The following is a 57,671-nucleotide window of genomic DNA, read 5'->3' as shown; positions in this document are numbered from 1 at the left end:
GTGTTCTCGTCCTGATGCGGTTGTCCGAGGCCGAACGGCGCGGCCACCGCGTGCTGGCCGTGGTGCGGGGCAGTGCCGTCAACCAGGACGGCGCGTCCAACGGCCTGACCGCTCCGAACGGCCCCTCGCAGCAGCGTGTCATCCGGCAGGCGCTCGCCGCCGCCGGACTGGCCCCCGCCGACGTGGACGCCGTCGAGGCGCACGGAACGGGCACCCGTCTCGGCGATCCCATCGAGGCGCAGGCCCTGCTCGCCGCCTACGGCCGGGAACGGGACGAGCCGCTGTGGCTGGGCTCGGTGAAGTCCAACATCGGGCACACGCAGGCCGCCGCCGGGGTCGCCGGTGTGATGAAGATGGTGCTGGCGCTCCAGGCGGAACGCCTGCCGCGCACCCTGCACGTCGACCGGCCGTCCTCCCACGTCGACTGGGACGCCGGCGCCGTGGAGCTCCTCACCGAGGACCGGCCCTGGCCACGCGGCGGACGTACGCGCCGCGCGGGTGTCTCCTCCTTCGGCATCAGCGGCACCAACGCCCACGTCATCGTCGAGGAGCCGCCCGCCGAGGAGCAGCCGCACGGCCACACCCCGTCCACCGGGTTGCCCGTGGTGCCGTGGGTGGTGTCCGCGAAGAGCGCCGACGCCCTGCGCGCCCAGGCCGCGCGCCTGACGACCGTCACCGGCGACCCGCTCGACGTGGGCCTGTCGCTGGCCACCACCCGTGCCGCGCTGGAACACCGCGCGGTGATCCTCGGCAGGGACGGAGCCGCCCTGAAGTCCGGACTCGCCGAACCGCCGATCACCGGCACGGCGACCGACGGCCGCACGGCGTGGATGTTCACCGGCCAGGGCAGCCAACGGCTTGGTGTGGGCAGGGAGTTGTACGAGTCGTTCCCTGTCTTCGCGCGTGCGCTGGATGAGGTGTGCGGTCTGCTCGATGCCGAGCTGGGCTTGGAACGGCCGGTGAGGGAAGTGCTGTTCGGGGACGACGCGGATGTGCTGGCCCTGACGGGTTACGCGCAGTCGGCGTTGTTCGCGGTGCAGGTGGCGTTGGTGGCGCTGCTGCGGTCGTGGGGGATGGGTCCGGATGTGGTGGTGGGGCATTCGGTGGGTGAGTTCGCCGCCGCGTATGCCGCCGGTGTGTTCGAGCTGGGCGATGTGGTGCGTCTGGTGGCGGCGCGGGCGCGGTTGATGCAGGCGTTGCCGGTGGGCGGGGCGATGGCCGCTGTGGCGGTGAGTGAGGCGGTGGCTTCCGGCTGGTTGCCGGACGGTGGGGTGATCGCGGCCGTCAACGGGCCGGCCTCAGTGGTGGTGTCCGGCGCGGAAGCCGCCGTGGAGGTAGTCCTCGAACGGGCCCGCGCGGAGGACCGTCGTGCCACTCGCCTGACGGTATCCCACGCCTTCCACTCCCCGCTGATGGAACCGGTGCTGGACGACTTCCGGGCCGCAGCACAGCAGGTGACGTACCGTCAGCCGACGGTGGCCGCCGTGAGCACGCTCACCGGTGCCGCGCTCAGCGAAGGCGACTGGACGAGCCCCGGCTACTGGGCCGACCAGATCGTCCGGCCGGTCCGATTCGCCGACGCCCTCACGGCAGCGGGCGCACAGGGCGCGAGCCGTTTCCTCGAAATCGGCCCCGACCCGGTCCTGACCGCCCTGGCCACCGACGCCACGGCCGCCGCGGCGACCCTCCGCAAGGACCGGCCCGAGCCCGAAGCCCTGCTCACAGCGGTCGGAACGCTGTACGTCCACGGCACGCACGTCGACTGGGCGGCCCTGTTCGACGGCACCGGCGCCCGCCGCGTCGACCTGCCCACCTACGCCTTCCAGCACCGCCGCTACTGGCTCGACGCGCCGGGCCCGGTGTCCGACGCCGACGGCCTGGGCCTCGGGCGGGCGGACCATCCGCTGCTGGGCGCGGCCGTGCCGGTGGCCGGTTCGGACGCCGTGCTGCTCACGGCCAGCCTGTCCGTGCGGACGCACCCGTGGCTCGCCGACCACGCGGTGCGGGGCCGGATCGTGGTGCCCGGCACGGCGTTCGTGGAACTCGCCGTCCAGGCCGGTGACCGTGCCGGATGCGGCCACCTCGCCGAACTCGCCCTGCGCACACCGCTCGTGCTGCCCGCCGACGGTGCCGTACAGCTCCAGGTCGCCGTCGCGGCCGAGGGAGAGGAAGAGACACCGGACGGCGGGCGCACGGTGAGCATCCACGCCCGTCCGCGCAGCGCCGACGGCGACGAGCCCTGGACGCTGCACGCCACCGGCACCCTCACCGACGCCGAGGACGCCGCACCCGACTGGGACCTGCGGGCCTGGCCCCCGGCCGGCGCGGAGCCGGTCGACACGGGCGCCCTGTACGAGCGGCTCACTGCGGCGGGCCTCGGCTACGGGCCCGCGTTCCGGGGCCTGAAGGGCGTCTGGCGTCACGACGGTGAGCTCTACGCCGAGGCCGAACTGCCCGACACCGTGGCCGCCGACGCCGACTCCTTCGCGCTGCACCCCGCGCTGCTGGACGCCGTTCTGCACAGTCTCGGGCTGCGTGAGGAGATCGCGGAGGGTCCGCTGCTGCCGTTCCTGTGGTCGGGTGTGTCCCTGACCGCGGTGGGCGCGGGTGCCGTGCGTGCGCGGATCACGCCGCGCGGCGCCGGTGACGTGGCCCTGCGCCTCGCGGACGCGGCGGGCGAACCGGTCGCCGAGATCGACTCGCTGGTGCTGCGCGCGCTCTCGGCCGACGGGCTCGCCGCCGGCGGGCCGGACAGCCTGTACCGCGTCGCGTGGACCGAGGCCCCCGAGGACCTCGCGGCCGGGCCCCGCCCGGCGTGGGCCGCCCTCGGCAGCGCGCCCGCCGGCCTCCCGGTCACCGTCCACGCCGACCTCGACGCGCTGGTGGCGGCAGCGGACGCGACGGGTGCCGCCGTGCCCGACGCCGTGCTGCTGCCGGTCGTCCCGTCGGACGCGGCGGACCTCCACGCGACCGTCGCCGGTGTGCTGGCGCGGGTGAAGGAGTGGCAGGCCGACGAACGGTTCTCGGGTCGCCGTCTCGTGGTGCTCACGTCCGGTGCCGTCCGCGTCGACGCGGCGGGCGACGGGGCACCCGATGTCGCCGCGGCGGGCGTGTGGGGCCTGGTCCGCGCGGCCATCAGCGAGCACCCCGGCCGTTTCGCCCTCGTGGACACCGACGACGACCCGGCTTCGCTGAGCACCCTCGCCCGGCTGCTGCCCGATGACGGCGACCCGCAGCTGGCGGTGCGCGGCGGCCGGGTGTGGCTGCCCCGCCTCGTGCGCATGGCCGGGGAAGAGGTGCTCGTCCCGCCGGCCGGAGCCGGTGACGCCTGGCGGCTGGACATCGTCGCGCAGGGGCGGCTGGACGGCATCGCGTTCGTGCCGGAGCAGCCGCGCCCGCTCGCCCCGGGCCAGGTCCGCGTCGCGATCCGCGCCGCCGGCGTCAACTTCCGTGACGTGCTGAACGTACTCGGCATGTACCCCGGCGACGCCGGCCGGATGGGCCTGGAGGGCGCGGGAGTCGTCGTCGAGGCCGGGCCGGGCGTGGACCGCTGGGTCGTCGGGGACCGCGTGATGGGCATGCTCGACGGGGCGTTCGGCCCCACCGCCGTCGCCGACGCCCGCGAACTCGCGCCGATCCCGAAGGGCTGGACGTACGAACAGGCCGCGTCCGTGCCGATCGTGTTCCTCACCGCGTACTACGCCCTGGTCGACCTGGCCGGTCTCCGGGCCGGCGAGTCGGTGCTGATCCACGCGGCGGCGGGCGGCGTCGGCATGGCCGCCGTCCAGCTCGCCCAGCATCTCGGCGCGGAGGTCCACGCCACCGCGAGCGAGGCCAAATGGGCGGCCGTGCGTGCACTCGGCGTGCCGGCCGAGCGCATCGCCTCCTCCCGCACCACCGGGTTCGAGCAGAGCTTCCGGCCGGGCGTGGACGTGGTCCTGGACTCCCTGGCAGGGGAGTTCGTGGACGCGTCGCTGCGGCTGCTGCGGCCCGGCGGACGGTTCGTCGAGATGGGCAAGACCGACATCCGGGACGCGGGCGAGGTCGCCGCCCAACACGGCGTGTCCTACCGGGCGTTCGACCTTGTCGAGGCCGGCCCGGACCGTATCGGCGAGATGCTGACCGCGCTGCTGGAACTGTTCGAGCAGGGCGCGCTGCGGCCCGTCCCGGTGACGGCGTTCGACATCGCCCGCGCCCCGGAGGCACTGCGGCTGCTCCAGCAGGCCAAGCACGTCGGCAAGGTCGTCCTGACCGTGCCCGCACCCTGGTCCGGGCCGGGCACCGTCCTCATCACCGGCGGCACCGGCGGCCTGGGCGCCCTGCTCGCCCGGCACCTGGTCGCCGAGCACGGCGTACGGGACCTGCTGCTGCTGTCCCGGCGCGGCCCCGAGGCGCCCGGCGCAGCCGAACTGCGCGCGGAACTCGCCGCGTCGGGAGCCCGCGCCGACATCGTCGCCTGCGACGTCAGCGACCGCGACCAGCTCGCGGCCGTCCTGGACGAGGTGCCGCTGACCGCCGTCGTGCACACCGCGGGCGTCCTCGACGACGGCATCCTCACCGACCTCACGGACGAGCGGCTGGCCCGCGTACTGGCCGCCAAGGCCCAAGCGGCCCTGCACCTGCACGAGCTGACCGCCGACCGGGACCTGGACGCGTTCGTGCTGTACTCGTCCGTCGCCGGTGTGATCGGCTCCCCGGGCCAGGCCGCCTACGCCGCCGCCAACGCCTCCCTCGACGCGCTGGCCGCCGCCCGCCGCGCCCACGGCCTGCCCGCCGTGTCACTGGCCTGGGGCATGTGGGACACCGCCGAAGGCATGGGCGGCACCCTGTCCGACGCCGAACTCGCCCGCATGCGCCGCCAGGGCTTCCCCGCCCTGCCCGGCGACGAGGCGCTCGCCCTGCTCGACGCCGCGCTGCGCGTCAACGAACCGGTCGCGGTGCCCGTCTCGCTGCGCACCGCCGCCCTCGCCGAACGCGCCGACACCCTGCCCAGCGTGCTGCGCGACCTCGTGCCCGTCACGCGCAGGCGCCGCGCCGCCGGGCGGACCGCGCCCCGCGCCGCCGAAGGGCTGACGGCACGGCTCGCCGCCCTGCCCGCTCCCGAACAGGACCAGCTCCTCCTCGACCTGGTCCGCACCCAGGTGGCCGCCGTACTCGGCCACACCTCGGCCGCCGCCGTCGAACCGACCCGTGCCTTCCGCGACCTCGGCTTCGACTCGCTGACCTCCGTCGACCTGCGCAACCGGATCGGCGCCGCCACCGCGCTCACCCTCCCCGCCACGCTGGTCTTCGACCACCCGACCCCCGAGGACCTGGTGGGGCTGCTGCGCGAGCGGCTCCTCGCCGGGTCCTCCGCCCCCGCACCGGCCGCCCCCGCGGACGACGCCATCGACCCCCAGGTGCGGGAACTGCTGACCGCCGTCCCGGTGGCCCGGCTGCGCGAGTCCGGCGTGCTCGACATGCTCCGCCGCCTCGCCGACCGCCCCGGCCCCGCACCCGACGGCACCCGCGCCGACCCCGCAGAACAGCCCCGCAAGCCCGAATCCCTGGACGCGATGGGCGCCGACAGCCTCGTCCAGCTGGCCCTGAAGCGCGTGCAGCGGCCGGTGTGACCGGCAGCCGCCGGCCCACGGGCACCAGGCCCGCCGGCCGGCGCCGCCGGCCCCGCCCCTCTCGCTCACCGCGACCGTGGAGAACGACATGACTGCATCCTCCGAAGAGCTCGTCGAAGCCCTGCGGGAGTCCCTCAAGGAGAACGACCGGCTCTGGCAGCGCTACCAGGACCTCGTCACCGCGTCCCGGGAACCCGTCGCCGTCATCGGCATGGGCTGCCGCTTCCCCGGCGGCGCCACCACACCCGGGGCGCTGTGGGAGCTCGTCGCCGGTGAGCGGGAGGGCATCTCGCCGGTCCCCGAGGACCGCGGCTGGGACCTGAGCGCCCTCGGCGACACCACCGCCGTGGGAGGCTTCCTCCACGAGGCGCCCCTGTTCGACCCCGACCTGTTCGGCATCAGCCCGCGCGAGGCCCTCGCCATGGACCCGCAGCAGCGGCTGCTCCTGGAGACGTCCTGGGAGGCCCTGGAGAGCGCCGGGATCGACCCGCACACGCTGCGCGGCTCCCGCACCGGCGTCTTCTCGGGAGTCTCCGGCAACGGCTACGGCGGTCACCTCCACGAGGCCACCCCCGAGACCGAGGGCCACCTGCTCACCGGCAGCATCCCCAGCGTCGCCTCCGGCCGCGTCGCCTACACCCTCGGCCTGGAGGGCCCCGCCGTCACCGTCGACACCGCCTGCTCCTCCGCGCTCGTCGCCCTGCACCTGGCCTGCCAGGCCCTGCGGTCCGGCGAGTGCGACACGGCCCTGGCGGGCGGCGCGACCGTCATGGCGAACCCGGGCATGTTCCTGGAGTTCTCCCGGCAGGGCGGGCTCGCCTCCGACGGCCGCTGCAAGTCCTTCGCCGACGCCGCCGACGGCACCGGCTGGTCCGAGGGCGCCGGCGTCCTCGTACTGGAGCGGCTGTCCGACGCCCGCCGCAACGGCCACCCGATCCTGGCCGTCGTACGCGGCAGCGCCGTCAACCAGGACGGCGCCTCCAACGGGCTCACCGCCCCCAACGGCCCGTCCCAGCAGCGCGTCATCCGCCAGGCCCTGGAGGCCGCCGCCCTGTCCGCCGCCGACATCGACGCCGTGGAGGCACACGGCACCGGCACCCGGCTCGGCGACCCCGTCGAGGCACAGGCCCTGATGGCGGCCTACGGCCAGGACCGGGACGAACCGCTGTGGCTGGGGTCGGTGAAGTCCAACATCGGGCACACCCAGTCCGCCGCGGGCGTCGCCGGCCTCATCAAGACCGTCCTGGCCCTGCGCGCCGAACTGCTGCCCCGCTCCCTGCACTCCGACGAGCCGTCCTCCCACGTCGACTGGACCGCGGGTGCGGTCCGCCTGCTGACCGAGGCCCGCCCCTGGCCGCGCGGCGACCGCCCCCGCCGCGCCGGAGTCTCCGCCTTCGGCATCAGCGGCACCAACGCCCACGTCATCGTCGAGGAGGCCCCGGCCGCCGAGGACGCGGAACCCGAGCCGCGCACCGTGACCCGCCCGCCGGTCGTGCCGTGGGTGCTGTCCGCCCGCAGCCACGAAGCCCTCGGCGCCCAGGCCGCCCGCCTCGCCGGCCACCCCGGCGACCCCGCCGACATCGGCCTGTCCCTCGCCGCCGGCCGCGCCCGCCTCGACCACCGCGCCGTCGTCCTCGGCACCGGCCCGGACGAACTGCGCGAGCGCACCGCCGCCCTCGCCGGGCAGCTCCCCGACGCCGTGACGGGAACGGTCACCGACGGCCGCACCGCCTGGATGTTCACCGGCCAGGGCAGCCAACGCCCCGGCATGGGCCGCGAGTTGTACGACACCTACCCGGTGTTCGCGGCCGTCCTGGACGTCGTGTGCGAAACCCTCGACACCGCCCTCGCCGACGACCCCGGCTTCGAACTGCCCGTCCGCCAGGTCATGTTCGCCGCCGCCGGCAGCCCCGAAGCCGCCCTCCTGGACCGCACCGGATACGCGCAGACGGCCCTGTTCGCCCTGCAGATCGCCACCGTCGAACTGCTGCGCTCCTGGGGCACCACCCCCGACGTCGTCCTCGGCCACTCCGTCGGCGAGTACGCCGCCGCCTACGTCGCCGGCGTCCTCGACCTCGCCGACGCCGCCACCCTCGTCGCCGCCCGTGCCCGCCTGATGCAGGCCCTGCCCGAGGGCGGTGCCATGGCCGCAGTCGAGGCGGACGAGTCCGGCATCACGCCGCTGCTCGACACTCCGGACGTCACGGTCGCCGCCGTCAACGGCCCGACGTCCGTCGTCGTGTCGGGCACCGAGGAAGGCGTCGAACGCGTCATGGCCGCCGCCCGCGCCCAGGGCCGCCGCGTCACCCGGCTGCGCGTCTCGCACGCCTTCCACTCACCCCTCATGGCACCGGTCCAGGCCGAGTTCACCCGCATCGCCTCCGGCGTCACCCTCCGCCCGCCCACGCTCGCCGCCGTCAGCACGGTCACCGGCCGGGCCCTCGCCGACGGCGACTGGACCACCCCCGCCTACTGGGCCGACCAGATCGTCCGCCCCGTCCGCTTCCACGACGCCCTCACCACCGCCACCGGCCGCCAGTCCGCGAGCCGCCTGCTGGAGATCGGCCCCGACCCCGTCCTCACCGGCCTCGCCCGGACGGCCCTCGACACCGCCGCCGCGCCCGTCCTCCGCAAGGGCCACCCGGAACCCGAGTCGCTGCTCACCGCCCTCGCCGAGATGTACGTACGCGGGGCCACCGTCGGCTGGGCCGAGATGTTCCACGGCACCGGCGCCCGCCGCGTCGACCTGCCCACCTACGCCTTCCACCACCGCCGCTTCTGGCTGCGTCCCACCCGCACCGTCACCGACGCCGGCGGCCTCGGACTCGGCACCGTCGCACACCCGCTGCTCGGCGCCACCCTGCGCCCGGCCGGCACCGACACGGTCCTGCTCACCGCCGCCCTGTCGGCCGACACCCACCCCTGGCTCGCCGACCACACCGTCGCGGGACGGACCGTCGTCCCCGGCACCGCGCTGGTCGAACTCGCCGTCCAGGCAGGTGACCAGGCCGACTGCGGCACCCTCGCCGAACTCGCCCTGCACGCCCCGCTCGTCCTGCCCGAACACGGCACCGCCCACGTCCAGATCTCCGTCGAGCCCGGCACCCCGGACGGCACCCGCGGCCTGCGCATCCACGCCCGCCCCGACGACGCGCCCGCCGACACCCCCTGGACCCTGCACGCCACCGGCACCCTCGCCCCCGCCGGCCCGTCCCCGGACGGGAACCTGCGGGCCTGGCCCCCGGCCGGGGCCGAACCCCTCCCGCTCGACGGCCTCTACGAGCGGCTCGCCGAGGCGGGCCTCGACTACGGCCCGGCGTTCCGCGGACTGCGCGCCGCCTGGCGGCACGACACCGACCTGTACGCCGAGGCCGAACTGCCCGACACCACCGGCGACCCCACCGCCTTCGGCCTGCACCCCGCCCTCCTCGACACCGCCCTGCACACCCTCGCACTGGCACAACAGGACGCGGACCAGGCCCGGTTGCCGTTCCTGTGGTCCGGCGTCCGGCTGCACGCGGTGGGCGCGCGCAGCCTGCGCGTCCGCATCACCCCGCACGACGACGACACGGTGACGCTGTACGCGGCCGACGAGACCGGTGAGCCGGTCGCCGACGTGAACGGCCTGACACTGCGGCCGCTGTCCGGCATGGCGGACACCCGGCACCCGACCGGCGCAGGCAGCCTCTTCCGGCTGGAGTGGACCCCCGTCGACCTCCCGCCGGAGCCACGCGACGACACCGCCGAGCCCGCGTGGGCGGTGCTCACCGACGCCCCCACGGCCTGGGCCGCCCTTCCCGCCCACAGCGACCTCGACGCCCTCGTGGCCGCCCTCGACGCCGACCCGGACACGTCCGCGCCCCGCACCGTCCTCCTCCCCGTCACCGGGGACGGAACGGAGACCGTCACCGCGACCCTGCCCGTCGTGCAGCGCTGGGCCAGGGACGAGCGCTTCCGGCATTCACGCCTCGTACTGGTCACCACCGGCGCGGCCGGCGACGACGTCACCGACCCGGCGGGCGCCGCCGTCTGGGGCCTGATCCGCACCGCGGTCAACGAGCACCCCGACCGCTTCGCCGTCGCCGACACCGACGGCACCCCCGAGGCACACCGCACCCTCTGCGCCGCCCTCGCCGCCCTGGACGCGGACCAACTCCTCGTCCGCGGCGACCGGGTCCACGTACCCCGCATGACGCGCGTGACGCGACCGGCGGCGGACCCGCACCCCGCGCCCTGGCCGGAGTCGGGCACCGTGCTCGTCACCGGCGGAACCGGCGGCCTGGGCGCCGTCGTCGCCCGCCACCTCGTCACCGCCCACGGCGTACGCGACCTGCTGCTGCTCTCCCGGCGCGGCCCGCAGGCGCCCGGCGCCACCGAACTCGCCGCCGAACTCACGGAGGCCGGCGCCCGCGTGGCCGTCCTCGCCTGCGACGTCACCGACCGCGCCGCGCTGACGGCCGCACTGGACGGCGTACGGCTCGGCGGCGTCGTCCACGCGGCCGGCGTGCTCGCCGACGGACTGCTGGCCGACCTCACGCCGGACCGGCTGACCCACGTGCTCCACGCCAAGGCCACCTCCGCCCTGCACCTCCACGAACTGACCGCCGGCCAGGACCTGCGCGCCTTCGTACTGTTCTCGTCCGTGGCGGGCGTGCTCGGCAACCCCGGGCAGGCCGCCTACGCCGCCGCCAACACGGTCCTGGACGCCCTCGCGGTCGCCCGCCGCGCCCAGGGCATGCCTGCCGTGTCCCTGGCCTGGGGCATGTGGGAGACCGCCGACGGCATGGGGGGCCGGCTCGCGCAGGCCGACCTGGCCCGGCTGCGCCGCCAGGGCTTCCCGCCGCTGCCCACCGACGAGGCACTGACGCTGCTCGACGCGGCACTCCTGGCCGACGAACCCGTCACGGTACCCCTCGCCCTCGACACCACGGCCCTCGCCGCGCACCGCGAGACGATCCCCGCCGTCCTGCACGACCTGATCCCGACGGCCCGGCGTCGCGCCGCCGCCCGCACCGGCACCGACACCGGGAACGCCCTCGCACGCCGCCTGCGCACGCTTCCGCAGGACGAACAGGACCGGCTGCTGCTCGACCTCGTGCAGACGGCGGTCGGCGGAGTGCTCGGCCATCCCGGCAGTACGACCGTCGACCCCGGCCGCGCCTTCAAGGACCTCGGCTTCGACTCCCTCACCGCCGTCGATCTCCGCAACCGCCTCAAGACGGTCACCGGCCTTCACCTGCCCGCGACCCTCGTCTTCGACCGCCCGAGCCCGCTCGCCCTCACCGCCCACCTCCGCACGGAACTCCTCGGCGCCGCCGCCACGGAAACCACGGCCGCCCCCGGCCGAACCCCGGTAGGCCCGGACGAGCCCATCGCGATCGTCGGGATGGGGTGCCGTTTCCCGGGTGGGGTGGATTCGCCGGAGGCGTTGTGGGAGTTGGTGGCGTCGGGGGGTGAGGGGGTCTCGGGGTTCCCGGTCGACCGGGGCTGGGATCTGGCGGGGTTGTTCGGTGATACGGGGCCGGGCACGTCGTCCGCGCGGGAGGGTGGTTTCCTGCATGACGCGGCGGAGTTCGATGCGGGGTTGTTCGGGATCAGTCCGCGTGAGGCCCTCGCCATGGATCCGCAGCAGCGGTTGCTGCTGGAGACGTCGTGGGAGGCGCTGGAGCGGGCGGGTGTGGACCCGCTGTCGCTGCGGGGTTCGCGGACGGGTGTGTTCGCCGGCCTGATGTACCACGACTACCACGCGCGACTGCACAGCGTGCCCAGCGAGGTCGAAGGCCTCCTCGCCAACGGCAATGCGGGCAGCGTGTTCTCGGGTCGTGTGGCGTATGTGTTCGGGTTCGAGGGGCCTGCGGTGACGGTGGACACGGCGTGTTCGTCGTCGCTGGTGGCTTTGCATCTGGCGTGTCAGTCGTTGCGGTCGGGGGAGTGTGACGCGGCGTTGGCGGGTGGTGTGACGGTGATGGCCACGCCGGCGACGTTCGTGGAGTTCTCGCGGCAGGGTGGGTTGGCGTCGGACGGTCGGTGCAAGGCGTTCGGGGAGGGTGCGGACGGTACGGGCTGGTCCGAGGGTGCGGGTGTTTTGGTGCTGATGCGGTTGAGTGAGGCGCGTCGGCTGGGCAGGCCGGTGCTGGCGGTGGTGCGGGGCAGCGCGGTCAACCAGGACGGGGCGTCGAACGGGCTGACCGCTCCGAACGGGCCGTCGCAGCAACGCGTCATCCGACAGGCCCTGGCGAACGCCCGGCTGGCACCGTCGGACGTGGACGCCGTGGAGGCACACGGCACCGGGACCCGGCTCGGCGACCCCATCGAGGCGCAGGCCCTCCTCGCCACCTACGGGCGGGAGGACCGGGACGAACCCCTGTGGCTGGGCGCGGTGAAGTCCAACCTCGGGCACACCCAGGCCGCGGCGGGAGCGGCCGGTGTCATCAAGATGGTGATGGCCCTTCGCGCCGAGCGCCTGCCGCGCACCCTGCACGCCGACGAGCCGTCGTCGCACGTGGACTGGTCGTCGGGGGCGGTGGAGCTGCTGACCCAGGAGCGGGCGTGGCGGCGTGGTGAACGGCCGCGGCGGGCCGGTGTGTCGTCCTTCGGTATCAGCGGCACCAACGCCCACGTGATCATCGAGGAGCCCCCGGCCTCGCGTGAGGTGCGGCCGGGTCCTGCGGGTGCGGGGTTGCCGGTCGTGCCGTGGGTGGTGTCGGCGCGCGGGGCGGAGGCGTTGCGGGCGCAGTCGGAGCGGCTCGCGTCGGTGGACGCGGACCCGCTGGACGTCGGCCTGTCGCTGGCGGCCACGCGTGCCGCGCTGGAGCACCGGGCGGTGGTGCTCGGCGGGGACCTGCCCGGTCTGCGTGCGGGACTCGCCGAGCCGACCGTCACGGGATCGGTGGTGGACGGGCGCACGGCCTGGATGTTCACCGGCCAGGGCAGTCAACGCCCCGGCATGGGACGGGAGTTGTACGAGGCGTTCCCCGCGTTCGCCGCCGCGCTCGACGAGGTGTGCGAGCTGCTGGACGCGGAGCTGGGTCTCGAACGTCCCTTGAAGGAGGCGCTCTTCGAGGACTCCCGCGCCGGGGCGCTGGACGACACCGGATACGCGCAGCCGGCCCTCTTCGCCGTCCAGGTGGCGCTGGTGGCGCTGCTGCGGTCGTGGGGGATGGCTCCGGAGGTCGTACTGGGGCACTCGGTCGGCGAGTTCGCCGCCGCTCATGCCGCCGGGGTGTTCGACCTGTCCGAAGCGGTACGTCTGGTGGCGGCCCGCGCCCGGCTGATGCGGGCGCTGCCCGAGGGCGGCGCGATGGCCGCCGTGGAGGCCGACGAGGCGGAGGTGACCGGCCGGCTGCCGGACGGCGCGGTGATCGCCGCGGTCAACGGACCGACGTCCGTGGTGGTCTCGGGCGATGAGGACGCCGTCGAGGCGGTGCTGGAGCGGGCGCGTGCGGCGGGCCGCCGGGCCACGCGGCTGCGCGTCTCGCACGCTTTCCACTCGCCCCTGATGGAACCCGTCCTCGCGGGGTTCACCGAGGTCGCCTCCCAGGTGACCTACCGACCTCCTCGGGTGGCTGCCGTGAGCACCGTGACCGGCGCGGCACTGGACCAGGACGACTGGACGACACCCGCCTACTGGGCCGAGCAGATCGTGCGGCCGGTCCGCTTCCACGACGCGCTCGGCGCGGCGGCCTCCCAGGGCGCGAACCGCTTCCTGGAGATCGGCCCCGACCCGGTCCTGACCGCCCTGGCCGCCGACGCCCCGGTCGCCGCGGCCACCCTCCGCACGGACCGTCCCGAACCGGAGGCCCTGCTCACGGCCGTCGCCGAACTCTTCGTACGCGGGACCCGCGTCGACTGGGCGGCCGTGTTCGACGGTACGGGGGCGCGGGAGGTGCCCCTGCCGACGTACGCCTTCCAGCGGCGCCGCTACTGGCTCGACGCGCCGCGTACGGCCGTGGACGCCGGTGGCCTGGGACTGACGGCGGCCGAACACCCGCTGCTGGGCGCGGCCGTGCCGGTCGCCGGTTCGGACGCCGTGCTGCTGACGGCCAGGCTGTCCGTCGCCGATCACCCGTGGCTCGCCGACCACGTGGTGGCCGGTTCGGTGATCGTGCCGGGCACGGCGCTGCTGGAACTGGCCCTGGCCGCAGCCGACCGCGTCGGCTGCGACCGCGTCGACGATCTCACCCTCCAGGCGCCCCTCGTCCTCCCCGAGACGGACGCCGTCCAGATACAGCTCGGCATCGAGGCCCCCGACGCCGCCGGCCGGCGACCGCTCAGCGTGTACGGACGCGCCGACACGACCACCGACGACCACTGGACACTGCACGCGACGGGCGTCCTGGCGCCGGGCGCGTCCGGGGCCCAGCCGGACTGGGACCTGCGGGCGTGGCCTCCGGAAGGGGCCGATCGGGTCGAAGTGGGCGGACTGTACGAGCGGTTGGGGTCGGCGGGCCTGTCGTACGGTCCGGCGTTCCGGGGGCTGCGGGAGGTGTGGCGGTCCGGCGACGACGAGTGGTTCGTGGCGGCGGCGCTGCCGGACTCCGTGGCGGGCGGCACCGCGGGGTTCGGTGTGCACCCGGCGCTGCTGGACGCGGTGCTGCACGTCCTGGGGCTGTGGGAGCGGGACGGTTCGCAGGCGTCGCTGCCGTTCCTGTGGTCGGGGGTCGAGCTCACGGCCACGGGAGCGTCCTCGGTACGGGTCCGGGTCTCGCGGCAGGGCGAGGACGCCGTCGCGCTCCGCGTCGCCGACGCCACGGGCGCACCCGTGGCCGGCATCGAGTCCCTGCTCCTGCGGCCGGTGACGGCCACCGCGTCGGCAGCCGCCACGGCCGTACGTAACAGCCTGTTCAGGCTCGACTGGGTGCCCCTGCCGGACATCGCCCCCGGCTCGACCGAGGCGTGGGCGGTGCTCGGCACACCCCCGCCGACGCTGGACGGCCGGGTCCGCCACTACGACGACCTGACCGCGCTCACGGACGCGCTGAACGCCGACGACGCGCCCGGCACCGTGCTCGTTCCCGTACGTACCGCCGGACGCGCCGTGACCGACGTGGCTGCCGAGACACTCGCCCTCGTGCGGGGTTGGCTCGCCGAACCCCGGCCGACCGGGGCCCGTCTCGTGTTCGTCACGTCGGGCGCGGTCGGCACCGAGGCCACGGACCTCGCCGGGGCCGCCGTGTGGGGACTGGTGCGCTCCGCCGCGAGCGAGCACCCGGGGCGCTTCGCCCTCGCGGACCTGGACGCCTCGGCGCAGTCGTACGACGCCCTGGCCGGCTGCCTCGGCTCCCACGGCGAACTCCTCGTCCGGGACGGCCGGGTACGCGTCCCGCGCCTCGTCCGGGCGGCGACCGACGACGTGCTGCTCCCGCCGGACGGCGCGGGCGGCGGCTGGCGGATGGACGTCGTCGCCAAGGGCCGCCTGGACGGTGTCGCGCTGGTCCCGGAGGAGCCGCGCCCGCTCGGGCCCGGCGAGGTCCGCATCGCCGTGCGCGCGACGGGTGTCAACTTCCGCGACGTGCTCAACGTCCTCGGCATGTACCCCGGCGACGCCGGCCGCCTCGGATACGAGGGCGCCGGAGTCGTCCTGGAGGCCGGTCCCGGAGTTGCGGAACTGGCCGTCGGCGACCGGGTGATGGGCCTGCTGGACGGGGGGTTCGGACCGACCGCGGTGACCGACGCCCGGCTGCTGGCCCGGATGCCCGGAACCTGGACGTTCGAGCAGGCCGCATCCGTGCCGATCGTGTTCCTGACCGCGTACTACGCCCTGGTCGACCTGGCCGGTCTGCGGGCGGGCGAGTCGGTGCTGATCCACGCGGCGGCCGGCGGCGTCGGCATGGCGGCCGTGCAGCTGGCCCGCCACCTGGGCGGCCGGGTGCATGCGACGGCCAGTGAGCCGAAGTGGCCGGTGGTGCGGGACCTCGGTGTCCCGGACGACCGGATCGCCTCGTCGCGCACCACCGAGTTCGAGGAGCGCTTCCGGCCGGGCGTGGACGTGGTCCTGGACTCCCTGGCGGGGGAGTTCGTGGACGCGTCGTTGCGGTTGGTGCGTCCTGGCGGCCGGTTCGTGGAGATGGGCAAGACCGACGTCCGGGACGCGGAGGAGGTGCTGGCCGAGTACGGGGTGTCGTACACCGCGTTCGACCTCATGGACGCGGGCCCGGACCGGATCGCCGCCATGTGGGCCGCCCTGTTGGACCTCTTCGAGCGGGGCGCGCTGCGGCCCAGCCCGGTCACCGCCTACGGGATCGCGCGGGCGCCGGAGGCCCTGCGCCTGCTGGGGCAGGCCAAGCACGTCGGGAAGGTGGTCGTCTCGGTTCCGGCTCCGTGGCAGGGGCCGGGGACGGTGCTGATCACGGGTGGTACGGGTGGGCTGGGTGCTGAGGTGGCCCGGCATTTGGTGAGTCGGCATGGTGTGCGGGATCTGTTGCTGGTGTCCCGGCGTGGGCCCGAGGCGCCGGGTGCGTCCGAACTCGCGGCGGAGCTGGAGGGGTTGGGCGCCCGGGTGGCCGTTGAGGCCTGTGACGTCACCGACCGCGAAGCCCTGGCCCGCATCCTGGAGGGCGTCCGGCTGAGCGCTGTCGTCCATGCGGCCGGTGTCCTGGACGACGGTCTGATCGCGGACCTGACTCCGGAGCGGCTGGCGCGTGTCCTCGCCGCGAAGGCGGAATCGGCGCTTCACCTGCATGAGCTCACCCGTGGCCATGATCTGTCGGCGTTTGTGTTGTTCTCGTCCTTCGCGGGCGTGGTCGGGAACGTCGGTCAGGCCGCGTACGCCGCCGCGAACAACGTCCTGGATGCCCTGGCCGTGTCCCGCCGCGCTGCGGGTCTGCCCGGTGTGTCGTTGGCGTGGGGTATGTGGGAGACCGCCGAGGGCATGGGCGGCACGCTCGCCAAGGCCGAGCTGGACCGGATGGCCGGCCAGGGCTTCCCCGCCCTCGCGACCGGTCACGGCCTCGCCCTCCTTGATGCCGCCCTGCTCCTCGACGAGCCGGTCGCCGTCCCCGTGGCCCTGCGTATGCCGGCGCTCGCCGAGGCCGGGCGTGACGCGCTGTCCGCCGTGCTGCACCAGCTCGTGCCCGCGAGCAGACGACGCCGTGAGGCACGGCAGCCGGACGACGCCGGCGGAGAAGGACTGGCCGCGCGGCTGCGTGGGCTGCCGCCCGAGGAACAGGAGAGGGCGCTCCTCGACACCGTGCGGGGGCAGGCCGCCGCCGTGCTCGGGCACACCTCGGGCGGGGCGATCGACGCGTCCCGCGCCTTCAAGGAACTCGGCTTCGACTCGCTCACCGCCGTCGACCTGCGCAACCGTCTGCGATCCGCGACCGGCGTCGCCCTGCCCGCCAGCCTCGTCTTCGACCACCCCAGCCCGGCCGCCCTCGCCGCGTTCCTCCGCGGCCGACTGCTGGGCGACGACGAGGCCACCGACAGGCCGGCGCCGGCGACGGCGCCGGCCGGGGCCGACGAGCCCATCGCCGTCGTCGGCATGGGGTGCCGCTTCCCCGGCGGCGTCGACTCGCCCGAGGCGCTGTGGAAGCTGGTCGTGTCCGGCGGCGACGCGATCACGCCGTTCCCGGCGGACCGGGGCTGGGACGCCCGCGCCCTGGAAGGCATCGCGGCCGTCGGCGGGTTCGTCGCGGGCGCCGGGCACTTCGACGCCGAACTGTTCGGCATCTCACCCCGCGAGGCACTCGCCATGGACCCGCAGCAGCGGCTGCTCCTGGAGACCGCCTGGGAGGCGCTGGAACGCGCCGGCATCGACCCGACGTCGCTGCGCGGCTCGGCGACCGGCGTCTTCGCGGGCGTGTCCGGCAACGGCTACGGCGGTCACCTCCACGAGGCGAACGCCGAGACCGAGGGCTACCTGCTGACCGGCAGCACCCCGAGCGTCGCCTCGGGACGGCTGTCGTACGTGTTCGGCCTGGAGGGACCGGCCGTCTCCGTCGACACGGCCTGCTCGTCCGCGCTGGTCGCCCTGCACCTGGCCTGCCAGGCGCTGCGGAGTGGCGAGTGCTCGCTGGCGCTGGCGGGCGGCGCGACCGTCATGGCGAACCCGGGCATGTTCCTGGAGTTCTCCCGGCAGGGCGGGCTCGCCTCCGACGGCCGGTGCAAGTCCTTCGCCGACGCCGCCGACGGCACCGGCTGGGCCGAGGGCGCGGGCATGATCGTCGTGGAGCGGCTGTCCGACGCCCGCCGCAACGGCCACCCCGTGCTGGCCGTCGTACGCGGCAGCGCGGTCAACCAGGACGGCGCCTCCAACGGGCTCACCGCCCCGAACGGGCCGTCCCAGCAGCGCGTCATCCGTCAGGCGCTCGCCGCCGCCCGGCTGGAACCCTCCGAGGTGGACGCCGTGGAGGCACACGGCACCGGGACCCGGCTCGGCGACCCCATCGAGGCGCAGGCCCTGCTCGCCACCTACGGGCAGGCGCGCAGCGGCGACGATCCGCTGTGGCTCGGGTCGGTGAAGTCGAACCTGGGCCACCCGCAGGCGGCGGCCGGTGTCGCCGGTCTCGTGAAGATGGTGATGGCCCTGCGGGAGGAAGTCCTCCCGCGCACCCTGCACGCCGAGGAGCGGACCGCCCACGTGGACTGGTCGTCGGGGGCGGTGGAACTGCTGACCCAGGAGCGGGCGTGGCCGCGTGGTGAACGGCCGCGCCGGGCCGGTGTGTCGTCCTTCGGTATCAGCGGCACCAACGCCCACGTGATCATCGAGGAAACCCCGGCCTCGCGTGAGGTGCGGCCGGGTCCTGCGGGTGCGGGGTTGCCGGTCGTGCCGTGGGTGGTGTCGGCGCGCGGGGCGGAGGCGTTGCGGGCGCAGTTGGAGCGGCTCGCGTCGGTGGACGCGGACCCGCTGGACGTCGGCCTGTCGCTGGCGGCCACGCGTGCCGTGCTGGAGCACCGGGCGGTGGTGCTCGGCGGGGACCTGCCCGGTCTGCGTGCGGGACTCGCCGAGCCGACCGTCACGGGATCGGTGGTGGACGGGCGCACGGCGTGGATGTTCACCGGCCAGGGCAGTCAACGCCCCGGCATGGGACGGGAGTTGTACGAGGCGTTCCCCGCGTTCGCCGCCGCGCTCGACGAGGTGTGCGAGCTGCTGGACGCCGAACTGGCGGACCACAGCGGCTTCGGCACGCCCGTCCGCGACGTCATGTTCGCCGACGAGGACAGCCCGGCGGCGACGCTAGTGGACCGCACCGGCTACGCGCAGACGACCCTCTTCGCTCTCCAGGTCGCCTCCGTTGCGCTGCTGCGGTCGTGGGGCGCCCAGGCGGACGTGGTGCTCGGTCACTCCGTCGGTGAGTTCGCCGCCGCCCACGTGGCCGGGGTCTTCGAACTCGCGGACGCGGCGCGGCTGGTGGCGGCCCGTGCCCGGCTGATGCAGGCGCTTCCCGAGGGCGGGGCGATGGCTGCGGTGGAGGCGGACGAGGCGGAAGTCGCCGAACTGCTCAGGGGTACGGAGGATGTGGCGGTCGCGGCTGTCAACGGGCCGCAGGCCACGGTGGTTTCGGGTACGGAGGCCGGTGTCGAGCGTGTGATGGCAGCCGTAGCCGGGCGTGGCCGTCGGATCACCCGGCTGCGCGTCTCGCACGCCTTCCATTCCCCGTTGATGGAGCCGATGCTCGCCGAGTTCGCCGGGATCGCCGCCGGCATCGACTACCGCCGGCCGACCATGGCCGCCGTCAGCACCCTGACCGGTGCGGCACTCTCCGACGGCGACTGGACGACCCCCGACTACTGGGTACGGCAGATCCGGCAGCCCGTGCGGTTCCACGACGCCGTCACCGAGACCGTGACCGCACAGGGCGCGGTCCGGCTCCTGGAGATCGGCCCCGACCCGGTGCTCACCAGCCGCGTCGAACCCGCCGCCGACCGCACGGCCGTGTCCGTGCTGCGCGCGGGCCGCCCCGAGGCCGAGACGTTCCTCGGAGCCGTCGCCGAACTGTTCGTCCGCGGTGCCGCCGTCGACTGGGCGGCCGTCTTCGCCGGCACCGGAGCACGGCCGGTGGAACTGCCCACGTACGCCTTCCAGCGGCAACGGTTCTGGCTGCGGCCCGGCCGCTCCCGGACCGACGCCGACGGGCTCGGCCTCGACACCGCCGGACATCCGCTGCTCGGCGCCGCCGTCCCCGTCGCCGGGTCCGACGCGCTGCTGCTCACCGCACGGCTGTCCGCGACCGGTCACCCGTGGCTGGCCGACCACGTCGTCGCCGGGCGCGTCGTGGTGCCCGGAACGGCGCTCCTCGAACTCGCCGTCCAGGCCGGTGACCACGTCGGCTGCGAGTACCTCGCCGAACTCGTCCTGGGGGCGCCGCTGGTCCTCCCCGAGGACGGCGCCGTACAGATCCAGATCGCCGTCGACCCGCCGCAGGAGACGGACACCGGCGCGGCACCGCGCGCCCTGCGCATCCACGCCCGCCCCGACGCCGCCCCCGTCGGCACACCCTGGACCCTGCACGCCACCGCCACCCTCACCACCCGGGCCACCGAACCCGACTGGAACCTGCGGGCCTGGCCGCCCACCGGCGCCGAACCGCTGCCCCGCGACGGACAGCTCGACGGCCTCTACGAGCGACTGGCCGCCGCCGGACTGGCCTACGGGCCGACGTTCCGCGGCCTCACCCGGGCGTGGCGGCACGGCGAGGACCTGTACGTGGAGGCCGCGCTGCCGGAGTCGGACGCCACGGCACGGGCCGCCGAGTTCGCCCTGCACCCGGCGCTGCTGGACAGCGTCCTGCACGCGCTCGGCCTGCGCACCCCGGACAGCGGCGAGGCACTGCTGCCGTTCCTGTGGTCCGGCGTGTCGCTCACGGCCGTCGGCGCCACGGCCGTACGGGCCCACCTCGCGCCCACCGGCGAGGGCGAGTTCACCCTGCGCGTGGCCGATCCCGCCGGCGAACCCGTCGCCGCCGTCCAGTCGCTGCTGCTGCGGCCGGTGTCCGCCGCCGGCATCCGGGCGCCCGGTGCCTCCGACAACCTGTACCGGACGGAGTGGGTGGCCGCGCCCCACTGCCCGGACGCAGACGAACCGCTCCCCGCCCGCCGTTGGGCCCTGCTCTCGCCCGACGCACGGGCCGGGGACCCGTGGTCTGCCGCCGGCGTGCCCGTGACCCACCACCGCGACCTGGACGCCCTGATCGCCGCGCTGGACGCGGGCGCCGAGGTGCCGGACGTGGTCGTCCTGGGTGTGCCGGGGGCCGGGTCGGGGGCGGTGCCAGGACCGGCGGTACGGGACGCGGGGCGGGGCGCAATCCCCCTGTCCGGGCAGGCCCCGTCGTCCGTGCCCGACCTGTTGTCCGAGCCGGAACCGCCGTCCGTGCCCGACCTGTTGTCCGAGCCGGAACCGCCGTCCGTGCCGGACCCGTCGTCCAAGCCGGAACCGCCGTCCGTGCCGGACCCGTCGTCCAAGCCGGAACCGCCGTCCGTGCCGGACCCGTCGTCCATGACGGGTGCCCTGTCCGGTGCGGGTGGATCGGCCGGGATGATCACCGGCAACTCTGGTGAAGTCCTGGGTGGGATTGCTGATCTCCTGGGTGCCATGCGGACCTGGCTGGCGGACGAGCGCCTCACCGGATCGCGTCTGGTCGTCACGACCACCGACGCGATGCCGGTCGGGGCTGCCCACCGCACGGCGGGGACCGGCACGCACCTGACCGGCGCCGGTGCCTGGGGCCTGGTGCGCTCGGCGATGAGCGAGCACCCCGGCCGGTTCGTCCTGGCCGACCTGGACGGCGACCCCGCGTCCCACCGGACGCTCGCCCGCCGACTGGCCGCCGGCGAGGAACCCCAGCTCGCCCTGCGCGAGGGACGGGCCTGGCTGCCCCGCCTGACACGGATGGCGTCCGACGACGTGCTGGTGCCGCCCGCCGGCGCGGGCGACGCGTGGCGACTGGACGTCGTCACCGAAGGGCGCCTGGACGGGGTAGCGCTCGTCCCCGAGGCTCCCCGCCCGCTGGCACCGGGCCAGGTCCGCGTCGCGGTCCGGGCGGTCGGCGTCAACTTCCGCGACGTGCTCAACGTCCTCGGCACCTACCCCGGCGACGCCGGCCGCCTCGGCTACGAGGGCGCCGGTGTGATCACCGAAATCGCTCCGGACGTCACCGGCCTCGCGGTCGGCGACCGGGTGATGGGCCTGCTGTGCGGGGCGTTCGGGCCGTCCGCCGTGACCGACGCGCACCTGCTGGCCCGCGTGCCGAAGGGCTGGACGTTCGAGCAGGCCGCGTCGGTGCCCGTGGTGTTCCTCACCGCGTACTACGCCCTGGTCGACCTGGCCGGCCTGCGGGCGGGCGAGTCGGTGCTGATCCACGCGGCGGCCGGCGGCGTCGGCATGGCGGCCGTGCAGGTAGCCCAGTACCTGGGCGCCGAGGTGTACGCCACGGCGAGCGAGCCGAAGTGGCCGGTGGTGCGGGAGCTGGGCGTGGCCGAGGACCGGATCGCCTCGTCCCGGACCACCGAGTTCGAGAAGCGGTTCCAGCCCGGCGTCGACGTCGTCCTGGACTCCCTCGTGGGCGAGTTCGTGGACGCGTCGTTGCGGTTGGTGCGTCCCGGCGGCCGGTTCGTGGAGATGGGCAAGACCGATGTCCGGGACGCCGAGCGGGTGCGTACCGAGTACGGGGTGTCGTACACCGCGTTCGACCTCATGGACGCGGGCCCGGAGCGGATCGCCGCCATGTGGGCCGCACTCCTGGACCTCTTCGAGCAGGGCGCGCTGCGGCCGATCACGGTCACCGGGTACGACATCGCGCGGTCCGGTGCGGCCCTGCGGCTGCTGGGCCAGGCCAAGCACGTCGGCAAGGTCGTCGTGTCCCTGCCCGCCCCGTGGCAGAAGCCCGGCACGGTACTGATCACCGGTGGTACGGGTGGTCTGGGCGCGGAGGTGGCCCGGCATCTGGTGACCCGGCACGGCGTACGGGACCTGCTGCTGGTCTCCCGGCGCGGCCCCGGGGCACCGGGCGCCGGCGAACTCGCCGCCGACCTCACCGCGTTGGGCGCCTGTGTGCGCGTCGAGGCGTGCGACGTGGCCGACCGGGCCGCGCTGGCCGCCGTACTGGACGGCGTCCGGCTGAGCGGCGTCGTACACGCCGCCGGTGTCCTCGACGACGGTCTGGTCGGCACGCTGACACCAAAACGGCTGGCGCGAGTGCTGTCGGCGAAGGCGGAGTCGGCGCTGCACCTGCACGAGCTGACCTCCGGCCAGGACCTGGGCGCCTTCGTGCTGTTCTCGTCGTTCGCCGGGGTGGTGGGCAACGCCGGACAGGCCGCCTACGCCGCCGCCAACAGCGTGCTGGACGCCCTCGCCGTCGCCCGCCGCGCCCAGGGCATGCCTGCCGTGTCCCTGGCCTGGGGCATGTGGGACACCGCGGACGGCATGGGCGGCCGGCTGGCGGAGGCCGAGGTGGCGCGGCTGCGCCGGCAGGGCTTCCCGCCACTGGCCACCGACGAGGCACTCGCCCTGCTGGACACCGCGCTGCTCGTCAATGAGCCGACCGCCGTTCCCGTCGACCTCCGTACGTCCGTGCCGGCCGAACGGCGCGACCAGGTGCCGTGGCTGTTGCGGGACCTGATGCCGGCCGGGGCACGGCGACGCGCGGCGACCACGACCGTCATCGGCGGCGACGGGCTGACGGAACGGCTGCGCGGGCTGGGCCCGGTGGAGCGGGACCGGGTGCTGCTGGACGTGGTCCAGTCGCAGGTCGCGGCCGTCCTCGGACACGCCTCCGCCGGCTCCGTCGACCCGTCCCGCGCCTTCAAGGAACTCGGCTTCGACTCGCTCACGGCGGTCGACCTGCGCAACCGCCTCAACTCCGTGACGGGTCTGCAACTGACCGCCGGCCTCGTCTTCGACCACCCCACCGTCGCCGACCTCGCCGCCCACCTGCGCACCGAACTGGACCGCGTCGAGGGCGGCGACACGCCGGGCCTCGCCGACCTGGACCGGCTGGAGACAGCCGTGTTCGCCCTGGCCGACCGGGACGGAGGGGCACGCAGGGAGATGCGCGAGCGCCTCCGGGCCATGATGGCGCGCCTCGACGACGAACCCGGCGCCGCCGGAACCGAGCAGGACAACGACGACATCGACTCCGCCTCCCTGGACTCGATGTTCGCGATCATCGACCGGGAACTCGAGGGATGACGCCGCACCCCGGCGTCCCCCTCACGTGACAAAGGGACAGGGTTCACGTGCCCACTGACGAGAAGACTCTGACGTACCTCAAGCGGCTCACCACCGACCTTCGCCAGACCCGTCAGCGGCTGCGTGAGGTGGAGGCCAGGGACCACGAGCCCATCGCGATCGTGGGGATGGGGTGCCGTTTCCCGGGTGGGGTGGATTCGCCGGAGGCGTTGTGGGAGTTGGTGGCGTCGGGGGGTGAGGGGGTCTCGGGGTTCCCGGTCGACCGGGGCTGGGATCTGGCGGGGTTGTTCGGTGATACGGGGCCGGGCACGTCGTCCGCGCGGGAGGGTGGTTTCCTGCATGACGCGGCGGAGTTCGATGCGGGGTTGTTCGGGATCAGTCCGCGTGAGGCCCTCGCCATGGATCCGCAGCAGCGGTTGCTGCTGGAGACGTCGTGGGAGGCGCTGGAGCGGGCGGGTGTGGACCCGCTGTCGCTGCGGGGTTCGCGGACGGGTGTGTTCGCGGGCCTGATGTACCACGACTACGCCTCCCGGCTGCCCGCCACACCGGACGAGGTGGAGGGCCTGCTCGCCAACGGCAATGCGGGCAGTGTGTTCTCGGGTCGTGTGGCGTATGTGTTCGGGTTCGAGGGGCCTGCGGTGACGGTGGACACGGCGTGTTCGTCGTCGCTGGTGGCTTTGCATCTGGCGTGTCAGTCGTTGCGGTCGGGGGAGTGTGACGCGGCGTTGGCGGGTGGTGTGACGGTGATGGCCACGCCGGCGACGTTTGTGGAGTTCTCGCGGCAGGGTGGGTTGGCGTCGGACGGTCGGTGCAAGGCGTTCGGGGAGGGTGCGGACGGTACGGGCTGGTCCGAGGGTGCGGGTGTTTTGGTGCTGATGCGGTTGAGTGAGGCGCGTCGGCTGGGCAGGCCGGTGCTGGCGGTGGTGCGGGGCAGCGCGGTCAACCAGGACGGGGCGTCGAACGGGCTGACCGCTCCGAACGGGCCGTCGCAGCAACGCGTCATCCGCCAGGCGCTCGCCGCCGCCCGCCTCACCGCCGCCGAGGTCGACGCCGTGGAGGCACACGGCACCGGGACCCGGCTCGGCGACCCCATCGAGGCCCACGCACTCCTCTCCACATACGGGCAGGCGCGCGGCGAGGACGGCGAACCCCTGTGGCTCGGCTCGGTGAAGTCCAACCTCGGGCACACCCAGGCCGCCGCAGGCGTGGCCGGTGTCATCAAGATGGTGATGGCCCTTCGCGCCGAGCGCCTGCCGCGCACCCTGCACGCCGACGAGCCGTCGTCGCACGTGGACTGGTCGTCGGGCGCGGTGGAGCTGCTGACCCAGGAGCGGGCGTGGCCGCGTGGTGAACGGCCGCGGCGGGCCGGTGTGTCGTCCTTCGGCATCAGCGGCACCAACGCCCACGTGATCATCGAGGAAACCCCCGCGCCCGAGCCGCCCGCAGCGGACCCCGAGTCGCCGTCCGAGAACCCGGAGAGCCAGAGCCTCCCCGACCGGAACGTCCAACTGCCCGTGATCCCCTGGGCGGTGTCCGCGAAAAGCGCCGACGCACTGCGCGCCCAGACCGAACGACTGGCCTCCGCCGCCCTCGACTCCGCGCTCGACACCGGCCTCTCCCTCGCGACCACCCGTGCCGTACTCGACCACCGGGCCGTCATCCTCGGCCACGACCTCGACGACCTGCGCACCCAGCTGGCCCAGCCGATGGTCAAGGGCGCGGTGACCGACGGCCGCACCGCGTGGATGTTCACCGGCCAGGGCAGCCAGCGCCCCGGCACCGGACGCCAACTCGCCGCCACCTTCACCGCGTTCGAGAACGCCCTGGACGAGGTGTGCGCCCTCCTCGACACCGAACTCGGCCTCGCCCTCCCCCTCAAACAGGTCCTCTGGAGCGACGACCACGCCGAGACACTGCGGGACACCGGCTACGCCCAGGCGTCCCTCTTCGCCCTCCAGACCTCCCTCGTACGGCTGCTGCGCTCCTGGGGCATGGAACCGGACGTCGTCCTGGGCCACTCGGTGGGCGAACTCGCCGCCGCGTACGCCGCCGGCGTCCTCGAACTGCCCGACGCGGTACGCCTCGTCGCCGCCCGCGCCCGCCTGATGCGGGCGCTGCCCGAGGGCGGGACGATGGCCGCGATCGAGGGAACCGAGGAGGAGATCGCCGCCCTGCTGACGGACGGCGTGGTCGTCGCCGCCGTGAACAGCGCGACCTCCGTGGTCGTCTCCGGCCGGGAACACGCGGTCGACCAGGTGCTGGCCGCGGCGGACGAGCAGGGCCGCCGGACCACCCGGCTGCGCGTCTCGCACGCCTTCCACTCACCACTGATGGAACCGATGCTGGCCGCGTTCGCGGAAGTCGCCGGCCAGATCACCTACCACCGACCCTCGACGCACGCCGTCACCACCCTCACCGGCACCGTGGTCACCGGCGGCGACTGGACCACCCCCGACTACTGGGTGCGGCAGGTGCGCGAGGCCGTCCGCTTCCACGCCGCCACCGAAACCGCCGTCCGGGAACTGGACGTCGCGCGCTTCCTCGAACTCGGCCCCGATCCCGTCCTGTCCGCACTGGTCGACCCGGCACCCGCCGCCTGCCTGCTGCGCCGCGACCGCGACGAACGGGAGACGGCACTCACCGCCGTGGCGCAGACCTTCGTGCGCGGCGCGCGGGTGGACTGGGCGGCCGTGTTCGCCGGCACGGGGGCGCGGGAGGTGCCCCTGCCGACGTACGCCTTCCAGCGGCGCCGCTACTGGCTCGAAGCACCCCGCACCGCCACCGACGCGGCAGGACTCGGCCTGCGCGCCGCCCGTCACCCGCTGCTCGGCGCTGCCGTGTCCGTGGCCGACTCCGACGCGGTGCTGCTGACCGCCAGGGTGTCCGTCGCCGATCACCCGTGGCTCGCCGACCACGTGGTGGCCGGTTCGGTGATCGTGCCGGGCACGGCGCTGCTGGAACTGGCCCTGGCCGCCGCCGACCGCGTCGGCTGCGACCGCGTGGACGAACTCACCCTCCGGACACCCCTGGCCCTTGCCACGGACCACGCCGCCGAACTCCAGGTCGCCGTGGCAGCCCCGGACCCCTCCGGGCACCGAACACTCCGCATCCACGCCCGCCCGCACGACGCCGCGGACGAACAGCCCTGGACGCTGCACGCGACGGGCGTCCTGGCCCCGAGCGCTGCGGCGACCGAGCCGGACCGGGACCTGCGGGCCTGGCCCCCGGAAGGGGCGGAGCGGATCGAAGTCGACGGCCTGCACGACCGACTGGAGTCGGCGGGTCTGTCGTACGGTCCGGCGTTCCGGGGGCTGCGGGAGGTGTGGCGCGCCGGGGACGACTGGTTCGTGGCGGCGACACTGCCGGAGCCGGTCGCGGGCGGCGCCGAGGGCTACGGAGTCCATCCGGCCCTGCTGGACGCGGTACTGCACGTCCTGGGGCTGTGGGAACGGGACCGTCCCGGAGCGCTGCTGCCGTTCCTGTGGTCGGGAGTCGAGCTCACGGCCGTGGGAGCGTCCTCGGTACGGGTCCGGGTCTCCCGGCGGGGCGAGGACACCGTCGCACTGCGCGTCGCCGACACGACCGGCGAACCCGTCGCGACGATCGACAGCCTGCTGCTCCGCCCCGTCGCCCCCACCGACCTGCGGACCGGTGACCCGTCCGTACGGGACGCCCTGTTCAAGGTCGAGTGGAAACCCCTGCCCGAAACGGCGAACGGGCCCACCGCCCACTGGTCGCTGATCGGCGACCTTCCCGACGGACTGGACGGCACCCGCGCACGCCGCTACGAGAACCTGGACGCCCTGCGCGCGTCCCTCGACGACGGCACCGAGCCACCCGGCACCGTCCTGCTGCCGGTCACGACGGCCGGACGCCCACTGCGCGAACCGGTGACCGCCACCCTCGGCACGATCAGGGACTGGCTCACGGAACCACGCCTGACCGACACACGCCTGCTGGTCGTGCTGCCGGCCGCGCACCAGAACGACGAGTCCTCGACGGACCCCGCCACGGCCGCCGTCCGGGGCCTGGTCCGCTCGGCGGCCACCGAACACCCCGGCCGGATCGCCCTGGCCGTCACCGACCCCGCCCCCGCGTCCTGGGACGCCCTGGCCCACCTTCCGCAGGACGCGACCGAGGCCCTTGTCCGCCAGGGGACGGCGCACGTACCCCGGCTGGTCCGCATGACCGGCGGCGACGTCCTCGTGCCGCCTGTGGGTGTGGGTGACGGCTGGCGGATGGATGTGGTGGAGCAGGGTCGGCTGGACGGTGTTGCGCTGGTTGCGGAGGAGCCGAGCCCGCTCGCGCCGGGCCAGGTACGGGTCGGTGTGCGTGCGGCGGGCGTCAACTTCCGTGACGTACTGAACGTGCTCGGCATGTATCCGGGTGATGCGGGGCGGCTCGGTCATGAGGGTGCCGGTGTGGTGTTGGAGGTCGGTCCGGGGGTTGAAGGGCTGGCGGTCGGTGACCGGGTGATGGGTCTGCTGGACGGTGCGTTCGGGCCGACGGCTGTGACGGATGCCCGGTTGTTGGCGCGGGTGCCTGTGGGGTGGTCGTTCGAGCAGGCGGCGTCTGTGCCGATCGTGTTTCTGACGGCGTATTACTCGCTGGTGGATCTTGCCAGGTTGCGGGCGGGTGAGTCGGTGCTGGTCCATTCTGCCGCGGGTGGTGTGGGGATGGCTGCGGTGCAGTTCGCCCGGCATTTGGGTGCGGTGGTGTATGGGACGGCGAGTGAGCCGAAGTGGCCGGTGGTGCGCGAGCTCGGCATTCCCGAGAGTCGGATTGCCTCTTCTCGTACCACGGACTTCGAGTCCCGTTTCCAGCCCGGTGTGGATGTTGTTCTGGACTCTCTGGCGGGGGAGTTCGTGGATGCGTCGTTGCGGTTGGTGCGGCCGGGTGGCCGGTTCGTGGAGATGGGCAAGACGGATGTTCGGGACGCGGAGGAGGTGCGTGCGGAGTTCGGGGTGGAGTACACCGCGTTCGATCTTATGGATGCGGGTCCGGAGCGGATCGCGGAGATGTTCGCCGCTCTGGTGGAGTTGTTTGAGCGGGGTGTGCTGAGGCCGAATCCGGTGGCGTCGTTCGGGATTGCTCGGGCGCCTGAGGCGTTGCGGTTGCTGGGGCAGGCCAAGCACGTCGGGAAGGTGGTCGTCTCGGTTCCGGCTCCGTGGCAGCAGTCCGGCACGGTGCTGATCACGGGTGGTACGGGTGGGCTGGGTGCTGAGGTGGCCCGGCATCTGGTGAGCCGGCATGGCGTGCGGGACTTGTTGCTGGTGTCCCGGCGTGGTCTCGAAGCCCCGGGCGCTCGCGAACTCACTGAGCAGCTGAGTAGGTTGGGCGCGCGGGTGAGCGTCCGGGCCTGTGACGTCAGCGACCGTGAGGCGCTGGCGGGTGTGCTGGAGGGCGTCCGGCTGAGTGCTGTCGTCCATGCGGCCGGTGTCCTGGACGACGGTCTGATCGCGGACCTGACTCCGGAGCGGCTGGCGCGTGTCCTCGCCGCGAAGGCGGAATCGGCGCTTCACCTGCATGAGCTCACCCGTGGCCATGATCTGTCGGCGTTTGTGTTGTTCTCGTCCTTCGCGGGCGTGGTCGGGAACGTCGGTCAGGCCGCGTACGCCGCCGCGAACAATGTCCTGGATGCCCTGGCCGTGTCCCGCCGCGCTGCGGGTCTGCCCGGTGTGTCGTTGGCGTGGGGTATGTGGGAGACCGCCGAGGGCATGGGCGGCACGCTCGCCAAGGCCGAGTTGGACCGGATGGCCCGGCAGGGCTTCCCCGCACTGCCGACCAGTCACGGCCTCGCCCTCCTGGACACCGCCCTGCTCGTCAACGAACCGGTCGCCGTCCCCGTGGCCCTGCGTGTGCCGGCGCTCGCCGAGGCCGGGCGTGACGCACTGCCCGCCGTGCTGCACGATCTGGTTCCGGCCAGGGTTCGTCGGAGGTCGGCAGGCGGTGCCGCCGCCACGGGGGGTGAGCTCGCCCGCAGGCTCACCGGGCTGGCGCCTGCCGAACAGCGGCGGTTGCTGGTGGAGTTGGTGCAGCAACACGCTGCCGGGGCCCTGGGGCATGCCTCGGCCGGGGCGGTCGACGCGGCGCGCAGTTTCAAGGACCTCGGGTTCGACTCGCTCACCGCCGTCGACCTGCGCAACCGCCTCGGCTCGGCCACCGGCATCACCCTCCCCGCCACCCTCGTCTTCGACCACCCCAACCCGAACTCCCTCGCCGAGTACCTCGCGGAGCGCGTCCTCGGTGAGGTGGCGACGCGGGCGCAGGCCACGCAGCGTGCAAGGGCCGGAACCGACGACGATCCGGTGGTTGTCGTGGGGATGGGCTGCCGGTTCCCGGGCGGGGCGGAGTCGCCCGACGGGCTGTGGCAGCTCGTGGAGGAGGGCCGTGACGCACTCGCCCCCCTGCCCGCCGACCGGGGGTGGGACCTGAACGCGCTGGCGGACACGACCGCGGCCGGAGTCGGCGGCTTCATCGGTGATGCCGCGTCGTTCGACGCGGAGCTGTTCGGGATCTCGCCGCGTGAGGCGCTGGCGATGGACCCGCAGCAGCGGTTGCTGCTGGAGACGGCCTGGGAAGCGCTGGAGGACGCTGGCATCGACCCGACCTCGCTGCGGGGTTCGGCGACCGGCGTGTACGCGGGTGTCTCCGCGAACGGTTACGGCAGCGGGACGGTGGACGACCCGCAGGGCAACACCGAGGGGTATCTGCTCACCGGCAGCACGCCCAGCGTGGCATCGGGCCGGCTGTCGTACGTGTTCGGGCTTGAAGGGCCGGCGGTCTCCGTCGACACGGCGTGCTCGTCCGCGCTGGTGGCTCTCCATCTGGCGGCGCAGGCTCTGCGCGCGGGGGAGTGCGATCTCGCCCTGGCCGGTGGCGCCACCGTCATGGCCACACCGACGATCTTCCAGGAGTTCGCGCGGCAGGGCGGGTTGGCCGGCGACGGTCGGTGCAAGTCGTTCGCCGAGGCTGCCGACGGCACTGGTTGGGCCGAGGGTGGCGGCATTCTGGTGCTGGAGCGGTTGTCCGACGCCCGCCGTAATGGGCATCCCGTGCTGGCCGTCGTGCGGGGCAGCGCGGTCAATCAGGACGGGGCGTCGAACGGGTTGACCGCGCCGAACGGGCCGTCGCAGCAGCGGGTGATCCGGCAGGCGCTCGCCGCCGCCCGGCTGGAACCCTCCGAGGTGGACGCCGTGGAGGCGCACGGGACCGGTACGCGGCTCGGCGACCCGATCGAGGCGCAGGCATTGCTGGCCACGTACGGGCAGGGGCGTAGTGACGACGAGCCGCTCTGGCTGGGGTCGATCAAGTCCAACATCGGTCATGCGCAGGCGGCTGCCGGTGTGGCCGGTGTGGTGAAGATGGTGATGGCGTTGCGCCGGGAGCGTCTGCCGCGCACGCTGCACGTGGACGAGCCGTCGTCCCACGTGGACTGGTCGACGGGTGCGGTCGCGCTGCTGACGGAGGATCGTGCCTGGCCGCGTGGTGACCGTCCGCGGCGGGCCGGTGTGTCGTCCTTCGGTATCAGCGGCACCAACGCCCACGTCGTCCTGGAGGAAGCACCGAGCGCACCCTCGCCGCAGCCGCAGCCGCAGCCGCAGCCGCAGCCGCAGCCCCAGCCCTCGGCCGCTGTCCCCGTCATCCCCTGGCTCCTCTCGGGCCGCACCGCAGACGCCCTCCGCGCCGGGGCCGAGCGGCTGTCCCGGTACCTCGAAGAGGACGCCCCTCACCCCGTCGACGTGGGCCTGTCGCTCGCCACCACGCGCGCGGCGCTGGAGCACCGGGCGGTCGTACTGGGCCCCGACGCCGAAACCCTGCGCGCCGGACTCACCGCACTCACCGGACCGGCTGAACTCGGCGGACCGGCTGAACTCGCCGGACCGGCCGTCACCGGCGTCGTCACCGAGGGCCGCACCGCGTGGATGTTCACCGGACAGGGCAGTCAACGCCCGGGTGCGGGACGCGAGTTGTACGCCGCGTACCCCGAGTTCGCCGCCGCGCTCGACGAGGTGTGCGCCCTGCTCGACGCCGAGCTCGCCGGTCACCCCGGCTTCGGGACGCCGGTCCGCGACGTCATGTTCGGTGCCGAAGGCGGCCCGGAAGCGGCGCTGCTGGACCGTACCGGCTACGCGCAGACCGCGCTGTTCGCTCTGCAGACGTCCTTGGTACGGCTGCTGCGTTCATGGGGCGCCGAACCCGAGGTGGTGCTCGGCCACTCCGTCGGTGAGTTCGCCGCGGCGTACACGGCGGGGGTCTTCGAACTCGCCGACGCGGTGCGGCTGGTGGCTGCCCGTGCCCGGCTGATGCAGGCGCTGCCCGAGGGCGGGGCGATGGCCGCGGTCGAGGCGGACGAGGCGGAAGTCGCCGCACTGCTCAGGGGCGCGGAAGACGTGGCGGTCGCGGCCGTCAACGGGCCTCGGGCCGTCGTGGTGTCCGGCAGTGAGGCAGGCGTCGAGCGGGTCATGGCGGCCGTGTCCGGCCTGGGCCGCCGCACCACCCGGCTGCGCGTGTCCCACGCCTTCCACTCGCCGCTGATGGAGCCGATGCTCGCCGAGTTCGCCGGGATCGCCGCCCGCGTCGACTACCGCCGGCCGGTTCTCGCCGCGGCCTCGTCGGTCACCGGCGAGGCCGTCGGCGAAGCGGACTGGGCCACCCCCGCCTACTGGGTGGAGCAGATACGCCGCCCCGTCCTCTTCCACGAGGCGCTGCGCGGCACCACCGGGCCCCTCGCCGCGGGCCGGCTGCTGGAGATCGGGCCCGACCCGGTGCTGACCGGGCTGGCCGACCCGGCGACCGCGCCGTCCTTCGCCGTGCTGCGCAAGGGCCGCCCGGAGGCCGCGACGCTGCTCACCGCCGTCGCCGAACTGTTCGTCCGGGGCGCCACCGTGAACTGGGCGGCACTCTTCGCCGGTTCCGGCGCGCACCGGGTGAAGCTGCCCACGTACGCGTTCCGGCGCCGGCGGTACTGGCTGGAGCCCGCCCGTGCCCGCGTCGACGCACGCGGTCTCGGCCTGGGCACCACCGGGCATCCGCTGCTCGGCGCGTCCGTCCCGGTGGCCGGTTCCGAGACCCTGCTGCTGACGTCCCGGCTGTCGGTCCGTACGCATCCGTGGCTGGCCGACCACGTCGTGGCCGGCAACGTCGTCGTACCCGGCACGGCCTTCGTGGAACTCGCCCTCCAGGCCGGCGACCGGGCCGCCTGCGCACACCTCGCCGAACTCACCCTCCAGGCGCCCCTCGTCCTCCCGCAGGACGGCGGTGTGAGCGTCCAGGTCGCCGTCGAGCCGCCGGACACGGACGGCGACGGCAGCCGCGCGGTTCGGGTGTACGCCCGTCCCGACGACGCCGCCCCGGACGACGCCGCCCCCGACCAGCCGTGGACCCTGCACGCCACCGGCCTGCTGGCCCAGGAGACCGGGCCCGGCCGGCCCGGCGCGGACCGGGACGCGAGCGAGCTGCGCGCCTGGCCGCCCGCCGACGCCGACGAACTCCCCCTGGACGCGCTCTACGCACGACTCGACCGCTCCGGGCTCTCCTACGGCCCCGCCTTCCGGGGCCTGGACCGGGTCTGGTCGCGCGGCGACGACCTGTACGTGGAGGCGGCCCTGCCCGAGCAGGTGTCCGGGCAGGCGGCCGACTTCGCACTGCACCCGGCGCTGCTGGACACCGTGCTGCACGCCCTGGCCCTGCGAAGGCCGGAAGAGGAGCGGGAGGCGCTGCTGCCGTTCCTGTGGTCCGGCGCGGCGCTGCACGCCGTCGGCGCGAGCAGGGTACGGGCGCGGATCACACCGCGCGGCTCCGGCGAGTACGCGCTGCACGTCGCCGACGCGGCGGGCGGGACCGTGGCCGTGGTCGACTCCCTGCTGCTGCGCCCCGTGTCCGCGGCCGGCCTGCTGCGGACCGCCACCGGACCGGAGAGCCTGTACCGGCTCGACTGGAGCCCCGCACCCGCCGCCCACGGCCGGGACACGGGCCCCTGGGCCGTGGTGGGCGACAGCACCGCGAGGACTTCCTGGGCGGAGGCCGCACCGGCCGCGTCGCACCACCCGGACCTGGCGGCACTGACCGCCGCCGTCGAGGCCGGGGAGACACCCGCGCCCTCGGCCGTCGTGCTCGCCGTCGGCGCGAACTCTGGTGAACTCCTGGGTGGGGTTACTGGTGTCCTGGATGCCATGCGGACCTGGCTCGCGCAGGAGCGGTGGGCGGACACGCCCCTGGTGGTGACGACCACCCATGCGGTCGTGCCGCGCCCCGGCGTCGGCACGCAGACCCCCGACCCGACGGGCGCCGGGGTGTGGGGACTGGTGCGATCGGCGATCAGCGAGCACCCCGGGCGTTTCGTCCTGGCGGACGTCGACGGCACCGCCGCCTCGTACCGTGCTCTCGCCGCCCGGCTCGCCCCGCGGGACGAGCCCCAACTGGCCCTCCGCGACGGCGAGGCGCTGGTGCCGCGCCTGGTGCGGATGGCGTCCGGGGGTGTGCTCGTGCCGCCGCCGGTGACGCCGGAGATGTCCTGGCGGATGGACGTCGGACAGCGCGGCACCCTGGACGGCGTCGCGCTGATCCCCGAGGCACCCCGCGCCCTCGCACCGGGGCAGGTCCGGGTCGCGGTGCGGGCGGCCGGCGTCAACTTCCGCGACGTCCTCAACGTCCTGGGCACCTACCCGGGCGACGCGGGCCGCATGGGCCTCGAAGGCGCCGGCGTCGTCACCGAGGTGGGCCCGGACGTGACCGGCCTGGCGGTCGGCGACCGGGTGATGGGCCTGCTGGACGGGGCGTTCGCGCCGACCGCCGTCACCGACGCCCGGCTGCTGGCCCGGATGCCGGACGGCTGGACGTTCGAGCAGGCGGCGAGCGTGCCGGTCGTGTTCCTGACCGCCTACTACGCGCTGGTCCACCTCGCGGACCTGCGGGCGGGCGAGTCGGTACTGATCCACGCGGCGGCCGGCGGCGTCGGCATGGCCGCCGTGCAACTGGCCCGGCACCTGGGCGCCGAGGTCCACGCGACCGCGAGCGAGCCGAAGTGGCCCGCCGTGCGCGAACTGGGCGTACCGGACGAGCGGATCGCCTCCTCCCGGGACACCGGGTTCGAGCAGCGCTTCCGGCCCGGCGTGGACGTGGTCCTCGACTCGCTGGCCGGGGAGTTCGTGGACGCCTCCCTGCGGCTGCTGCGTCCTGGCGGCCGGTTCGTGGAGATGGGCAAGACCGACGTACGCGACCCGCAGCGGGTGCGTGCCGAGCACGGGGTGTCGTACACCGCGTTCGACACGTTCGACGCGGGCCCGGAACGCATCGCCGCGATGTGGGCGGCGCTGCTGGAGCTGTTCGAGCAGGGCGCGCTGCGTCCCGTCCCCGTGACGGCCTACGACCTGGCCCGTGCCGGGGACGCGCTGCGGCTGCTGGGCCGGGCCGGCCACACCGGCAAGGTCGTCCTGTCACTGCCCGCCCCCTGGCAGCGGCCCGGCACGGTGCTCGTCACCGGTGGCACGGGCGGACTGGGCGCCGAGGTGGCCCGGCACCTGGTCACCCGGCACGGCGTCCGGGACCTGCTGCTGGTCTCCCGGCGCGGCCCGGACGCGCCCGGCGCCACTGACCTGGCCGAGCGGCTCGGGGAGTTGGGCGCGCGGGTCCGCGTCGAGGCCTGTGACGTCGCCGACCGCGAGGCCCTCACCGCCGTACTGGACGGCGTCCGGCTGAGCGGCGTCGTGCACGCGGCGGGCGTCCTCGACGACGGTCTCGTGACCGCGTTGACGCCCGAGAGGCTGGCGCGCGTGCTGGCGGCGAAGGCCGAGTCCGCCCTGCACCTCCACGAACTCACGCGCGGCCACGACCTGTCGGCGTTCGTGCTGTTCTCGTCCTTCGCCGGTGTGGTCGGCAACGCGGGCCAAGGGGCCTATGCCGCCGCCAACAACGTCCTGGACGCCCTCGCCGCGACCCGCCGCGCGCAGGGCCTGCCCGCCGTCTCGCTCGCGTGGGGCATGTGGGAGACCGCCGACGGCATGGGCGGCCGTCTCCCCGAGGCGGACGTGGCGCGGCTGCGCCGGCAGGGCTTCCCGCCGCTGCCCACCGACCGCGCCCTGGCCCTGCTGGACACCGCACTGCTCGTCAACGAGCCCGCGGCCGTCCCCGTGGAACTGCGCACCCCGGCCCTGGCGGCACGGCGGGACCAGGTGCCGTGGGTGCTGCGGGACCTGCTGCCCGCCGGACGGCAGCGCCGGGCCGCCGGCGCGGCCGACGGTGCCGGCGAAGGACTCGCCCGCAGGCTGCGCGGGCTGGGCCCGGCCGAACGGGACCGGGTGCTGCTGGACGTGGTCCAGTCGCAGGTCGCGGCCGTCCTCGGACACGGCTCCGCCGGTTCCGTCGACCCGTCCCGCGCGTTCAAGGAACTCGGGTTCGACTCGCTGACGGCGGTCGACCTCCGCAACAGGCTGAACACCGTCACCGGACTGCACCTGCCCGCCACCCTCGTCTTCGACCACCCGACGATCCTCTCCCTGCGGGACCACCTCGCCGCCGAACTGGCCCCCGCCGACGACGGTGACGCCGCCTTCCTCCTCGGCGAGCTGGACAAACTCCGCGGCGTTCTCGCCGAGGCCGCGCCGGCCGCCGGCGACGACGTGCGCACGGAGATCGGCAACCGCCTCCAGCACCTGCTCACCACCTGGTCGACGGCCTCCGCCGCCGAGGACGGCGGACCGGAAGCACACCAGGACGACCGCGTCGAGCTGGACAACGCCAGCGACGACGAACTGTTCGCACTCCTCGACGACAAGCCCTGGGCGGCCAACTGACGCCTCCCGGGCGCCCCCACCAGTCTCGGTCTCTGCGCACTCTCGAAGGACAAGGAACACATGGCGAACGAGGACAAGCTGCGCGAATACCTCAAGCGTGCGATCGCCGACGCCCAGGACGCCCACCTTCGTCTGCGCGAGGCCGAGGCCAAGGAGCACGAACCCGTCGCCGTCGTCGGGATGGGCTGCCGCTACCCGGGCGGCGTCGCCTCCCCCGAGGACCTGTGGCGGCTGGTGAGCGGCGGCGAGGACGGCATCACACCGTTCCCCACCGACCGCGGCTGGGACCTCGACGCCCTCTTCGCCGCCGACACCGACCGGGCCGCGGGCACCTCCGCCACCCGGGAGGGCGGATTCCTGCACGACGCGGCCGAGTTCGACGCCGAGGCGTTCGGCATCAGCCCCCGCGAAGCCCTCGCCATGGACCCCCAGCAGCGGCTCCTGCTGGAAACGTCCTGGGAGGCCCTGGAACGCGCCGGCATCGACCCGCACTCCCTGCGCGGCACACCGACCGGCGTCTTCGCGGGACTCATGTACCACGACTACGCCGCCCGGCTGCGGGAAGTACCCAAGGACGTCGCGGGCTTCCTCGCCAACGGCAACGCCGGCAGCGTCTTCTCCGGCCGCATCGCCTACGTCTTCGGCTTCGAGGGCCCCGCCGTCACCATCGACACCGCCTGCTCCTCCTCCCTCGTCGCCCTCCACCTCGCCTGCCAGTCGCTGCGCAGCCGCGAATGCGCCACGGCACTCGCCGGCGGCGTGACCGTGATGGCGGCGCCCACCACCTTCGTCGAGTTCTCCCGGCAGGGCGGCCTCGCCTCCGACGGCCGCTGCAAGGCCTTCGCCGACAGCGCCGACGGCACCGGCTGGGCCGAGGGCGCCGGCGTCCTCGTCCTCGAACGCCTCTCCGACGCCCAGCGCCTCGGCCACCCCGTACTCGCCGTCATCCGGGGCAGCGCCGTCAACCAGGACGGCGCCTCCAACGGCCTCAGCGCCCCCAACGGACCGGCACAGCAGCGCGTCATCCGCCGAGCCCTGGAAGCCGCTCGACTCGGCACGGCCGACGTGGACGCCGTCGAGGCGCACGGCACCGGCACCCGGCTCGGCGACCCCATCGAGGCACAGGCACTCCTCGCCACCTACGGCAAGGGACGCGACGAACACGACCCCGTCTGGCTGGGGTCCGTCAAGTCCAACATCGGCCACACCCAGGCAGCGGCCGGTGTGGCCGGCGTCATCAAAATGGTCATGGCCCTCCGCGCCGAACGCCTGCCCCGCACCCTGCACGCCGGCGAACCCTCCACACACGTCGACTGGTCCGCCGGCGCGGTACGGCTCCTGACCGACGAACGCCCCTGGCCGCGCGGCGAGCGACCCCGCCGGGCCGGCGTGTCCTCCTTCGGCATCAGCGGCACCAACGCCCACCTCGTCCTCGAAGAACCCCCCGCACGGCACCACACGCCCGACGACGCACCCGCCCACCTGCCCCACATCCCGTGGGTGCTCACCGCCCGCACCGCGACCGCCCTCGAAGCGCAGGCCGAACGACTCGCCGCCCACCTCACCGCCTCGGACGCCTCCGCCCTCGACATCGGCCACACCCTCGCCACCGGCCGAGCCGTCCTCGAACACCGCGCGGTCGTCCTCGGCCCCGACCGCACCAGCCTGCACACCGCACTGGCCGGCCTCACTGGCACCCCGGGCACGGGCACGGCCGTGACCGGCATCGTCACCGAGGGCCGCACCGCCTGGATGTTCACCGGCCAGGGCAGCCAACGCCCCGGCATGGGCCGCGAACTGTACGCCGCACACCCCGCCTACGCCCGCGCCTTCGACGACATCTGCGCCCTGCTCGACGCCGAACTCCGGGGCGCGCCCGGCTTCGACGTCCCCGTGCGCGACGTGTGCCTCGCCGCCCCCGGCACACCCGAGGCCGCCCTCCTCGACCGCACCGGCTACGCCCAGACCGCGATCTTCGCCGTCGAGACCGCGCTCGTCACCCTGCTGCGCGCCTGGGGAGCGGAGCCCGACGTCGTCATCGGCCACTCCATCGGCGAGATCGTCGCCGCGCACACCGCCGGAGCGCTCGAACTGCCCGACGCCGTACGGCTGGTGGCCGCCCGCGCCCGGCTCATGCAGTCCCTGCCCGACGGCGGCGCCATGGCCGCGATCGAGGCCGACGAGACCGAGGCCGCAAGGCTCCTCACCGCCGCCGGGGAGCCGGGCACCGCGGTGATCGCGGCCGTCAACGGCCCGCGCGCCGTCGTCGTCTCGGGCACGGAACACGCCGTCGAGCAGATCACGACCGCCGCCCGGGAACGCGACCTCCGGACGACGCGGCTGCGGGTCTCACACGCCTTCCACTCACCGCTGATGGAACCGATGCTGGCCGAGTTCGCCGACGCCGTCGCCGGCATCGGCCACCGCCGACCGCTACTCCCCGCCGTCAGCACCCTCACCGGCCGGGCCGCCGACGACGACTGGGCCACCCCCGGCTACTGGGTCCGGCAGGTCCGCGAGGCCGTCCGCTTCCACGCCGCCGTGCGCACCGCCACCACCGACCTCGGCGTCAGCCGGCTCCTCGAAATCGGCGCCGACCCCGTCCTCGCCGGCCTCGCCCAGTCCACCGCCCCCGGCACACCCGCCGTGCCCACCCTCCGCGAGGGCCGCGACGAGTGCGCCGCCGTGCTGACCGCGCTGGCCGAAATGTTCGTCCGCGGAGCCGCCGCCGACTGGGCCGCCGTGTTCCACGGCACCGGCGCCCGCCACACCGACCTGCCCACCTACGCCTTCCAGCGCCGCCGCTACTGGCTCGACGCCGGCCGGTCCGGCACCGACGCCCGCGGCCTCGGTCTCGGCGTCGCGAGCCACCCGATGCTCGGCGCCGCCGTCGCCGTCGCCGGCTCCGACACCGTCCTGCTCACCTCCCGGCTGTCCCTCGCCACCACCCCCTGGCTCGCCGACCACGTCGTCGGCGGTCTCGTCGTCGTCCCCGGCACCGCCCTCGTCGAACTCGCCCTCCAGGCCGGCCTCCGCGTCGACTGCGACCACCTCGACGAACTCACCCTCCAGGCCCCGCTCGTCCTCCCCGACCAGGGCGCGGCACAGGTCCAGATCGTCATCGACACGGCCACCGACGACGGCCGCCGCACGGTACGGATCTTCTCCCGCACCGAGGACGCCGAGGTCGAACAGGCCTGGACCCTGCACGCCACCGGAACGGTCAGTACCGGCACCACCCGGCCCGCACCCTGGGACCTGCGCGCCTGGCCCCCCGCGGCAGCCGAACCCGCCGACCTCACCGGTCTCTACGACCGGCTGACCGAGGCGGGCCTGCGCTACGGACCCGCCTTCCAGGGCATCGACCGGGTCTGGCGGGCCGGCGACGACTGGTACGTGGAAGCGGCCCTCCCCGAACCCGTCGCCGACGACGCGGAACCCTTCGGCCTGCACCCCGCCCTCCTCGACACCGTCCTGCACACCCTGGCCCTGCGAACGCCCGGCGACGACCACCGCGCGCTCCTGCCGTTCCTGTGGTCGGGCGTGACCCTCACGGCCGTCGGCGCACCCGCCGTCCGGGCACGGCTCACCGTCCGCGGTGACGGCGAGATCACCCTGCGCGTCGCCGACGCGGCGGGCGACCCCGTCGCCACCGTCGACTCCCTCCTCCTGCGCCCGGTGGACACGGCCGAACTCACCGTGCGGCGGGCACCGTCCGGCGCGGACCACCTCTACCGGCTGGAGTGGACCCGGGCCACCACACCGACGAGCGAGCAGCCTGCCACCGAACCGGTCGCACTCGGCACCCGCATCCCCGGCCTCGAAACGGCGACCCTCCACTCCGGTCCGGAAGCCCTGATCGCCGCGATCGACGCCGGAGACGCAGCCCCACGACGCGCCCTGCTGCCCGTCGGCACCGGCCCCCTGACAGACGTTCTCACCCGCACGCTGCATGCCGTGCAGCGATGGCTGGCCGAACCGAAGCTCGCCGGCACCCGCCTGGTGATCGTGACGTGCGGGGCCGTCCCCGTACTGCCCGACGAGACGGCCGACCCGGCCGGCGCCGGCGTCTGGGGCCTGATCCGCTCCGCCATGAACGAACACCCCGGCCGCCTCGCCCTCGTCGACGTGGACGACACGGGACTGACCCCCGCCGTCCTCGCCACCACCGACGAACCCCAACTCGCCGTGCGCAAGGGAGAGGTATGGGCGCCGCGCCTGGCCCGCATGGCATCGGGCGGCGTGCTGGTGCCGCCTGTGGGTGTGGGTGACGGCTGGCGGATGGATGTGGTGGAGCAGGGTCGGCTGGACGGTGTTGCGCTGGTTGCGGAGGAGCGGCGGCCGTTGGGGCGGGGTGAGGTCCGGGTCGGTGTGCGTGCGGCGGGTGTCAACTTCCGTGACGTGCTGAACGTGCTCGGCATGTATCCGGGTGATGCGGGGCGGCTCGGTCATGAGGGTGCCGGTGTGGTGTTGGAGGTCGGTCCGGGGGTTGAGGGGCTGGCGGTCGGTGACCGGGTGATGGGTCTGCTGGACGGTGCGTTCGGGCCGACGGCTGTGACGGATGCCCGGTTGTTGGCGCGGGTGCCTGTGGGGTGGTCGTTCGAGCAGGCGGCGTCGGTGCCGATCGTGTTTCTGACGGCGTATTACTCGCTGGTGGATCTCGCGGGGTTGCGGGCGGGTGAGTCGGTGTTGGTCCATTCTGCCGCGGGTGGTGTGGGGATGGCTGCGGTGCAGTTGGCCCGGCATTTGGGTGCGGTGGTGTATGGGACGGCGAGTGAGCCGAAGTGGCCGGTGGTGCGGGGGCTGGGGGTTCCGGAGGAGCGGATCGCTTCGTCCCGTACTACAGACTTTGAGGAGCGCTTCCGACCGGGCGTGGATGTTGTTCTGGACTCTCTGGCGGGGGAGTTCGTGGATGCGTCGTTGCGGTTGGTGCGGCCGGGTGGCCGGTTCGTGGAGATGGGCAAGACGGATGTTCGGGACGCGGAGGAGGTGCGTGCGGAGTTCGGGGTGGAGTACACCGCGTTCGATCTTATGGATGCGGGTCCGGAGCGGATCGCGGAGATGTTCGCCGCGTTGCTGGAGCTGTTTGAAAAGGGTCTGCTGAAGCCGAACACGGTGACCTCGTTCGAGATCGCTCGGGCGCCGGAGGCGTTGCGGCTGCTGGGGCAGGCCAAGCACGTCGGCAAGGTGGTCGTCTCGGTTCCGGCTCCCTGGCAGCAGTCCGGCACGGTGCTGATCACGGGCGGTACGGGTGGGCTTGGCGCTGAGCTGGCCCGGCATCTGGTGGCCCGGCATGGTGTGCGGGACTTGTTGCTGGTGTCCCGGCGTGGTCTCGAAGCCCCGGGCGCTCGCGAACTCACCGAGCAGCTGGGTGTGTTGGGCGCGCGGGTGAGCGTCCGGGCCTGTGACGTCAGCGACCGTGAGGCGCTGGCGGGTGTGCTGGAGGGCGTCCGGCTGAGTGCTGTCGTCCATGCGGCCGGTGTCCTGGACGACGGTCTGATCGCGGACCTGACTCCGGAGAGGCTGGCGCGTGTCCTCGCCGCGAAGGCGGAATCGGCGCTCCACCTGCATGAGCTCACCCGTGGCCATGATCTGTCGGCGTTTGTGTTGTTCTCGTCCTTCGCGGGCGTGGTCGGCAGCACAGGTCAGGCCGCGTATGCCGCCGCGAACAACGTCCTGGACGCGCTCGCCGTGTCCCGCCGCGCTGCGGGTCTGCCCGCAGTCTCGCTCGCGTGGGGTATGTGGGAGACCGCCGAGGGCATGGGCGGCACGCTCGCCAAGGCCGAGTTGGACCGGATGGCTCGGCAGGGCTTCCCAGCTCTCGAAACCAGTGAAGGGCTTGCCCTCCTGGACACCGCCCTGCTCGTCAACGAGCCGGTCGCCGTCCCCGTGGCCCTGCGTCCGTCCGCCCTCTCAGCCGTCCGGGACACGCTGCCGACCGTTCTGCACGACCTCGTTCCCGCTTCCGACCGCCGGCGTCGCGCTGCGGGAAGCGCCACCGCGGGGACCGGGACCGCTCTGGCGCGCAAGCTCGCCGGACTCCAGGACACCGAGCAGGAGCGGCTACTGCTCGACCTCGTGCTGACGCAGGTGGCGGCGGTGCTGGGCCATGCCTCGGCCGGGTCGGTCGATCCGGCCCGCGCCTTCAAGGACCTCGGGTTCGACTCGCTGACCGCTGTCGACCTGCGCAACCGGCTCGGCTCGGCCACCGGTATCACCCTCCCGGCCACCCTCGTCTTCGACCATCCGACGCCCGCGTCGCTCACGGCCTTCCTGAAAACTCAACTGCTGGGCTCGGCGGACCGGACCGACGGCGCACCAGCGGTCGGCTCCCGCGCCCGAGTGGCCCTGGACGAGCCGATCGCCGTCGTCGGCATGGGGTGCCGTTTCCCCGGCGGTGCGGACTCGCCGGACGCGCTCTGGGATCTGGTCGCCGAGGGCCGCGACGGTCTCACCGCCCTCCCCGCCGACCGTGGTTGGGACCCGGCCCTCCTGGACGGCCTGACCTCAGTGGGCGGGTTCGTTGACGATGTCGCCCTTTTCGACGCGGAGTTGTTCGGGATCTCGCCGCGTGAGGCGCTGGCGATGGACCCGCAGCAGCGGTTGCTGCTGGAGACCGCCTGGGAAGCGCTGGAGGACGCTGGCATCGACCCGACCTCGCTGCGGGGTTCGGCGACCGGCGTGTACGCGGGTGTCTCCGCGAACGGTTACGGCAGCGGGACGGTGGACGACCCGCAGGGCAACACCGAGGGGTATCTGCTCACCGGCAGCACGCCCAGCGTGGCATCGGGCCGGCTGTCGTACGTGTTCGGGCTTGAAGGGCCGGCGGTCTCCGTCGACACGGCGTGCTCGTCCGCGCTGGTGGCTCTCCATCTGGCGGCGCAGGCTCTGCGCGCGGGGGAGTGCGATCTCGCCCTGGCCGGTGGCGCGACGGTGATGGCGACGCCGGGGATCTTCCTGGAGTTCGCGCGGCAGGGCGGGTTGGCTGGTGACGGTCGGTGCAAGTCGTTCGCCGAGGCTGCCGACGGCACTGGTTGGGCCGAGGGTGGCGGCATTCTGGTGCTGGAGCGGTTGTCCGACGCCCGCCGTAATGGGCATCCCGTGCTGGCCGTCGTGCGGGGCAGCGCGGTCAATCAGGACGGGGCGTCGAACGGGTTGACCGCGCCGAACGGGCCGTCGCAGCAGCGGGTGATCCGGCAGGCGCTCGCCGCCGCCCGGCTGGAACCCTCCGAGGTGGATGCCGTGGAGGCGCACGGGACCGGTACGCGGCTCGGCGACCCGATCGAGGCGCAGGCATTGCTGGCCACGTACGGGCAGGGGCGTAGTGACGACGAGCCGCTCTGGCTGGGGTCGATCAAGTCCAACATCGGTCATGCGCAGGCGGCTGCCGGTGTGGCCGGTGTGGTGAAGATGGTGATGGCGTTGCGCCGGGAGCGTCTGCCGCGCACGCTGCATGTGGACGAGCCGTCGTCCCACGTGGACTGGTCGACGGGTGCGGTGGCGCTGCTGACGGAGGAGCGGGCCTGGCCGCGCGGTGACCGTCCGCGCCGCGCCGGTGTGTCGTCCTTCGGTATCAGCGGCACCAACGCCCACGTCGTCCTGGAGGAAGCACCGAGCGCACCCTCGCCGCAGAGGCAGGCGTCTCCTGTCCCCGTCGTCCCGTGGGTGCTGTCCGGCCGCAGTGAACAGGCGGTCATCGCTCAGTCCGAGCGGCTGGCCGAGTTCCTCACCGGACGGCCGGACGTCTCGCCGCTCGATGTCGGGCTCTCGCTCGCCACCACCCGGGCGGCGCTGGAGCACCGGGCGGTCGTACTGGGCCCCGATGCCGAAACCCTGCGCGCCGGACTCACCGCAGTCACCGGACCGGCCGAACTCGCCGGGTCGGCCGTCGCCGGCGTCGTCACCGAGGGCCGCACGGCGTGGATGTTCACCGGCCAGGGCAGCCAGCGCATCGGCATGGGGCGCGAACTCCACACCGCCTACGCCGAGTTCGCGCGCGCCTTCGACGAGGTCGCCGAACTGCTGGAAGCCGAGCTGGCCGGGGCGGACGGCTTCCCCCTGCCGCTGCGCGAGGTGCTGTTCGCGGACGACGACTCGACCGCCGCCGCTCTGCTGGACCGGACCGGCTACGCCCAGGCCGCCCTCTTCGCCGTCGAAACCGCGCTCGCCGCGCTCCTGCACTCCTGGGGCGTACGTCCCGACGTGGTACTCGGCCACTCCGTCGGCGAGTTCGCGGCCGCCCACGTGGCCGGGGTCTTCGAACTCGCGGACGCGGTGCGGCTGGTGGCCGCTCGTGCCCGGCTGATGCAGGCGCTGCCCGAGGGCGGGGCGATGGCCGCGGTGGAGGCGGACGAGGCGGAAGTCGCCGAACTGCTCAGGGGTGCGGAAGACGTGGCGGTCGCGGCCGTCAACGGGCCGCAGGCCATGGTGGTTTCGGGTACGGAGGCAGGCGTCGAGCGGGTCATGGCGGCCGTGTCCGGCCTGGGCCGCCGCACCACCCGGCTGCGCGTCTCGCACGCCTTCCACTCGCCGCTGATGGAGCCGATGCTCGCCGAGTTCGCCGGGATCGCCGCCCGCATCGACTACCGCCGGCCGACCATGGCCGCCGTCAGCACCCTGACCGGTGCGGCACTCGCCGACGGCGACTGGACTACCCCCGACTACTGGGTGCGCCAGGTACGCCAGGCCGTCCGCTTCCACGACGCCGCCCTCACCGCAGTCGGCGATCTCGGCGCCGTACGCTTCCTCGAACTGGGCCCGGACCCGGTGCTGTCCGCCCTCGTGGAACCCGCCCACGCCGTCCCCGCCCTCCGCAGGAACCGCCCCGAGGCCCACAGCCTGCTGCACGCGGTCGCCGAACTGTACGTACGCGGCACACCCGTCGACTGGGCGGCCCTGTTCACGGACAGCGGCGCCACACCGACCCGGCTGCCCACCTACGCCTTCCAGCGCGAGCGCTACTGGCTGCGCGACGCGGGCGGGTCCGCCGACGCGCGCGGCCTAGGCCTCCGGGCGGCCCAGCACCCGCTGCTCGGCGCTGCCGTCCCCGTGGCCGGTACGGACGCCGTCCTGCTGACCGCCAGGCTGTCCGTCGCCGCCACGCCCTGGCTCGCCGACCACGTCGTGGGCGGGACCACCGTCGTCCCGGGCACCGCGATGCTCGAACTCGCCCTGGCGGCAGCCGAACGCGTCCACTGCGACCGCGTCGACGAACTCGCCCTCCAGGCCCCGCTGATCCTCCCCGACCGAGGCGCCGCGCAGGTGCAGATCGCCCTCGACGCCCCGGACGACACCGGCACCCGCTCCCTGCGGCTGTACGCCCGCCCGGACACCGCCGACGACGACAGCACCTGGACCCTGCACGCCACCGGCGCGGTGAGCGGCGATGCGACCCCGTCCCGGCCGTCGGACCTGCGGACCTGGCCCCCGGCCGGCGCCGAACCGGCCGACGTGACCGGCCTGTACGAGCGGCTCGCCGACGCGGGCCTGCGGTACGGCACGGCCTTCCGCGGCCTGCGCAACGTCTGGACGCACGGCGACGCCCTGTACGTGGAGGCCGCCCTGCCCGAGGCGGTGGCGGCCGAGGCGCCCGCGTTCAGTCTGCATCCGGCGCTGCTGGACGCCGTTCTGCACGCCCTTGCACTGCGTGCCGACGACCGGGAAGGCACACTGCTGCCCTTCGCCTGGTCGGGAGTCACCTGCCAGGCCGTGGGCGCCGACCGGGTGCGGGTACGCGTCGAACCGCGCGGCTCCGGCACCTACGCGCTGCACGTGGCCGACGCCGCCGGCGACCCGGTCGCCGCCGTCGAGTCGCTGCTGCTCCGCCCGGTCTCCACCGGTGAGCTCGCCGCACAGAGCGCCGCCGCCAACGCCGCCGAGGACCTCTACCGGGTCGAGTGGACTCCGCTCGTGCCGTCCGGCGAGCGTACGGCGGCACCTTCCGACCGGGTGACCGTCCTGCGTGCACCGGAGGCCCCGGAACCCTGGCAGGCGGCCGGCCTCACCCTCGCCGGCTGCGACGACGCCGTACCCGACACGGTCGTCCTGCCGATCGCCGCAGGAGCGGGAACCGCGGCGGTCGGCGACGCCCTGGCAGCCGTACGCGAGTGGCTCACCGAGGAGCGCTTCGCCTCCGCACGGCTCGTCGTCGTGACCAACGGCGCCGTGGCGGTCCGCGACGGCGAGACACCCGACGTCGGCGGCGCCGGAGTCTGGGGCCTGGTCCGCTCCGCCATGAACGAACACCCCGGACGCTTCGCCCTCGTCGACACCGACGACGCCCCCGAGTCGTACCGACTCGCCGCCACCCGCACCGACGAAGACCAGATGGCTGTCCGCGAGGGCAAGGTGTGGGTGCCGCGCCTGGCACGGATGGCCTCGGGCGGCGTGCTGGTGCCTCCTGCGGGTGTGGGTGACGGCTGGCGCATGGACGTCGTGGACCAGGGGCGGCTGGACGGTGTCGCCCTGGTCCCCGAGCAGCCGATCCCGCTCGCGCCGGGCCAGGTACGGGTCGGTGTGCGTGCGGCGGGCGTCAACTTCCGTGACGTACTGAACGTGCTCGGCATGTATCCGGGTGACGCGGGGCGGCTCGGTCACGAGGGCGCCGGTGTGGTGTTGGAGGTCGGTCCGGGGGTTGAGGGGCTGGCGGTCGGTGACCGGGTGATGGGCCTGCTGGACGGTGCGTTCGGGCCGACGGCGCGGGCGGATGCGCGGATGGTGTGCCAGGTCCCGGAGGGCTGGTCCTTCGAGCAGGCGGCGTCGGTGCCGATCGTGTTCCTCACGGCGTACTACTCGCTGGTCGACCTCGCGGGGTTGCGGGCGGGTGAGTCGGTGCTGGTCCATTCCGCCGCAGGTGGTGTCGGGATGGCCGCGGTGCAGCTGGCCCGGCACTTGGGTGCGGTGGTGTACGGGACGGCGAGTGAACCGAAGTGGCCGGTGGTGCGAGGGCTGGGGGTTCCGGAGGAGCGGATCGCTTCGTCCCGTACTACGGACTTCGAGACACGTTTCCAGCCCGGCGTGGATGTTGTTCTGGACTCTCTGGCGGGAGAGTTCGTGGACGCGTCGTTGCGGTTGGTGCGTCCTGGCGGCCGGTTCGTGGAGATGGGCAAGACCGACGTACGGGACCCCGAGCAGGTGCGTGCGGAGTACGGGGTGGACTACACCGCGTTCGATCTGATGGACGCGGGTCCGGAGCGGATCGCGGAGATGTTCGCCGCGTTGCTGGAGCTGTTTGAAAAGGGTCTGCTGAAGCCGAACACGGTGACCTCGTTCGAGATCGCTCGGGCGCCGGAGGCGTTGCGGCTGCTGGGGCAGGCCAAGCACGTCGGCAAGGTGGTCGTCTCGGTTCCGGCTCCCTGGCAGCAGTCCGGCACGGTGCTGATCACGGGCGGTACGGGTGGGCTGGGCGCTGAGCTGGCCCGGCATCTGGTGGCCCGGCATGGTGTGCGGGACTTGTTGCTGGTGTCCCGGCGTGGTCTCGAAGCCCCGGGCGCTCGCGAACTCACCGAGCAACTTGAGGAGTTGGGCGCCCGGGTGAGCGTCCGGGCCTGTGACGTCACCGATCGCCAAGCCCTGGCCCGCATCCTGGAGGGCGTCCGGCTGAGTGCTGTCGTCCATGCGGCCGGTGTCCTGGACGACGGTCTGATCGCGGACCTGACTCCGGAGCGGCTGGCGCGTGTCCTCGCCGCGAAGGCGGAATCGGCGCTTCACCTGCATGAGCTCACCCGTGATCATGATCTGTCGGCGTTTGTGTTGTTCTCGTCCTTCGCGGGCGTGGTCGGGAACGTCGGTCAGGCCGCGTACGCTGCCGCGAACAACGTCCTGGATGCCCTGGCCGTGTCCCGCCGCGCTGCGGGTCTGCCCGGTGTGTCGTTGGCGTGGGGTATGTGGGAGACCGCCGAGGGCATGGGCGGCACGCTCGCGAAAGCAGAGTTGGACCGGATGGCCCGGCAGGGCTTCCCCGCACTGCCGACCAGTCAGGGCCTCGCCCTCCTGGACACCGCCCTGCTCGTCAACGAGCCGGTCGCCGTCCCCGTAGCCCTCCGCCCGGCCTCCCTGGCCGCCGTGCGGGAAACCCTCCCGGCCGTCCTGCACGGCATCCTCCCCGCCCCCGACCGTCGGCGCCGCGTCGCAGGGCACGCGGCCGGTGGCGGTGCCCTGGCCCGGCGGCTGCGTGAGCTGTCCGTCGAGGAACAGGAACGCGAGCTGCTGGACCTCGTGCGGACCCAGGTCGCCGCCGTCCTCGGCCACGCCTCACCCGCCGCCGTCGACCCCGAACGCGCCTTCAAGGACCTCGGGTTCGACTCGCTCACCGCCGTCGACCTGCGCAACCGCCTCGGCTCGGCCACCGGCGTCACCCTCCCGGTGACCGTGATCTTCGACCACCCGACGCCGGCCGGTCTCGCGACATGGCTGCGGGAGAAGCTGACGGGTGCCCCGGCCGAGGGCACGGGGGAGGGCCGGGACACCACGACACCCTCCGCGCCGGCGGCCGACGAGCCGATCGCCGTCGTCGGCATGGGCTGCCGCTATCCCGGAGGCGTGGACTCTCCGGAGGCCCTCTGGGACCTGGTGACCACCGGCGGCGACGGCATCGCGCCCTTCCCACTGGACCGTGGCTGGAACACGCGGGCGCTGGACGGTGTGGCGGCGGTCGGCGGATTCGTGGACGGGGCCACGGAGTTCGACGCGGAGTTGTTCGGGATCTCGCCGCGCGAGGCGCTGGCGATGGACCCGCAGCAGCGGTTGCTGCTGGAGACCGCCTGGGAGGCCCTGGAACGTGCCGGCATCGATCCGCTGTCGCTGAAGGGTTCGGCGACCGGCGTGTACGCGGGTGTCTCCGCGAACGGCTACGCCAGCGGGCAGGAGGACGACGACGCCGATCCGGAGACCGACGGCTATCTGCTCACGGGCAGCACCCCGAGCGTCGCCTCGGGCCGGCTGTCGTACGTCTTCGGGCTGGAGGGCCCGGCCGTGTCCGTGGACACCGCGTGTTCGTCGGCGCTGGTCGCGCTGCATCTGGCGGCGCAGGCCCTGCGCGCGGGGGAGTGCGACATGGCGTTGGCCGGTGGTGCCACCGTGATGGCGACGCCCGGTATGTTCCTGGAGTTCGCGCGGCAGGGCGGGCTGGCCGGCGACGGCCGGTGCAAGTCGTTCGCCGACAGCGCGGACGGCACCGGTTGGGCCGAGGGCGGCGGCATCCTCGTGCTGGAACGGCTGTCCGACGCCCGCCGCAACGGCCACCCCGTGCTGGCCGTCGTACGCGGCAGCGCCGTCAATCAGGACGGTGCCTCGAACGGCCTCACCGCGCCCAACGGGCCGTCCCAGCAGCGGGTCATCCGGCAGGCGTTGAAGGCCGCCCGTGTCTCGCCCGCCGAGGTGGACGTGGTGGAGGCGCACGGCACCGGTACGCGGCTCGGCGACCCCATCGAGGCGCAGGCCCTCCTCGCCACCTACGGCCAGGCCCGCAGCGACGACGAACCGCTCTGGCTGGGGTCGGTCAAGTCCAACATCGGGCACGCCCAGGCGGGCGCCGCGGCGGCGAGTGTCATCAAGATGGTCATGGCGCTCCAGCGGCGCCACCTGCCGAGGACACTGCACGTGGACCGTCCGTCCAGCCACGTCGACTGGGAGTCGGGAGCGGTACGGCTGCTGACGGAGCCCCGTGACTGGCAGGCGAGCGGCGACCGTCCGCGCCGGGCCGGCGTCTCCTCGTTCGGCATCAGCGGCACCAACGCCCACGTCATCCTGGAAGAGGCGCCGCCGCCCGCCTCCACGCACGCCCCGGCGGTCGCGGTGCCGGGCGGGAACGGTCGTGCGCCGCTCGTCCCCTGGCTCGTGTCCGGCCGTACCGCCCAGGCGACCCGGGCGCAGGCGGCACGGCTCGCCGGTTTCCTCACGAACGGACCCGAGCGGTCCCCGTACGCCGTCGCCCACGCCCTGGCCACCACCCGGGCCGTGCTGGACCACCGTGCCGTGATCCTCGGCTCCGACACGGACCAACTGCGCGCCGGGATGCACGCCTTGGCCACCGACGGTGAGTCGGTCACCGGGCACGCGACCGTCGTGACCGGCACGGTCGGAGAGGGCCGCACGGCGTGGCTGTTCACCGGGCAGGGCAGCCAGCGTCCCGGCATGGGCCGCGAACTGCACGCCGCCTACCCGGTGTTCGCGCAGGCCCTGGACGCCGTCTGCGACCTGCTCGAAGCGGAGCTCGGCGGACCCGAGGCCGGATTCCCGCGCCCTCTGCGCGACGTCCTGTTCGCCGACCCCGCCGCGCGGGAGGACGACGGACTGCTCGACGCCACCGGTTACGCGCAGACCGCACTCTTCGCCCTCCAGGTGGCCCTGGCGGAACTCCTGCGCTCCTGGGGCGTCCGCCCCGACCTGGTCACCGGCCACTCGGTCGGCGAACTGGCCGCCGCCTACACCGCCGGTGTCTTCGAACTCCCGGACGCCGTACGGCTGGTGGCCGCGCGGGCGCGGTTGATGCAGGCGTTGCCCGGGGGTGGGGCGATGGCCGCGCTGGAGGGCTCGGAAGCCGAGGTGACGGAGTTGCTGAAGGGCCTTACTGGCGGTGGGCAGGTGGCTGTGGCTGTCGTCAATGGGCCGTCCTCGGTGGTTGTTTCGGGTGATGGGCATCTGGTTGAGGAGGCGTTGGCGGTGGCCCGGGAGCGGGGCCGTCGGGTGTCGCGGCTGCGGGTCAGCCACGCCTTCCACTCGCCGCTGATGGAACCGATGCTCGACGACTTCGCCGCCGTGGCCCGGACCGTCACGTACCGCCGCCCGACGGTTGCCGCCGTCAGCTCCGCCACCGGCGAGGCCGTCACGGCGGAATGGGCCACCGCCGGATACTGGGTGGACCAGGTGCGGCGGCCCGTGCGGTTCCACGACGCGCTGACCACGGCCACCGGTGACCACGGCGCGACCTGCCTGCTGGAACTGGGACCGGAGCCCGTCCTCACCGCCCGCGCCCGGTCCGCCTCGGACGGCCGCAGCACCGCCACCGCCGTCCTGCGGACCGGCCGGCCCGAACCCGAAAGCCTCCTCACGGCCGTCGCCGAACTGTTCGTGCGCGGCATGAAGACCGACTGGGCCGCCGTCACCACGGCCGCCGACCGGACCACCGCCACGACCACCACCTCGGCTCTGGCCACGGCCGTCACACCGGCCCCGGCCACCACTACCGCCGCCACACCGGCCCCGGCCCCGGCCACGGCCGCCGCCCCGGGCACCGTCACGGCCGTCACTACGGCCCCCGCCACGCCCCCCGCCACGCCCCTCACCACGGCATCCGACCGGACCACCGTCATGGTGGCCACCACGGCCGCCGACTCAACCACTGCCGTGGCCACCACTGCCGTGGCCACCACTGCCGTGGCCACCACTGCTGCGGCCACCGCGACGACCGCCGACCCGGCCGTCGCACCGGCCACCGACGGGGCCGGCGTCGCGCCACCGTGGGAACGCCTCGACCTGCCCACGTACGCCTTCCAGCGCCGCCGGTACTGGCTGCGCGACCGCCGGACTCAGCGGCGGGCCGGCGGTGCGGACGGCGCCGGCCGCACCGGAACGGACGACGGGTTCTGGAGCCTGGTCGAGGACGGCGACACCGCCGCGCTCGCCGACCGGCTGGGCGTGGCACCCGATGCCTCCCTCGACACGGTGCTGCCGGTGCTGTCCGACTGGCGCAGGCGGCAGCGCGAGGCGTCGGAGCTGACCGCCTGGCGCTACCGGCTCACCTGGAAGCCGATCGGCGTCCCGGCCGCCGCCTCCGCACTCACCGGGCACTGGCTGGTCGCCGCCCCGGAACAGGACGCGGCGGACCAGGACGGCTTCCTGGAACAGTGCACGCGGGCCCTGCGGGACGCCGGCGCCCAGGTCACCGTCCTGACCGTCGGCACCCACGACAGCCGCACCGCGCTCACCGCCAGGCTGCGCGAACTCGCCCCGGACGGTGTGCTCTCCCTGCTCGCCTCGGCCGACGAACCCGCCTCCGACGACGGGCTGCCCCCTGCCGCCACCGCCCTCACCCTCCTCCTCGCCCAGGCCTGGACGGACGCGGCCGGCGGAACCGGCGCCCCCCTGTGGTGCGTGACCCGGTCCGCCGTCTCGGTCGGCTCCGGCGATCCCCTCCACCACCCCGCCCAGGCCCAGCTCTGGGGACTCGGCCGCAGCCTGGCCCTGGAACACCCCGACCTGTGGGGCGGGCTGACCGACCTCCCCGCCCGCCCCGGACACCGGGAAGTGACCCGGCTCGTCCAGATCCTCGCCCACAGCGGGTCCGCCGACTGGCGGGAGGACCAGCTCGCCGTCCGCGCGGGAGGCGGCGTCTTCGCGGCCCGGCTCGTCCGGGACGACAGCGCCCGCCACTCCGCCCCGTCACCGGCCCGGAACCGCGGGACGGTGCTGATCACGGGCGGCACGGGAGCCCTCGGCAGCCACGTCGCCCGCCGGCTCGCGCACCAGGGCGCCGAGCACCTGCTCCTCGTCTCCCGGCGTGGCGCCGACGCCCCCGGCGCCACCGGGCTGCGCGACGAACTCGCCGCACTCGGCGCCCGCGTCACCCTCGCGGCCTGCGACCTCACCGACCGGGACGCGCTGCGCGACCTGCTTGCGGGCATCCCCGAGAACACGCCGCTGACCGGGGTCGTCCACGCGGCGGGCGTACCGGCCAACGGTGTCCTCGCCGACCTCACACCACAGCACCTGGCCGCCGCACTCGCGGCCAAGGCCACCGCCGCCGACCTGCTGCACGAACTGACCACCGACCTCGGTCTCGACCTCGACTTCTTCGTCCTGTTCGCCTCCGTGACCGGAGTCCTCGGCAACGCCGGCCAGGCCGCCTACGCCGCCGCCAACGCCCACCTCGACGCCCTCGCCCAGTACCGCCGCGCCCAGGGCCTGCCCGCCGCATCCGTAGCCTGGGGGCCCTGGGCCGGTGACGGCATGGCCGCCGACCGGGCCGCCGAGGAACGCATCCGGCGCTCCGGGCTGCGCCTGCTGCCGCCCGAGCGTGCCCTCGCCGCTCTGGACCAGGTGCTCGCCGACGACCAGCCCTGCACGACCGTGGTGGACGTCTCCTGGGACCGCTTCGCCACGGCGTTCACGCTCACCCGTCCCAGCGCCCTCCTCTCCGACCTGCCCGACGCCGCACCGGCCGGCCGCTCCGACGCCGCCGCACCGGGCGCCGGGGCAGGTGAACTCGTCAGCAGGCTGCGCGACCTGCCGCCCGCCGAACGCGAACGCGCCCTGGGTGACTTCGTCCTGGCCCGCGTCGCCGCGGTCCTCGGCCACGAGTCACCGGCGGCACTCGACGCCGACCGCCCGTTCAAGGACTTCGGCTTCGACTCCCTGACCGCCGTCGACCTGCGCAACCAGCTGATGGCCGGCACCGGCCTGCGGCTCGCCACGACCCTCGTCTTCGACCACCCCACCCCCGTCGGCCTGGCCCGCCACCTCCACGCCGAGCTGTTCCCGGCCGACACCGCGGAGCTCTCACCGCAGGACATGGACGAGGACCGCGTCCGCCGCCTGCTCGCCTCGATCCCGCTCACCCGCCTGCACGAAGCAGGCCTCCTGCCCGGCCTGCGGACCCTGCTGGCCGAGGCCGACGACGAGCAGGCCCGCAGCACGGACGACACCGACCGGTCCTGGGCCGACGACGACCCGGACGGCGAGGACCCCGCCATCGCGGACCTGGCCGTGGAGGAACTGGTGCACCTGGCACTCGGCGACGACATGCCCGATGAAGACGCCGACACGGATGCCTACATCGACTCCGACACAGATCCCGACACAGGGCCCGACACAGGTCTCGATGCAGATCCCGACACAGATCCTTACACCGACGCCGACCTCGCATTCACCGACCGAGACTGACTGAGGGACCGATGAGCGCACCGTACGAGAAGGTCGTCCAGGCCCTGCGGAAGTCCCTGGAGGAGACCGAGACGCTGAAGAAGCGCAACCGGCAACTCGTCGCCTCCTCCCGCGAGCCCATCGCGATCGTCGGCATGGCATGCCGCTTCCCCGGCGGCGTCTCGTCCCCGGACGACCTGTGGGACCTGCTGGCCGAAGGCCGCGACGGCATGACCCCGTTCCCGGCCGACCGCGGCTGGGACCTGGACGAGATCTTCGACCCCGTACCCGGACAGTCCGGCCGCACCTACGTGAACGCCGGTGGGTTTGTGCGGGGTGCGGCGGAGTTCGATGCGGGGTTGTTCGGGATCTCGCCGCGTGAGGCGTTGGCGATGGATCCGCAGCAGCGGTTGCTGTTGGAGACGTCGTGGGAGGCGTTGGAGCGGGCGGGTGTGGATCCGGTGTCGGTGCGGGGGTCGGTGTCGGGTGTGTTCGTGGGGACGAACGGTCAGGACTATGTGCTGGCGTCGCAGGGTGGGTTCGGTGAGGTGGAGGGTTTTGTCGGTACGGGGTCTGCGGCGAGTGTGATGTCGGGGCGGGTGGCGTATGCGCTGGGTTTGGAGGGGCCTGCTCTGACGGTGGATACGGCGTGTTCGTCGGCGTTGGTGGCGGTGCATCTGGCGGTGCGTGCGTTGCGGGCGGGTGAGTGTGGTCTGGCGTTGGCGGGTGGTGTGACGGTGATGTCGACGCCGGCGGCGTTCGTGGAGTTCTCGCGGCAGCGGGGGCTTGCTGCGGACGGTCGGTGCAAGGCGTTCGCGGAGGGTGCGGACGGGACGGTGTGGGGTGAGGGTGTGGGGATGCTGGTGTTGGAGCGTCTGTCGGACGCCCGCCGCAACGGTCACCCGGTGCTGGCCGTCGTACGGGGCAGTGCCGTCAATCAGGACGGTGCGTCGAACGGTCTGACCGCCCCGAACGGCCCTTCCCAACAGCGCGTGATCCGGCAGGCGTTGAAGAACGCCGGAGTGAAGGCAGCGGACGTCGACGCTGTCGAGGCGCACGGCACCGGCACCTCCCTGGGCGACCCGATCGAAGCACAGGCCATCCTCGCCACCTACGGGCAGGACCGGCAAGAGCCCCTGTGGCTGGGGTCGGTGAAGTCCAACCTCGGGCACACCCAGGCCGCCGCCGGAGCCGCCGGCATCATCAAGATGGTTCTCGCGTTCCAGCGCGAGTCCCTGCCCAGAACGCTGCACGCCGACCGTCCGTCCTCACACGTCGACTGGGAGGCGGGCGCCGTACGCCTGCTCACCGACCCCCGGCCGTGGACGCGCGGCGACCGTCCGCGCCGCGCCGGCGTCTCCGCGTTCGGCATCAGCGGCACCAACGCCCACGTCGTCCTCGAAGAAGCCCCCGCCGAAAAGACCGAGCAGCCCCGGCCCACTGCTCAACTCCCCGTGACTCCTTGGATCGTGACGGGACGCGACGCCGACGCCCTTCGCGCCCAGGCCGCACGCCTCGGCGCACACCGCAGCCCGCAGCCCGCGTCGCAGGCCGACATCGGCCTCTCCCTGGCCACCACCCGCGCCGTCCTCACCCACCGGGCCGTCGTCCTGGGCCCGGACACGGACACCCTGCGCAGCGGCACACGCGCCCTCGCCGACGGCGACCACCACCCCGCCCTCGTGACGGGCCAGATCCTCAAAGGCCGCACCGCGTGGATGTTCACCGGGCAGGGCAGCCAGCGCCCCGGCATGGGACGCGAACTCCACGACGAGTTCCCGGAGTTCCGTCGGGCGCTCGACGAGGTGTGCGACCTCCTCGACACCGAACTCGGAGCAACCGACCCCACCCACACCCCCCTCCGCGACACGATCTTCACCGCTGAGCCGGAGCTCCTCGCCCGCACCGGCTGTGCCCAACCCGCCCTGTTCGCCCTGCAAGTGGCGCTCGTGGCGCTGCTGCGCTCATGGGGCATGCGGCCGGACTGCGTCCTCGGTCACTCGGTGGGCGAGTTCGCCGCCGCCCACACGGCGGGCGTCTTCGCACTGCCCGACGCCGTACGGCTGGTGGCCGCGCGGGCGCGGTTGATGCAGGCGTTGCCCGGGGGTGGGGCGATGGCCGCGCTGGAGGGCTCGGAAGCCGAGGTGACGGAGCTGTTGAAGGGCCTTACTGGCGGTGGGCGGGTCGCTGTGGCTGTCGTCAATGGGCCGTCCTCGGTGGTTGTTTCGGGTGATGGGCATCTGGTTGAGGAGGCGATGGCGGTGGCCCGGGAGCGGGGCCGTCGGGTGTCGCGGCTGAAGGTCAGCCACGCCTTCCACTCGCCGCTGATGGAACCAATGCTCGACGACTTCGCCGCCGTCGCGGCCGGTGTCGCCTACCGAGCCCCCGCACTGAACGCCATCAGCACCGTGAGCGGGGAAGCCGTCCGGGACGGCGACTGGACCACCGCCGCCTACTGGGTCGAACAGGTCCGGCGCCCCGTCCGGTTCCACGACGCCCTCACCACCGTGACCGGCCCGCAGGGCGCCACCCGGCTCCTGGAGATCGGGCCGGAGCCCGTCCTCACCGCCCTCGCCCGGGAGGCCGGGCACGCCGCCGCGGCGACCCTGCGCAAGGGGCGGGCGGAACCGGAAACCGTGCTGACCGCCGCCGCGGAGATGTTCGTGCGGGGCGCCGACGTCCGCTGGGCCGCGCTCTTCGACGGCACGGGCGCGCGCCGCGTGGACCTGCCCACGTACGCCTTCCAGCGCGAGCGGTACTGGCTGCCCGACCACGCCGTGACCACGAGCGACCGGGGCGCGGGCGGTGACGACGGTGCCGTCGAGTCACGGTTCTGGGACCTCGTGGAACGCGGTGAGACCGACACACTCGCCGAACGCCTCGGCGTCGACACCGGCGACGCGCTGGACACCGTGGTGCCCGCGCTGTCCGAGTGGCGCCGCCAGGGCCGGCAGGCACGCGAACAGGCGGCACGCCGTTACCGTGTGCGCTGGCGCCCCGCACGCCTCGGCGCCGCCGACGGGCCCCGCCGCACGGGCCGCTGGCTCGTGGCCACGACGACCCCGACCGGTGCGGACATCGACCCGGCCGGTGCGGGCATCGACCCGCCCGGTGAAGACATCGCAGCCGCCCTGCGCCGGTCGGGCGCCGAGGTGGACCTGATCCACGTCTCCGACACGGACACACGCACCGACCTCGCGCACCGCATCCCCGCGGACAACTCCCCGACAGGCGACTCCTCGTACACCTCCGTCCTCGCCCTCCTGCCGTCCCCGGCCCAGA

General features: G+C 74.1%; 5 protein-coding genes (2 of these 5 running past the window's edge). All 5 read left to right on the top strand.

Annotation, left to right across the window (positions count from 1 at the left end; all coding sequences use genetic code 11):
* Window positions 1-5,612, top strand: partial view of a type I polyketide synthase gene (locus QC282_RS02555; RefSeq protein ID WP_279547495.1) — the end only. Its footprint begins 16,648 nt before the window's first position; the window shows 5,612 of its 22,260 coding nt (coding positions 16,649-22,260); its start codon lies beyond the left edge, outside the window; it ends in the stop codon at window positions 5,610-5,612.
* 88 nt (window positions 5,613-5,700) lie between these two features.
* Window positions 5,701-23,736: a type I polyketide synthase gene (locus tag QC282_RS02550; protein WP_279547494.1), complete on the top strand. Its 18,036-nt coding sequence runs from the start codon at window positions 5,701-5,703 to the stop codon at window positions 23,734-23,736.
* Window positions 23,737-23,783: 47 nt separating this feature from the next.
* Window positions 23,784-36,530: a type I polyketide synthase gene (locus QC282_RS02545; RefSeq protein WP_279547493.1), complete on the top strand. Its 12,747-nt coding sequence runs from the start codon at window positions 23,784-23,786 to the stop codon at window positions 36,528-36,530.
* Window positions 36,531-36,590: 60 nt separating this feature from the next.
* Window positions 36,591-54,410, top strand: a complete 17,820-nt coding sequence (locus tag QC282_RS02540; RefSeq protein ID WP_279547492.1) for a type I polyketide synthase — start codon at window positions 36,591-36,593, stop codon at window positions 54,408-54,410.
* A gap of 11 nt (window positions 54,411-54,421) precedes the next feature.
* Window positions 54,422-57,671: the 5' end (the start) of a type I polyketide synthase gene (locus tag QC282_RS02535; RefSeq protein ID WP_279547491.1), read on the top strand. The gene runs 5,303 nt beyond the window's last position; 3,250 of the gene's 8,553 nt are visible here — the first part of the coding sequence; it begins with the start codon at window positions 54,422-54,424; its stop codon lies beyond the right edge, outside the window.

Origin of the sequence: Streptomyces sp. DH24, assembly GCF_029813775.1 — a bacterium.
Taxonomy (GTDB): Bacteria; Actinomycetota; Actinomycetes; order Streptomycetales; family Streptomycetaceae; genus Streptomyces.
Note: the sequence above shows the minus strand (reverse complement) of the source record. Positions and strands in the feature narration are given on the sequence as shown.

Bases quoted from the DNA above. Each gene is read 5' to 3' on its own strand.
- QC282_RS02550 (WP_279547494.1), top strand. From the start codon at position 5,701: ATGACTGCATCCTCCGAAGAGCTCGTCGAAGCCCTGCGGGAGTCCCTC.
- QC282_RS02540 (WP_279547492.1), top strand. From the start codon at position 36,591: ATGGCGAACGAGGACAAGCTGCGCGAATACCTCAAGCGTGCGATCGCC.